Origin of the sequence: Paraburkholderia lebeckiae (assembly GCF_014201005.1) — a bacterium.
GTDB classification, from domain to species: Bacteria; Pseudomonadota; Gammaproteobacteria; order Burkholderiales; family Burkholderiaceae; genus Paraburkholderia; species Paraburkholderia tuberum.
In genome coordinates this window covers 1-57671 of the sequence record NZ_JACHDK010000015.1, presented here as the reverse complement: position 1 = coordinate 57671, position 57671 = coordinate 1, and the positions used below count along the sequence as shown (strand labels likewise).

At 63.2% G+C, this 57671-nt stretch carries 47 protein-coding genes and 3 pseudogenes (1 of these 50 running past the window's edge); 25 read left to right on the top strand and 25 right to left on the bottom strand.

The genetic code is table 11. The annotated features are described in order from the left end of the window. A protein-coding gene (locus HDG39_RS24625) for a TetR/AcrR family transcriptional regulator (protein ID WP_184009364.1) crosses the window boundary here: on the bottom strand, window positions 1-186 show its 5' end (the start). 423 nt of this gene lie to the left of the window's left edge; only the first 186 of its 609 coding nucleotides appear in the window; the start codon lies at window positions 184-186; its stop codon lies off the left edge, out of view. A 92-nt stretch (window positions 187-278) separates the two neighbouring features. On the opposite strand from HDG39_RS24625, the gene HDG39_RS24620 reads away from it, so the two are divergent. Further along, window positions 279-1724, top strand: coding sequence for a DEAD/DEAH box helicase (locus tag HDG39_RS24620; RefSeq protein ID WP_184009362.1), 1446 nt, complete (start codon window positions 279-281; stop codon window positions 1722-1724). Window positions 1725-1793: 69 nt separating this feature from the next. Here HDG39_RS24620 and HDG39_RS24615 read toward each other — a convergent pair whose 3' ends face one another. Genes HDG39_RS24615 through HDG39_RS24605 form a run of 3 tightly spaced genes read right to left on the bottom strand, consistent with a single transcriptional unit; the run spans window position 1794 to window position 4682 of the window. Then, window positions 1794-2798, bottom strand: a complete 1005-nt coding sequence (locus HDG39_RS24615; protein WP_184009360.1) for a substrate-binding domain-containing protein — start codon at window positions 2796-2798, stop codon at window positions 1794-1796. A 29-nt stretch (window positions 2799-2827) separates the two neighbouring features. Beyond that, the gene (locus HDG39_RS24610; protein WP_311667263.1) at window positions 2828-3868 is read right to left on the bottom strand and encodes an ABC transporter permease; all 1041 of its coding nucleotides are present in this window, start codon (window positions 3866-3868) and stop codon (window positions 2828-2830) included. Then, window positions 3861-4682, bottom strand: coding sequence for an ATP-binding cassette domain-containing protein (locus HDG39_RS24605; protein WP_221305851.1), 822 nt, complete (start codon window positions 4680-4682; stop codon window positions 3861-3863). Before HDG39_RS24605 ends, HDG39_RS24610 begins: the two co-directional genes overlap by 8 nt. Before the next feature lie 414 nt (window positions 4683-5096). Between HDG39_RS24605 and HDG39_RS24600 the strand changes: the two genes are divergently transcribed. Next, a complete protein-coding gene (locus HDG39_RS24600; RefSeq protein ID WP_184009356.1) occupies window positions 5097-7502 on the top strand; it encodes a two-partner secretion domain-containing protein in 2406 nt (801 codons plus the stop codon). A 243-nt stretch (window positions 7503-7745) separates the two neighbouring features. Here the strand turns inward: HDG39_RS24600 and HDG39_RS24595 are convergent, their stop codons facing one another. Next, the gene (locus tag HDG39_RS24595) at window positions 7746-8738 is read right to left on the bottom strand and encodes a LacI family DNA-binding transcriptional regulator (protein ID WP_184009354.1); all 993 of its coding nucleotides are present in this window, start codon (window positions 8736-8738) and stop codon (window positions 7746-7748) included. Between the two features lie 330 nt (window positions 8739-9068). Here HDG39_RS24595 and HDG39_RS24590 point away from each other — a divergent pair, with 330 nt between their 5' ends. Continuing rightward, a complete protein-coding gene (locus tag HDG39_RS24590) occupies window positions 9069-9836 on the top strand; it encodes a sugar phosphate isomerase/epimerase family protein (RefSeq protein ID WP_184009352.1) in 768 nt (255 codons plus the stop codon). Between the two features lie 3 nt (window positions 9837-9839). Continuing rightward, window positions 9840-10979 carry a Gfo/Idh/MocA family protein gene (locus tag HDG39_RS24585; RefSeq protein WP_184009350.1) on the top strand — a complete coding sequence of 380 codons (1140 nt, stop codon included), beginning with the start codon at window positions 9840-9842 and terminating at the stop codon, window positions 10977-10979. 105 nt (window positions 10980-11084) lie between these two features. Here the strand turns inward: HDG39_RS24585 and HDG39_RS24580 are convergent, their stop codons facing one another. Both HDG39_RS24580 and HDG39_RS24575 read right to left on the bottom strand, forming a co-directional pair. Beyond that, window positions 11085-12332, bottom strand: coding sequence for an MFS transporter (locus tag HDG39_RS24580; protein WP_184009348.1), 1248 nt, complete (start codon window positions 12330-12332; stop codon window positions 11085-11087). Next, entirely contained in the window at window positions 12329-13396 is a 1068-nt protein-coding gene (locus HDG39_RS24575) for a PRC-barrel domain-containing protein (RefSeq protein ID WP_184009346.1), read from the bottom strand. Before HDG39_RS24575 ends, HDG39_RS24580 begins: the two co-directional genes overlap by 4 nt. A gap of 444 nt (window positions 13397-13840) precedes the next feature. Between HDG39_RS24575 and HDG39_RS24570 the strand changes: the two genes are divergently transcribed. Beyond that, window positions 13841-15235, top strand: coding sequence for an NCS2 family permease (locus HDG39_RS24570; protein WP_409259207.1), 1395 nt, complete (start codon window positions 13841-13843; stop codon window positions 15233-15235). 89 nt (window positions 15236-15324) lie between these two features. Continuing rightward, window positions 15325-16071 (top strand): DUF899 domain-containing protein, encoded by a 747-nt coding sequence (locus HDG39_RS24565; RefSeq protein WP_184009344.1) that lies wholly within the window; start codon window positions 15325-15327, stop codon window positions 16069-16071. A 92-nt stretch (window positions 16072-16163) separates the two neighbouring features. Here the strand turns inward: HDG39_RS24565 and HDG39_RS24560 are convergent, their stop codons facing one another. After that, the gene (locus tag HDG39_RS24560) at window positions 16164-16346 is read right to left on the bottom strand and encodes a hypothetical protein (protein ID WP_018418561.1); all 183 of its coding nucleotides are present in this window, start codon (window positions 16344-16346) and stop codon (window positions 16164-16166) included. Window positions 16347-16477: 131 nt separating this feature from the next. Continuing rightward, window positions 16478-17401 (bottom strand): NAD-dependent epimerase/dehydratase family protein, encoded by a 924-nt coding sequence (locus HDG39_RS24555; RefSeq protein ID WP_184009342.1) that lies wholly within the window; start codon window positions 17399-17401, stop codon window positions 16478-16480. Between the two features lie 103 nt (window positions 17402-17504). Here HDG39_RS24555 and HDG39_RS24550 point away from each other — a divergent pair, with 103 nt between their 5' ends. The 8 genes from HDG39_RS24550 (at window position 17505) to hutG (ending at window position 26972) form a co-directional block, all read left to right on the top strand. Continuing rightward, on the top strand, window positions 17505-18428 hold the full coding sequence (locus HDG39_RS24550) for a LysR family transcriptional regulator (RefSeq protein WP_184009340.1): 924 nt from the start codon (window positions 17505-17507) through the stop codon (window positions 18426-18428). A gap of 315 nt (window positions 18429-18743) precedes the next feature. Further along, complete coding sequence (gene hutH / locus HDG39_RS24545) at window positions 18744-20264, top strand: histidine ammonia-lyase (protein WP_184009338.1); 1521 nt, start codon at window positions 18744-18746, stop codon at window positions 20262-20264. Between the two features lie 25 nt (window positions 20265-20289). Then, complete coding sequence (gene hutC / locus HDG39_RS24540) at window positions 20290-20985, top strand: histidine utilization transcriptional repressor HutC (RefSeq protein WP_184009336.1); 696 nt, start codon at window positions 20290-20292, stop codon at window positions 20983-20985. Between the two features lie 61 nt (window positions 20986-21046). Further along, window positions 21047-22735, top strand: a complete 1689-nt coding sequence (hutU, locus tag HDG39_RS24535; RefSeq protein ID WP_184009334.1) for a urocanate hydratase — start codon at window positions 21047-21049, stop codon at window positions 22733-22735. Between the two features lie 8 nt (window positions 22736-22743). Next, window positions 22744-23394, top strand: a complete 651-nt coding sequence (locus tag HDG39_RS24530) for a HutD/Ves family protein (protein WP_184009332.1) — start codon at window positions 22744-22746, stop codon at window positions 23392-23394. 83 nt (window positions 23395-23477) lie between these two features. Next, the gene (gene hutI / locus HDG39_RS24525) at window positions 23478-24707 is read left to right on the top strand and encodes an imidazolonepropionase (protein WP_184009331.1); all 1230 of its coding nucleotides are present in this window, start codon (window positions 23478-23480) and stop codon (window positions 24705-24707) included. A 15-nt stretch (window positions 24708-24722) separates the two neighbouring features. Further along, window positions 24723-26108 (top strand): formimidoylglutamate deiminase, encoded by a 1386-nt coding sequence (locus HDG39_RS24520; protein ID WP_184009329.1) that lies wholly within the window; start codon window positions 24723-24725, stop codon window positions 26106-26108. 51 nt (window positions 26109-26159) lie between these two features. Beyond that, window positions 26160-26972: an N-formylglutamate deformylase gene (hutG, locus tag HDG39_RS24515; protein WP_184009327.1), complete on the top strand. Its 813-nt coding sequence runs from the start codon at window positions 26160-26162 to the stop codon at window positions 26970-26972. A 277-nt stretch (window positions 26973-27249) separates the two neighbouring features. On the opposite strand, the gene HDG39_RS35225 is transcribed toward hutG, so the two are convergent. After that, window positions 27250-27384, bottom strand: a complete 135-nt coding sequence (locus tag HDG39_RS35225) for a hypothetical protein (RefSeq protein WP_260328236.1) — start codon at window positions 27382-27384, stop codon at window positions 27250-27252. Between the two features lie 342 nt (window positions 27385-27726). Between HDG39_RS35225 and HDG39_RS24510 the strand changes: the two genes are divergently transcribed. Together HDG39_RS24510 and HDG39_RS24505 are read left to right on the top strand one after the other, a co-directional pair. After that, window positions 27727-28389 carry a hypothetical protein gene (locus tag HDG39_RS24510; RefSeq protein WP_184009325.1) on the top strand — a complete coding sequence of 221 codons (663 nt, stop codon included), beginning with the start codon at window positions 27727-27729 and terminating at the stop codon, window positions 28387-28389. A 187-nt stretch (window positions 28390-28576) separates the two neighbouring features. Next, the gene (locus tag HDG39_RS24505; protein ID WP_409259206.1) at window positions 28577-30505 is read left to right on the top strand and encodes a DUF3857 domain-containing transglutaminase family protein; all 1929 of its coding nucleotides are present in this window, start codon (window positions 28577-28579) and stop codon (window positions 30503-30505) included. A gap of 58 nt (window positions 30506-30563) precedes the next feature. Here HDG39_RS24505 and HDG39_RS24500 read toward each other — a convergent pair whose 3' ends face one another. From HDG39_RS24500 to glgC, 5 genes are all read right to left on the bottom strand, one after another. After that, entirely contained in the window at window positions 30564-31715 is a 1152-nt protein-coding gene (locus HDG39_RS24500; protein ID WP_184009322.1) for a branched-chain amino acid ABC transporter substrate-binding protein, read from the bottom strand. Between the two features lie 419 nt (window positions 31716-32134). Further along, on the bottom strand, window positions 32135-32596 hold the full coding sequence (locus HDG39_RS24495) for a hypothetical protein (RefSeq protein ID WP_184009320.1): 462 nt from the start codon (window positions 32594-32596) through the stop codon (window positions 32135-32137). A 144-nt stretch (window positions 32597-32740) separates the two neighbouring features. Next, window positions 32741-33607, bottom strand: coding sequence for a pyridoxal kinase PdxY (pdxY, locus tag HDG39_RS24490; protein ID WP_026225483.1), 867 nt, complete (start codon window positions 33605-33607; stop codon window positions 32741-32743). A 248-nt stretch (window positions 33608-33855) separates the two neighbouring features. After that, entirely contained in the window at window positions 33856-35340 is a 1485-nt protein-coding gene (gene glgA / locus HDG39_RS24485; protein WP_184009318.1) for a glycogen synthase GlgA, read from the bottom strand. 117 nt (window positions 35341-35457) lie between these two features. Continuing rightward, window positions 35458-36723 carry a glucose-1-phosphate adenylyltransferase gene (glgC, locus tag HDG39_RS24480; protein ID WP_184009316.1) on the bottom strand — a complete coding sequence of 422 codons (1266 nt, stop codon included), beginning with the start codon at window positions 36721-36723 and terminating at the stop codon, window positions 35458-35460. 475 nt (window positions 36724-37198) lie between these two features. Here glgC and HDG39_RS24475 point away from each other — a divergent pair, with 475 nt between their 5' ends. Continuing rightward, window positions 37199-38311 carry an alpha/beta fold hydrolase gene (locus HDG39_RS24475; RefSeq protein WP_184009313.1) on the top strand — a complete coding sequence of 371 codons (1113 nt, stop codon included), beginning with the start codon at window positions 37199-37201 and terminating at the stop codon, window positions 38309-38311. Between the two features lie 346 nt (window positions 38312-38657). Here the strand turns inward: HDG39_RS24475 and HDG39_RS24470 are convergent, their stop codons facing one another. Then, window positions 38658-39212 carry a TetR/AcrR family transcriptional regulator gene (locus HDG39_RS24470; RefSeq protein WP_184009474.1) on the bottom strand — a complete coding sequence of 185 codons (555 nt, stop codon included), beginning with the start codon at window positions 39210-39212 and terminating at the stop codon, window positions 38658-38660. A 99-nt stretch (window positions 39213-39311) separates the two neighbouring features. Here HDG39_RS24470 and HDG39_RS24465 point away from each other — a divergent pair, with 99 nt between their 5' ends. From HDG39_RS24465 to HDG39_RS24445, 5 genes and pseudogenes are all read left to right on the top strand, one after another. Continuing rightward, a complete protein-coding gene (locus HDG39_RS24465) occupies window positions 39312-39962 on the top strand; it encodes an NADPH-dependent F420 reductase (RefSeq protein WP_260328235.1) in 651 nt (216 codons plus the stop codon). 52 nt (window positions 39963-40014) lie between these two features. Continuing rightward, window positions 40015-40956 carry an SDR family oxidoreductase gene (locus tag HDG39_RS24460; protein WP_184009309.1) on the top strand — a complete coding sequence of 314 codons (942 nt, stop codon included), beginning with the start codon at window positions 40015-40017 and terminating at the stop codon, window positions 40954-40956. 83 nt (window positions 40957-41039) lie between these two features. Further along, window positions 41040-41660 (top strand): NADPH-dependent F420 reductase, encoded by a 621-nt coding sequence (locus tag HDG39_RS24455; RefSeq protein ID WP_184009307.1) that lies wholly within the window; start codon window positions 41040-41042, stop codon window positions 41658-41660. A gap of 89 nt (window positions 41661-41749) precedes the next feature. Then, window positions 41750-42150: pseudogene (locus HDG39_RS24450) on the top strand (nuclear transport factor 2 family protein). Between the two features lie 73 nt (window positions 42151-42223). Beyond that, window positions 42224-42427 (top strand): annotated as a pseudogene (locus HDG39_RS24445) (LysR family transcriptional regulator); the annotation flags it as partial. 462 nt (window positions 42428-42889) lie between these two features. Here the strand turns inward: HDG39_RS24445 and HDG39_RS24440 are convergent. Further along, window positions 42890-43669, bottom strand: a complete 780-nt coding sequence (locus tag HDG39_RS24440; RefSeq protein WP_184009305.1) for an SDR family NAD(P)-dependent oxidoreductase — start codon at window positions 43667-43669, stop codon at window positions 42890-42892. Window positions 43670-43811: 142 nt separating this feature from the next. Here HDG39_RS24440 and HDG39_RS24435 point away from each other — a divergent pair, with 142 nt between their 5' ends. Together HDG39_RS24435 and HDG39_RS24430 are read left to right on the top strand one after the other, a co-directional pair. Then, window positions 43812-44708 (top strand): AraC family transcriptional regulator, encoded by an 897-nt coding sequence (locus HDG39_RS24435; protein WP_184009303.1) that lies wholly within the window; start codon window positions 43812-43814, stop codon window positions 44706-44708. Window positions 44709-45114: 406 nt separating this feature from the next. After that, a pseudogene (locus HDG39_RS24430) lies at window positions 45115-45393 on the top strand (alpha/beta fold hydrolase); the annotation flags it as partial. A 310-nt stretch (window positions 45394-45703) separates the two neighbouring features. Here the strand turns inward: HDG39_RS24430 and HDG39_RS24425 are convergent. The 3 genes from HDG39_RS24425 to HDG39_RS24415 form a co-directional block, all read right to left on the bottom strand. After that, window positions 45704-47071, bottom strand: coding sequence for a tetratricopeptide repeat protein (locus HDG39_RS24425; RefSeq protein ID WP_184009302.1), 1368 nt, complete (start codon window positions 47069-47071; stop codon window positions 45704-45706). A 10-nt stretch (window positions 47072-47081) separates the two neighbouring features. Continuing rightward, window positions 47082-47435: a TIGR00366 family protein gene (locus HDG39_RS24420; protein ID WP_184009300.1), complete on the bottom strand. Its 354-nt coding sequence runs from the start codon at window positions 47433-47435 to the stop codon at window positions 47082-47084. A 778-nt stretch (window positions 47436-48213) separates the two neighbouring features. Beyond that, entirely contained in the window at window positions 48214-49680 is a 1467-nt protein-coding gene (locus HDG39_RS24415; protein ID WP_184009298.1) for a hypothetical protein, read from the bottom strand. An 844-nt stretch (window positions 49681-50524) separates the two neighbouring features. On the opposite strand from HDG39_RS24415, the gene HDG39_RS24410 reads away from it, so the two are divergent. Further along, on the top strand, window positions 50525-51142 hold the full coding sequence (locus tag HDG39_RS24410) for a DUF4142 domain-containing protein (protein ID WP_260328234.1): 618 nt from the start codon (window positions 50525-50527) through the stop codon (window positions 51140-51142). Between the two features lie 682 nt (window positions 51143-51824). On the opposite strand, the gene HDG39_RS24405 is transcribed toward HDG39_RS24410, so the two are convergent. The 5 genes from HDG39_RS24405 to HDG39_RS24385 all read right to left on the bottom strand — a co-directional run bounded on the left by HDG39_RS24405 (window position 51825) and on the right by HDG39_RS24385 (window position 57469). After that, the gene (locus tag HDG39_RS24405; RefSeq protein ID WP_184009296.1) at window positions 51825-52613 is read right to left on the bottom strand and encodes a hypothetical protein; all 789 of its coding nucleotides are present in this window, start codon (window positions 52611-52613) and stop codon (window positions 51825-51827) included. A gap of 82 nt (window positions 52614-52695) precedes the next feature. Next, a complete protein-coding gene (locus HDG39_RS24400; RefSeq protein ID WP_184009294.1) occupies window positions 52696-53733 on the bottom strand; it encodes a hypothetical protein in 1038 nt (345 codons plus the stop codon). A gap of 530 nt (window positions 53734-54263) precedes the next feature. Next, the gene (locus HDG39_RS24395) at window positions 54264-54998 is read right to left on the bottom strand and encodes a hypothetical protein (protein WP_260328233.1); all 735 of its coding nucleotides are present in this window, start codon (window positions 54996-54998) and stop codon (window positions 54264-54266) included. A gap of 524 nt (window positions 54999-55522) precedes the next feature. Further along, window positions 55523-56269, bottom strand: a complete 747-nt coding sequence (locus HDG39_RS24390; RefSeq protein ID WP_184009292.1) for an SDR family NAD(P)-dependent oxidoreductase — start codon at window positions 56267-56269, stop codon at window positions 55523-55525. 267 nt (window positions 56270-56536) lie between these two features. Beyond that, the gene (locus tag HDG39_RS24385; RefSeq protein ID WP_184009290.1) at window positions 56537-57469 is read right to left on the bottom strand and encodes a DMT family transporter; all 933 of its coding nucleotides are present in this window, start codon (window positions 57467-57469) and stop codon (window positions 56537-56539) included. Between the last annotated feature and the right edge of the window lie 202 nt (window positions 57470-57671).

Sequence of the window (57671 nt, the reverse complement as noted above, 5' to 3'; positions counted from 1 at the left end):
CGGGAAATGGGCATAGAAGCCGCCATGCGTCAGACCTGCCTCCTTCATGATGTCAGCCACGCCCGTGCCGTCGTAGCCGCTGCGCCGAATCGCGCGTGCGGCGACCTCGACGATGCGCTCATGCGTGATTTCCTTGCGGCTGGCTGGCTTCCGGGTGATGGGTGGATTTTTCATGACGACCATCATATATCATTCCGGCGGGATCTGCAGAGGCCATCCAGAGACCGACGGTTCAGGCGGTAACCGCTAGAATTGCGGCTTTAGCCCGGAATACGCCAATGTCTTTTGCCTCGCTTGGCCTGATCGATCCCTTGCTGCGTAATGTGCAGGACCTCAATTACCAGACACCTACGCCGGTGCAGGCCAAGGCGATTCCTGCTGTGCTCAGTGGCAAGGACGTCATGGCTGCGGCACAGACCGGCACTGGCAAAACGGCGGGTTTTGCGCTGCCGCTGTTGCAACGACTGGTGCAACACGGCCCGGCAGTGTCCAGCAACCGCGCGCGTGTTCTGGTGCTGGTGCCCACGCGTGAACTGGCCGAACAGGTGCTGCAAAGCTTTATCGATTACGGCAAAGGCCTCGACTTACGATTTCTGGCCGCCTACGGCGGTGTGAGTATCAACCCGCAGATGATGAAGTTGCGCAAAGGCGTGGATGTGCTCGTCGCCACGCCGGGCCGTTTGCTAGATCTCCATCGCCAGAACGCAGTGCAGTTTGATCAGGTACAAACGCTGGTGCTGGATGAAGCTGACCGGATGCTGGATCTGGGCTTTGCGCGCGAACTCAACGCCGTCTTCGCTGCCTTGCCCGCCCAGCGCCAGACCCTGCTGTTCTCCGCCACGTTTACCGATGATATCCGCGCCATGGCGGCGGGCATTCTGCGCGGCCCGGTCAATATCAGCGTCAGCCCGCCCAATGCCACGGCCAGTAAGATCAAGCAGTGGGTGGTGCCGGTGGATAAAAGGAACAAGCCCGACCTCTTCATGCACCTTGTGGCTGAGTACGACTGGAAGCACGCGCTGGTGTTCGTCAAAACCCGCAATGGCGTGGACTACCTGGCGGCCATGCTGGATGAAGCGGGCTATGCAGTCGACACCATCCACGGCGACAAACCGCAACCCGCGCGCCTGCGTGCGCTGGAGCGCTTCAAGACGGGCGAAGTACATATGCTGGTAGCCACCGATGTGGCTGCGCGCGGGCTGGATATCGACGACCTGCCGCTGGTGATCAACGTTGATCTGCCGATCGTGGCGCATGACTACGTGCACCGTATTGGCCGTACCGGCCGAGCGGGCGCCAGCGGCGTGGCGGTGTCCCTTGTGTGCGCCGATGAAGCGCCGCAACTGGCCGCGATTGAAGCGCTGATCCGGCAAACGCTGCCCCGTGAAGAAGAGCCCGGTTTTGAAGCCGAACACCGCGTGCCGCAAACTAGCGCGACGGGCCAGATCATCAAGAAACCCAAAAAGCCTAAGAAGCCCCAAGGGCCGCAAGCTGCGTCGGGCGCCATGCAGGTGCTCAGCAAAAAACCGCGCCCGCAAAGTGGCGAAAACAAACGCAAGCCTGCAGCGCAACGCGCTGTGGCCGCGGGTAAAGGCACAAGCTTGTCCAGCGGTAGCCCATTCAGCGTGCAAAAGCCACGCAGCAAACCCGCCAGCAAGCCAGTTGCGGGTTCACGTAAGCCGGCTGGCAAACCCGCTGGTGGCCGCGGCAAACGCCAACCCTGATCCGTGCGGTCGAGTAACGCCAGCCCTCGAACCGGTCGCTAAATTATTTGCGGCGGGCGGATTCCGACCTTAGCGGATTCCGCGTTTGATCAACGGGATGAGCGAGTCGATCGTCGCAGGTGTTTGGACACCTGCGCCGGTGTTGATGGTCAGTCCCGCGAAATGATAAGCAGCGGAGAGCACGCATTGCGTGACCGGCAGGAAGCCTTGCAGATAAAGTTGCTGGTCGAGCGTCGCGGTGATGTATTTGCTCTGCAGCCCCGAAATCGTGGCCGGTGCCAGATCGATGCCACCAATGATGATTTGCCCCGGCTTCTTGCCAGCCTGCTGGAGCGCCTGCGGAATGAACCCGGTTACGCCGCCGTGCTGAGTCCCAATCGCCCTCAGATTCGGGTGCGCCTGGATGAAGGCGACCAGGATCGGCACGGCGAGCGATGAATCGGAATCCACCTGAGGTGAGATATTGAGTCTGGTCACCTTTACGCCGGCCTTCTCCAGCGTTTCGGCAAGGCCACGGTCAGACTGACTTCGTACACTCTCGTTGAACACGCCGTATTCCAGCGCCTCGTCGCCCTTCTTGATCCCAGCGTTGAGCATCGCCTGCGCGGTGATCTGCCCGCCGACGTAGAGTTCGACGCCGGCGTAGCCGAAGCCCTTCGCGTCGTAAAGTTTCTGGTTCTCGGGTAGCGGCGTGTTGCCGACGGTAACGATGATGCCCTGGTCTACCGCCTGTTTGATCAGTGGCGCGAAGGCTGGGTCGCCCGGGTGGCCCATGATGCCGATGCACGTCGGATGCGCCGCCATCGCCTGGCGAAACTGCGCAAGCATTGTCTCTGGGCTCCAGGCCGAGAACTGCTCGATCACCTTGATGCCTAAGGCATGCCCCGCGTCCGCAGCCCCGGTCTGACGTGGCAGCGTCGCGCCGTCGCCAGGGTTTCCGCCCATCTGCATATACATTGTCATACCGGCGCCGAGCGGCCCCGTCGTGGTCGGCTCGGTGGCACCGGCCGTCTGCGCGAGGCCAAACGCGAGAATACTCGCCCCCAGGAGGGATCTCGTCATGATCTTGATCATTTCTGCTCCTTGCTCCTGATTTAACGGCTTTATCGCCCCCCAAGCCTGAACCTTTCGCGCAACACGCGCAGCTTGGCGGGATTCTCTACCAACAGATGCAGCGTCACAGCGACGATGAACACCACCCCTTCGATCGCCTGTACCCAGAAGCCGGCGATACCTGTCGCAACGATTCCGGCCTCCAGCATGCCTATCACGAAAGTGCCGAAGAAGGTACCCACGATCGTCGCCGTGCCACCAAACACCGAGGTTCCGCCGATGAACACGCCGGCCAGCGCCGGCAGCAGATAGCCCTGCCCCTGGGTTGAAAAATAGTTCAGATTCTCGAGCGTGAGCAGCACCGTGGCGAAACCGGCCAGCACACCCATCAGCGTGAACAATTTCACCGTCTCACGCACGACATTGATGCCCACGACCTTCGCCACGTTTCGGTTGTCTCCGATGAACAGCAGGTGCTCGCCAAAACGGTGACGATTGAGGATGAACCACATGAACACTGCGAGCCCGAGCGCCCAGAGCGCTTGCATCGGGATCACACCGAACAACGTGCCCGCGAATACTGCATAGGCTGAACCGTTGGCGAGCTCCTGGAGCGCATTGGAGAGGCCGCCGGACAGGATCGACGCAACACCGGCCCAGAGGAACTGCGTGCCGATTGTCACGATGATCGAAGGCACACCGACCACCGCGACCAGCACCCCGTTCACCACGCCGACCAGCGCGCCGCCAGCCAACGCCGCGATCACGGCTAGCCAGGCGGATCCCGTGGTGTTCACGCACCAGGCGAACAGAAAGCCCGAGAATGCCATCACGGAGGGGAAGGACAGATCAATTTCCCCCGCCGCAACCACCAGAGTGAGCCCGATCGCCAACACCGCCAGCGGTGGCACGGTGGTCAGGAAGGAGAAGTAGATTGGCCAGCCTAAAAAGACGCGCGGTGCGGTTGCCATGAACAGGCCGACCACCAACACGAACACGACCAGGCTCGGGATTCCCTCGATGCGTGCAAAACCCGGCAGGCGAAAACCCACTAGCCGGGCCGGCTGTTCGTCTTTTATCGGATCACTCACGTCCTTGCCCCGCAGCCAGCGCCGGCCCGTGCCCGCTCTGCTGTAGCGAAATCAAGAACCGGGTGAGTTCCTCGAGGCTCATCTCACCCGACTTCATATCCGCGACGACCCGGCCACGATCGAGCACGACGAGCCGATCGGCGAGCTCGTGCACATGGGCGAGGTTATGTTCGATGTAGATGCAGGCGCGGCCGGACGCCTTGATCGACTGTACGAAGTCGAGAACCTTACGCACCTCGCTGATGGCAAGCGCAACCGTTGGTTCATCGAGAATGATCAGATCGCTGTCGAAATACATTGCCCGTCCGATCGCGATGCCCTGGCGCTCGCCACCGGAGAGTTTCGCAATCAGCGAATCCGCGTCGATCCCCACGCCGCGGAAACCGAGCTGGCGCTTCAAAATATCGTTGGCAATGCGCCGCTGTTCGGCAACCTTGATGAAGCCGAACCGGTTGGTGATCTGCCGGCCGACAAAAAAATTACGCCACAGCGGCTGCTTCTCGCCCAGCGATTTTTCCTGATAGACCGTCTCGAAGCGCAGTCGGTGCGCCTCGCGCACCGAAAAGCGGCTCCAGTCGACCTCCTCGTCCCGGATGAACAGCTTGCCCGTGCTCGGCCGCACGACACCGGTCAGTACCTTGATGAGCGTCGACTTACCCGCGCCGTTATCACCGATCAGGCCGACGATCTCGTTGCGCCCAATGGCGAGATCGATGCCGGAAAGCGCCCGTATCTTGCCGTAGGACAGGCTGATACCTTGGGCGCGCACGATATGCTGATAGGCGCACGTACCGGGCGCTGCCTGGTTCGCCATCACGCCACGCTCCAGCTCGAATGACCCACAGCAAGGTTGTGAACGACGACAGCCATAGATCTTTCCCCTTTGCTTATCGATCGCCGCATCAACTTACATCGGAAATGTCCCTGAAATTTAGCAAGCCTTAGAGTCCAGTTCAAGAATCGCTTACGAGACCGCTTATATTTCATCGGGAAAATATTAGTCTGGGGCACTTGAACGACGCACAACCTAAGGGATAGAAGAAGCGCGTCAGAAGGGTCCCCACAGGACGGGCCACAAACGCCCGGTCAAAAAGGCGCAAAAAGCAGAGGTATCGGCACGCATCCGCCACTTCAGCGGCTATTCTTTAGACGCTGCGACTAACGCGTTTCAGGCCGGCTCTGCGGGTCGTCGTCAGCCATTCCGCGCCCCCACGCGGAAAGGGGGTGTATGTCACGTCCAGAACTACCTCGGCCCGCGCGACGCGCGCTGCGTCGTCGGCAGTCAAACGGACGCCTGTGGCTCGTCATCGGCAGCGCGCTCACCGGACTGTCCTTTGCCCATGCGACGCTCGCGGCGGGCACACTTCCACAAGGCGGCACTTACGTGGCCGGCGCCGGCGCGATAGCAAGCCATGGAGACGGCCTCGTGGTCACGCAACCGGGTTCGACGCGCGGCGTGATCGAGTGGAACAGTTTTTCGATCGGCAGGAACAACAGCGTGACGTTCGACAACGGCTCGGGCGCGACGCTGAACCGGGTGACGGGCGGCTCGCCCTCGGCCATTCTCGGCAGGCTCAGTGCGACGGGCAGCCTGTATGTGATCAATCCGCAAGGCATCGTCGTGGGGCCATCGGGCGTGATTAGCACCGGTGGCCGTTTCGTCGCGTCAACGCTCGATGTCTGCGACTCCGCGTTCATGCAGGGCGGTGGTTCCCTCACGTTATCGGGCGACCCGAACGCAAGCGTGATCAATCTCGGCAAGATCAGTTCGAGCAACGGCGATGTGTTCCTGATTGCGCGGCGTGCCGTCATCAACGCGGGCACTATCACAGCGCCCAACGGCACGGCCGAACTGGTTGCAGGCGAACAGGTGTTGTTACAGGATTCGGGCAGCAGCAGACAGGTGTTCGTGCAGACGGGCGGCCTGGGTACCGTAGTCAACAAAGGGCGCATCAACGCCGCGCAGATCAGCCTGCAGGCCGCCGATGGGAACGTCTATGCGCTTGCTGGCGGCGGCACGCGCATCCGCGCGACGGGTACGGCGGATCGTTATGGCCACGTGTGGCTCGTCGCCGATGGCGGCCGTGTCAGTCAACTCGGCAAGATCTCCGCGAGCAACGCGGATGGCAGCGGCGGAACGGTCGACACGCGAGCGGCACAACTGGCCTTTGGCAAGCATGCCGCCGTTCACGCGGGCCAATGGAACCTGTTGACGCCCGCTTTCACGATCGATGATGCCGCCGCGCGCGCGTTGCAGCGCAGCCTGAATTCGGGCACATCGGTCGCGGTCACGACCACAGGCGCGAACGGCGCAACGGGCGACCTGGGCATTGCTTCGAGCCTGAACTGGAGCGGTCCGGCTTCGCTCACGCTTGCCGCGTACCACAACGTCTCCGTGACGACGGGCACGACGATAGCGAACCGCGGTGTCGGCAATCTGACCGTGCGCGCTGACGCAACGGGCAGCGACAATGGAGGCAGCATCGCGAATAACGGCATCATCGACTGGTCGGCAAGCACGGGTATCGTCAGTGCGCTGTACGACATCGGGGGCAACTACAGCGCGGGAACAATTCTGTTGAATCAGGCGTGGACGGCGCCACCTGACAGCGGTCTCGTCACGCAGTCGACCGCCTATGAACTTATCAACTCGCTCGCCGACCTCCAGAAAATCAACCGGGACCTTTCGGGCATCTACGCGCTAGGCAAGGACGTGGATGCAACGCCGCCGTCGGGCACGTTCAATGCGCCGATTGGCGCTTTCCCAGCGAGTCCTTTCACCGGACAGTTCGATGGCATGCGCCATACGATATCCAACCTCAAGATTCAGGCATCACCGTCGGACATCGACCCGGGCGTAGGTTTGTTTTCCGCCATAGGAGCTGGCGGTGTCGTACGCGACCTGACGGTGCAAGGCGAGGTCAGTGGCACGGCTAACGCCGGCTACTACGGGATTCTGGCCGGCCTGTTGGATGCTGGGCTCAACACCAGCACCATTGCGTCCGTCCACACCAGTGGTACGGTCGCGGTCCAGAACGCTCAAGAGGCGGGCGGCCTCGTTGGCTGGTCCAGTGGCACTATCACACGGTCCTCCAGCAATGCTGACGTGTCGTCGTCTCAAGGTTTCTCCGCTGGTGGACTCGTCGGCTACAACGCGGGAGTCATCAGGCAGTCTTTCGCAGCGGGGAGTGTTAGGGGAATTTCGACCTTTTCCGGCGGACTGGCCGGTCAGAACGCTGGAACTGTCACACAGTCGTACGCCACGGGTGCAGTCAGCGCGACTGATGCAGCCGCGGGAGCGCTAGTGGGAGTGAATCTATATAGCAGTGTTGAGCAATCATTTGCCACTGGCAGCGTTCAAGGGTCGGGAGGCGGAGGTGGCATCGCGGGCTTCAACTACGGGCCAGTGACCATAAGCGGCGACGTGTTCTGGAATACACAGACGACCGGCACCACCGTCGCTGTAGTGAGTGTGGCTAATGGCGCCCAGGTTGGCAACGCCCAGGGCCTGACCACCGCTCAGATGAGCAACCCCGTCAGCTTCGGTCCCACATACGACTTCGGACCTGGCGGGGTATGGGCCATGCCCGCCGGAGCAACGCACCCCGTGCTGCGGTGGCAACTGGGTCAGTAGATGGCGAAGGCTTGTCGGCAAGGGGGAACTCGACACGACGCAGATGCTGTCGGGAAAATCATTTGGGCGGGACAACTCCGGACTCGGGTGATGGAGGTCTCGCGAAAGCTTCAACGAACGATTTGATGAGCTCTGGGAGCAACGCGGCCGAAATGCATCGCCGTCGGCAGCCTCACCAAAACTGAGCCAGCTACAAACCACCTCGGTGGGCAAAGCTGATCTTTACTTCTCCCGATCGACCACTCAAACCGACTCCCGCAGCACCAGCTGATGCTGCAGGATGCGCGACGCCGGGCGTTGGCCGTCGAGCAGCGCCAGCAGCATTTCGGCCGCCGCGGCGCCCAGCTCGACCATGGGCTGGGCCACGGTCGTCAGCCCCGGCTCGAAGATGCCAGCGATGGGCACGTCGTCGAAGCCCATTACCGCCACGTCGTGCGGCACCCGCCGGCCGGCTTTGCTAAAGCCCTTGATCGCGCCGATGGCCAACGTGTCCGACACGGCGAACACGGCGCTCGGCGGATCCACCACCGCCAGCAGCTTTGCCGCCGCCTGGCTTCCGGCGGCGTAACTATTGTCGCCGGTGACGCAGACAAGCTCGGGCGCAGGCGCGAGGCCGGCGCGCAGTAGTGCTGCGTCATAGCCCTCGCGGCGCTGACGCGCATACAGGAAGCGCTCATCGCTGGTGATGAAGCCGATGCGCCGGTGGCCCTTGTTGATGAGGTACTGCACGGCATCCGTACCGGCCTGGCGGTGGTCGATGCTGACATAAGGCACGTCGCTACCGGGCAAGAATTCCGAGCAATTGACCCATGGCTTGCCGTTCGCCGCCTCGCGCCGGGCTGCCGGGTCGGACATGGGCACGAGATTGATGACGCCGTCGCTCAGACTGCCAGCCAGCGTCGGCAGCGAGGCGTCCGCCGTGCCAGTCCAGGCTTCCAGGTCCGCCGGAAGCAGCGTGTAACCGGCCTGGCGACTGACCGCGCCGGCCCCGCGCACGATCTCGGCGTAGTAGGGGTTGGCGAAATCCGGCATGAGCATCAGCAGAATGCGACTCTGACCGGTACTCAGGCTGCGGCCGAACGGATTGGCCCGGTAGTTCAGTGCCCTTACGGCTGCCTCGACCCGCTCACGCGTGGCCGCCGTCACGGCCTTCGTCCCGTTGAGCACACGCGACACCGTGGCAATGGAAACGCCAGCCTCGCGGGCAACGGCTTCGATGGAGGGTTTGCTTCGCATGGGTTCGTTCAGGCAGCGGCGCGTCTGTTACCAGCAGGAAGGTAACGATCTTAGCATCACGGGAAAAGTTTTTCCCATCATGCGTCGTTGAAGGTCGAAACCAAGCGGGGATTCGGACTCGCCTTGCGGGAATCCATGGTGTTCTGCAAACCGCGGCATTATGCAATCCGCTTATCCGAAGCTTCTCGCGTACTCCTGTTTGTGCCGGCTCCTGCTGCATAGGGTAAAGCCCGTGTTCCAAGTAAACGGGAAAGCGCTTACCTTTTGGCTTGCGCCCAGCTCCGTAGGCCATCCGTGCCGGATCCACCTTGACTCTTTGGATTGACGACCATGAATCAAGCCTTGCCCATTTCCATCCAGATATACAGCCTGCGTAATGCGGGCGAACTCGACCGGCAGTTCGACATTGCCGCCCAAGCCGGATTTCGCCAGGTGGAGCTGATCGGGTCCTTGCTCGAAAATGCGGCCGACACCCGGAACAAGCTTCAGGCGCGCGGCCTTGGCGCTTCCTCCAGCCACCTCAGCATGGCCATGCTGCGTGAGCGTTTGCACGAAGTGACCGCGGCCTGCGAGACCCTCGGCATCACCCAGTTGGTCATGCCCGCGGTGCCGCCCGCCGAGCGCGACAGTGACGCCGCATACTGGCGGGCGCTCGGCAACGAGTTGGGCAGCCTCGCCCATCGGCTAGCCGCTCAGGGCATCGCCCTCGCGTACCACAACCATGATTGGGAACTCAGCCCCAAGGAGAACGGCGCAACGGCGCTGGAACTGCTGTTCGAGTCCGCCGGGGCAAGCCCGCTCGGCTGGCAAGTGGATGTAGCCTGGCTCGTGCGCGGCGGCGCCGATCCTCTGCCATGGCTTCGTCGTTATGCGGGCCGCGTGGTCTCGGCCCATGCGAAAGACCTCGCGCCCGCGGGTGAAAAACTGGACGAGGACGGCTGGGCCGACGTCGGTCACGGCGTCATGGATTGGCCCACACTGGCCGCCGCCTGCCGCGAAGCGGGGGCGCGTTTCCTCGCCGCCGAGCACGACAATCCCAGCGACGGCGAGCGCTTCGCCCGCAATGCCTTTGCCTATCTGCACCAGCTCGGAGCCTGATCCATGAAACCTGTCTTCGTCGGCATCATCGGTTGCGGCAACATCAGCGATGCCTATTTCACCGGCGCGGCGAATTCGGAATTCGTCCGCATCAAGGCTTGCGCCGACTTGCGTCCGGAGGCCGCCCGGGCCAAGGCTGCGCAGCACGGCGTTGCCGCGATGACGGTGGATGCGCTGCTGGCCGACCCCGACATCGAAATCGTTATCAACCTTACGGTGCCGCACGCGCATGTGCCGGTCAGCCTGCAGATTCTGGAGGCGGGCAAGCACGTCTACCTCGAAAAGCCCCTGGGTACCGACTTCGCGTCCGCACGCGCGATGCTGGCGCGAGCCGAGGCTTCGGGATTACGCGTGGGCTGCGCACCGGACACCTTCTTCGGCGCGGCCCATCAGGCGTGCCGCGCGGCGCTCGATGCGGGCTGCATCGGGCGTGCCATTGGCGGGGCCGTGGCCGTGTTGTCCCGCGGCATGGAGTCCTGGCATCCCAATCCTGAGTTTTTTTTCAAGCCTGGTGGCGGCCCGATTCACGACATGGGCCCGTATTACGTGACGCAGTTGGTCAATCTGCTTGGGCCGGTGGCACGCGTGTCTGCTTGCGCCACCATCGGTTTTCCCCAGCGCATCATCTCCAGTGAGCCGCTGAGGGGCCAGGTCATCGAGGTCGAGGTGCCCACCACGGTCAACGGTATCCTGCATTTTGCGGGTGGGGCCAACGTGGTGATGAGCGCCTCCTGGGACGTGTGGGCCCATCAGCGTGCGCCCATCGAGATCTATGGCACGGAAGGTAGCCTGTTGGGCGTCGATCCCAATTTCTTCGGCGGGAGTCCGCGCGTGGCTGAACGTGATAGCGGCTTTAAGCCGCTTGACACACAGGTCCATGCTTTTGGCGTCGACAACTTCACGTTGAGGAGTGGTGCGCGGGTGGCCAATTACCGCGCTGTGGGCGTGCTGGACATGGCCATGGCGTTGCGTCGAGGTCGGCCGCATCGCGCGAGCGGCGAACTGGCGTTACACGTGCTGGAGGTGCTGGATGCCTTCGAACGCTCGTCGCGCGAGGGGCGGCACGTCGATATCGAGACCGTCGTGCAGCGACCGGTCGTCGTGCCATTGGGTCGAGGCGAAGAGGTGTTTCTCGCCGACTGACTGACCTGACTTCCGCAGTGATCAGGCCGGTTGCGACGTGATCCGACTGCGACCATCAGATCACGCCCCGGCTCATACAGCTCGCGCGACTCACCTCGCCGCCGACTATCCACGACCGGGCACAGCCGCGCCGTCGCCGTTGCTGGCCGTCGCCGCGTCGCGGGTCTCGGGCATCGCCGCCCACACCAGCAGCACCGCGAGCGCACCGGCCGCCGCGAGGCAGAAGAAGCTCACCGTGTTGCCGAAACGATCGGCGACGAAGCCCGCCGCCGTCGTGCTCAACGTCGCGCCGATGCCGGCCGCGAGCCCGAACAGGCCGATACACAGGTTATAGCGGCCCTTGTCGCCGGCGACGTCGGCGGCGATCAGCGGCAGCATCACGCCGAACACCGCGGCGCTCAAGCCGTCGAGCATTTGCACCGGGACGAGCAGATAGGGGCTGCTGATGCCCGCGAACAGCAGCGCGCGGATCGGCAACGCGGAGAAGCCGAGCAGCAGAATCGGCCGGCGGCCCCAGCGTTCGGCCGAGCGCCCGACCCACGGCGACATCATCGCGACGATCGCCTGCGGCACGATGATGCACGCCGCGATCACGAGCTGCACGTTGTCTCCCATGCCGGCCGTCACTTCGCCGGCGGCCAGGTTCAGCATCGCCGCGTTCGACAGATGGAACAGCACGATGCACGCGGCGAACAGCAGCATGCGCTTGTCGCGCAGCAGCTCGCGCAGGCTTTCGCGCCGCTCGAGCTGCTCGGGGGTGGGCGTCGCTTGCGGCAGCTCGATCGTGTCGGTGCGCTGGATCATCGCGAGCGCGATCAGCGCCGGAACCGCGAGGCCCGCGGTCAGGACGAACACCGCGCGCGGCGAGTAGTACTCGCCGAACAGTCCCATCAGACCGGCCGCGACCGCGCTGCCGATCGACGCCCAGCGCGCATTGCGGCCGAGCCGGTCGCCGAGATTCGCGCGACCCACCAGCGCGAACGAGATCGCCGCGAGCGCCGGCGTCAGCATGCAGCTCGCGAAGCCGTGGAACACCTCGGCGGCGATCACCGGCAGCACGGTCGGGCTGATCGCGAGCAGCATCGCGCTGAGGATGATCGCGCCGATCGCCCACGCGGCCGCCGCTTTCTTGTTGCGCAACGCGTCGACCGCGGCGCCGCCGGGTACCTGGCTGACCATCGCGCTGATCGTGCCGACCGACAGCACCATGCCGATCTCGCCCTGGGTCCACTTGTGCGATGCGAGGTAGGACGCGATGAACGGCCCGAAGCCCGTCTGTACGTTGGCGACGAAGAAGTTGAGCCAATCGAGCGCGCGCAGACTTCGCGCCGTGACCATAGTACGCACCGTCATCGGACCGCCCGTGCGTTGGAAACCGCGACGGCCGACGATGCGGGCGGCGGCGCCGAGGCCGCCGGCGCGGCGCTGGCGGCAGGCTGCGCGGGCGGCGCCGGCGACACCGCGCGAATCGGCTTGTCGCTCGCGTAGAGCGGCGTCGCGTTGATCTGCGCGTCGCTCAGATCGACCTGCGGATGCAGTTCCTTGTCGCGCGTGACGAAGCGCAGCGCCGACCAGTTCGCGGCGATCGTGCGCCGGTCGGTGCTGACCATGCCGCCGACGTCGAGGACGATCGCCTGCGGCTGCGCGTTGCCGTCGATCAGCACGTCGACCACACGGCCCACCTTGGCGCCGTTCGCGCGCTCGACGGTCGCATCGAGCAGCGGCAGTTCCAGCGGGTTCGATTTGTTCGCGGTGCTCGGCACGGCCGTCGGGTTCAGCGTGATCGGCGCCCCCTTCGCGGTCGGCGCGAAGTGGAACGCGCCCCACGGGAAGTTCACCTTGCGGTCGCCGACGCCGAGAAAGCCCTGCAGATTGACGACCATCTCGCGCGGCTTGCCGGCCGCGTCGGCGATCAAGTCGACCGCGCGGCCGACCACCTTGCCGTCGGGCTTCTGCACCTGGCTGTCGAGCAGCGCGTGCGCGTCGCTGCGCTCGATCGTGCGCAGCACGATCAGCGGGGGCGGCGGCGGGGGCGGCGGCGGAGCCGGCACGACGACGGGCGGCGGCGGTTCGACCTTGTGCGGCTTCACGACCGGCTTCTTCGGTTTCTTCGGCTCCTCGGGCCCCTCGTTCGCCTCGCTCTCGACCGGCTCGGACGCGGACGCGGCGACCGGCGCGCTTGCCGGCTCGACCGGCATCACCGTCGCCTCGACGATCGGCGCCTGCTGCGTACCCCACAGCAGGCTGCTGCAGCCGGACAGCGCGGCGAACGCGCACACCGCGGCCACGGTGCACAGCCAGCGGAACAGTCGAAGCACATCGAGCGAATCAGGCGAATCGAGCGGGCGAAGCGATCCAAGCGGTCCAAACGGGACAATCGGCAGGCGCCCGGCGGGGCGCGGAAAACCGCCAGTCATCAGGAAAAACTCCACGGGCAGGTGCGGACGGGCGCGATGAGCCGCCGCGGTTGGATGGGGTACGGCCCAGAGTTTAACCTGCGCTGCCGCGCGGGCAGCCTTTCGCCGGTTGCGTTGCAGGCGGTTTCGCCGATGCACTGTCGCTATATGGATGCACGCCGCGTGCCTGGAACGCGATCACCGAGGTGGCATCGGCGCGTTTCGTGGCTGCTCGTGTGCCGTAGGTGTAAACGCGCGCAGCGCTCGCGCGAGCGACGGTCGCGCAAAAGATATAAGTCGCGCGACATGTCCGGCATGCCATTCATGCGATTGGACACATAGCTCGCTTCACCTACATTTCGACTCAGAAAAGCGTTACCCACACCAACAAATCCACGAGACGAACCTGATGACGGCCGCTTTAGCGGCCGTTTCAGCGCGCTGATAAAGGAGGCACTCATCATGATGGAACCCCAGGCCCTCGCGAATTCCGACGTCGCGAGCGAATCCTTCGACACCGAATCATTCCGCGGCAAGGGCTTTCTCGACCGCTACTTCGACATTTCAGCGCGCGGCAGCACGCAGCGCCAGGAGATCGTCGCGGGCATCACGACCTTCCTCGCGATGGTCTATTCCGTGTTCGTCGTGCCGGGCATGTTCGGCAAGGCGGGCTTCGATACCAGCGCGGTGTTCGTCGCCGTGTGTCTGACCACGGCGTTCGGCTCGCTGCTGATGGGCGTGTGGGCGCGTCTGCCGATCGCGATCGGCTGCGCGATCTCGCTGACCGCGTTCACCGCGTTCGGCCTCGTGCTCGGCAAGGGCCTGCATCCAACCGTTGCGCTCGGCGCGGTGTTCCTGATGGGCGTCGTGTTCACGACGATTTCGGTGACCGGCGTGCGCTCGTGGATTTTGCGCAACCTGCCTGTCGGCATCGCGCACGGCACCGGGATCGGCATCGGCCTGTTCCTGCTGCTGATCGCCGCGAACGACGTCGGGCTCGTGGTCAAGAATCCGGGCGCCGGGCTGCCGGTGTCGCTCGGCAATATTACGGCGTTGCCGGCGCTGATGTCGGTGGCGGGACTCGCCGCGATCGTCGGGCTCGTGCGACGCCGGGTGCCGGGCTCGATCCTGATCGTGATCGTCGCGATCTCGGCGATCGGGCTCGCGATCGATCCGGCCGTGGCGTTTCACGGCATCTTCGCGGTGCCGTCGTTGAGTGCGCCGGGCCATGCGTCGCTGATCGGCGCGATGGACGTGAAGGGCGCGCTGTCGATGGCCGTGCTGCCGAGCGTGCTCGCGCTCGTGATGACCGCCGTGTTCGACGCGACCGGCACGATTCGCGCGGTCGCGGGCCAGGCGGGGCAGCTCGACGAAAACGGCCGCATCATCAACGGCGGCCGCGCGCTGACCGCCGATTCGCTGAGCTCGATCTTCTCGGGCCTGCTCGGCGGCGCGCCGGCGGCCGCGTATATCGAGTCGACGGTCGGCGTCGCGGCGGGCGCGAAGACGGGGATGGCGGCGGCGGTCGTCGGTCTGTTGTTTCTCGTCGTGATGTTCTTCTCGCCGCTCGCCGCGCTGGTGCCTTCGTATGCGACCGCGCCCGCGCTGATGTACGTGGGGCTGCTGATGCTGTCGAACGTCAGCAAGCTGCATATGGACGACATGGTCGACGCGATGGCGGGACTCGTGTGCGCGGTGTTCATCGTGCTGACCGCGAACATCGTGACCGGCATCATGCTCGGCTTCGCGACGCTCGTGATCGGACGCGTCGTCAGCGGCGAGTATCGCAAGCTCAATGTCGGGACCGTGGCGATCGCAGTCGTGCTGGTCGGGTTTTATGTCGGCGGCTGGGCGATCTGAGTTTCGTTGCGGCTCCTTGACTTTCACGTCAGCGTCTCTAAACCTTAACCTTGAGGTCAAGCCCTGCATCCGCAGGAAAGGAGACGCAGATGGAACCGCAACATCGCATCGGCAGCCGGGAAGAGTGGCTCGCCGCGAGCCGCGCGCTGCTCGCCGACGAAAAAGCGCATATGCGCGCCGGCGACGAACTCGCGCGCAAGCGCCGCGAATTGCCGTGGGTCAAGGTCGACAAGGTTTATACGTTCGATACGCCGGAAGGTCGCAAGACGCTCGCGGAGCTGTTCGACGGCCGCAGCCAGCTGATCGTTTATCACTTCATGCTGGGCCCGGACTGGGAGGAGGGGTGCGTCGGCTGCTCGTTTCTGTCGGACCATATGAGCGGCATTCTCACGCATCTGGTCCATCACGACGTCAGCTATGTGACGGTATCGCACGCGCCGCTCGAGAAGATCGACGCGTTCAAACGGCGCATGGGGTGGGCCTTTCCGTGGGTGTCGTCGAGCGGCAGCGATTTCAATTTCGACTACCACGTGTCGTTCACGCCGGAGCAACTGGCGAGTAAAAAGGCGTTCTACAACTTCACCGAGCAGGACGTCGGCATCGACGAACAGCACGGCCACAGCGTGTTCTACAAGGACGCAAACGGCGACGTGTATCACACGTACTCATGCTACGGACGCGGCGACGAGCGCTTCGTGAACACCTACGCGCTTCTGGACATCGCGCCGAAAGGCCGCAACGAGAACAGTAATCTGACCGACTGGGTCAGGCATCACGACCGCTACGACGACCACGCGCGCGCGGCTTGCCCGGCGTGCGGATCGTACACGGTGTGAAGCGGTGAAGCGGGTCGACGAACGGGGCGAGGGGCGCGCGCCGCGCTAGCTGGCGCGCCGCCTCCGTGCTGCTCGAGCGCTGCGTCAGCTCGCTACAGCGCCATCTCGAAGGCGGGTCTGAGGAACATTTCCATTGCCATCACGATGAGGCTCATCGCCGCGGCGGCGAGCGTCAGCACGCCGTATTCGTCGTAGCGCGTGTCGTACAGACACGCGACGACGAACAGAATCGCCATCAGGTTGGTCAGCCAGTCGAAGTTCAGCGCAAAGCTCATCGGTCGAATCGGGGCGTGTGTGCGACGGTGGAATCGCACCGTCAGGTGCCCGCGATTCTATCGAAAGGAGCTTACGGATTCGCAACGACCGACGCTTACACAGCTTACGTCGCGCGGCGCGCAAAGCCGCGTCAAACGGTGCTTTGCGGCCCCATCATGTCGCGTACGATCCATTCGATCACCGACGTGCGACGCGGTTGCCAGCCGAGCAGTTTGCGCGCGCGTTCGCCGCGCACGCGGCTGTTCGAGCCAAGACCGTACGAGGCCATTTCGTAGCCCCATTCCTGTTTCGCGTCTTCGAGCGGCCAGTCCCGCGGCGCGCCGAGCTTCATCGCGCGTGCGATCGCGGCGCTCATGTCGCGGAACGACGCTTCGCCGCTTTCGACGAAATAGAACGTGCCGGCAGGGGTTTTATCGAGCGCGAGGCGATACAGTTCGGCGACGTCGTCGATATGCACGTTCGACCAGACGTTGCCGCCGCTGCCTACATGACGCACGACGCCGCTTTTCTGCGCCTGGCGCACGAGTCGCGGCAACTGCACGCTCGCGCTGCCGGCCACCGCGCCGTGACCGTAAATCAGCGTGTTGCACAGCACGGCCGAGCGCACGTTGCGTTGCGCGGCGTCGAGCACCAGTTGATCGATCGCGACGCGCGCGGCCTTGTCGGCGGTCGGTGTGGGCAGCGCGTCTTCGTAATAGATGCGTGCTTCACCCGCTTCACCCGCTTCGCCGCCCGACGCATCGCCGACGATGCTCGACCCGCTCGTGTGCAGGAACACCTTGCCCGAACCGGCGAGTCCGTCGATCAGCGCGCGTACCGCGCCTTCGTGATCGCTGCTCGCGGCGTTGATCACCGCGTCGGCCGCTTGCGCTTCGGCGATCAGCAACGCGCGGTCGTCGAGCGTGCCGGGCACGGGCTCGATGCCGAGCCGCTGCAACCCGGCGCTGTGTTCGGGTTGGCGAATCAGCCCGCGCACCTGATGGCCCGCGCGCGCCAGATACGCCGCGATCGAGCCGCCGATAAAACCGCTTGCGCCAGTAACGAAAATCTTCAAGACGTTCTCCTGAGGGAAATGTCAGACAGGCACGCAGTATCGCTCGCGCCGATTCTCGCAAAAAGCGTGTTAGTCTCAAATCAATCTTGATCTGAAATCAACAATGAAAACCTCCACCGACGAATTGCTGGTGTTCGTCACCGTGATCGACAGCGGCTCGATTACCGCGGCGGCCGAGAAGCTGGGGCAGACCGTCTCCGGCGTGAGTCGCGCGCTCACGCGCCTCGAGCAGAAGCTCGACACCGCGCTCGTGCGGCGCACGACGCGGCGTCTGCATCTGACCGAGGAAGGAGACGCGTTCCTGCGGCGCGCCCGCGCGATCCTCGACGCGCTCGAAGAGGCCGAGGAGTCGGTCGCGCGCGGCCGGCAACGGCCGTCGGGGCGCTTGCGCGTCGATGCGGCGTCGCCGTTCATGCTGCATTGCGTGGCGCCGCATATGACCGCGTTTTCGACGCTGTATCCGGAGATCCGGCTCGAATTGACCAGCAACGAGCGGATCGTCGATCTGCTCGAACAGAAGGTCGACATCGCGATTCGCATCGGCGCGCTGCAGGATTCGACGCTGCATGCGCGCGCGCTCGGCGAGAGCAGGCTGCGCGTGCTCGCGAGCCCGGCGTATCTGGCCGAGCACGGCGAGCCGACCACGCTCGACGCGCTGCACGCGCATCGGCTGATCGGTTTTACGGCGCCGGAGCATTTGAATCGCTGGCCGTTGCGGGAAGGGGGCAGGGGAACGAAGCGCGCCAAGGGGCAGCGGGACGAAGCCGCGCTGCTGAAGATCGAACCGTCGATCACCGCGTCGAGCGGCGAAACCTTGCGGCAACTGGCTCTCTCCGGCTGGGGCGTCGCCTGTCTGGCCGACTTCATGACCGCCGGCGACGTGCGCGAAAACCGCCTCGTGCCGATCCTCGGCAACTTGCTCGTCGATGAACGGCAGCCGGTGCATGCGGTGTACTACCAGAGCGCGTCGCTCGCGGGGCGCGTGCGGTGTTTTCTGGATTTCATCGCGGCGCGGGTCAAGCTCTGATCCGCGTCGCAGGGCCTTCTGTCCTATAACCCAGATATCGGCGGAGCCGGCGTGTCCGGCTTCCCGCCAGCGAGAGCGCGCCAATTTTGGCCAGATGGCGACCCACGCCGCGAAAGTGTATATACAACTGCGGGCTAAATCACGGCGCCACGCCGAGGAACCGCCGCCTACGACGCCCGGCCAACACCGCCGCGCTCCCACCGGGCCACGTGCCAAATAATGGAAATTCCCAGGCACGAAATCTCGAAAAATAAGTTGTATATACAAGGCTCGCCGGCTAGACTAATTTGAACTTGTATAGACAGGACGACAACCATGATTCTGAAGCCCGGCTACCTGACCCTCCCGCAACTGCGCCAGATCGCGCGTGAGCAGCTCACCCTTGAACTCGATCCTGCGAGCCACGCCGCCATCGACGCGTGCGCGCAGGCCGTCGCCGACATCACCGCCAGGGGCGAGCCGGCTTATGGCATCAATACCGGCTTCGGCCGCCTCGCCAGCACGCACATTCCGCGCGATCAGCTCGAACTGCTGCAACGCAATCTGGTGCTGTCGCACGCGGTCGGCGTCGGCGAGCCGATGTCGCGTCCGGTCGTGCGTCTGTTGATCGCGCTGAAGCTGTCGAGCCTCGGCCGCGGTCACTCGGGCATCCGCCGCGAAGTGATGGAGGCGCTGATCGCGCTGTTCAACGCCGACGTGCTGCCGGTGATCCCGGTCAAGGGCTCGGTCGGCGCGTCGGGCGACCTCGCGCCGCTCGCGCATATGTCGGCGACCCTGCTCGGCGTCGGCGAAGTGTTCGCGAAGGGCGAGCGCATGCCGGCCACCGAAGGCCTCGCGCTCGTCGGTCTGAAGCCGCTGACGCTGCAGGCGAAGGAGGGTCTCGCGCTGCTGAACGGCACCCAGGCTTCGACCGCGCTCGCGCTGTACAACATGTTCGCGATCGAAGACCTGTACCGCACGGCGCTCGTCGCCGGCGCGCTGTCGGTCGACGCGGCGATGGGTTCGGTCAAGCCGTTCGATGCGCGCATCCACGAACTGCGCGGCCATCGAGGCCAGATCGACGCGGCCGCGGCATATCGCTCGCTGCTGCAGGGCTCGGCGATCAACGTGTCGCACGCCGACTGTGACAAGGTGCAGGACCCGTACAGCCTGCGCTGCCAGCCGCAGGTGATGGGCGCGTGTCTCGACCAGATGCGCAATGCCGCCGAAACGCTGCTGATGGAAGCGAACGCGGTCTCCGACAATCCGCTGATTTTCCCGGACACCGGCGAAGTGCTGTCGGGCGGCAACTTCCACGCCGAGCCGGTCGCATTCGCGGCGGACAACCTGGCGCTCGCCGTGGCGGAAATCGGCGCGCTCGCCGAACGCCGCATCGCACTGCTGATCGACGCGACGCTGTCGGGCCTGCCGCCGTTCCTCGTCAAGGATGGCGGCGTGAACTCCGGCTTCATGATCGCGCACGTGACGGCCGCCGCGCTCGCGTCGGAAAACAAGACGCTCGCGCATCCGGCTTCGGTCGATTCGCTGCCTACGTCCGCGAACCAGGAAGACCACGTGTCGATGGCGACGTTCGCCGCGCGCAAGCTCGGCGATATCGCCGACAACACCGCGAACATCCTGTCGATCGAACTACTCGCCGCCGCCCAGGGCGTCGATCTGCGCGCGCCGCACAAGACCAGCCCGAGCCTGCAGAAGGTGATGGACCTCGTGCGCAAGGACGTTGCGCACTACGAGATCGATCACTACTTCGCGCCGGACATCGCGGCGGTTACGAAGCTCGTGCAGGCCGGCGCGGTCGCGAAGCTGAGCCCGTTCTCGTTCGCGTCGGAACAATGAGCTGTCGAGAGCGCGAACCACACCGATGAACGCACCCGCTTATCAGGGCATCAAGGACTTCATCCTCGCACGCATTCATGCGGGCGAGTGGGCCGAAGGCGACCAGGTGCCATCCGAAAACGAGCTTGCACGCGAGTTCAGCGTCGCGCGCATGACGGTCAACCGCGCGTTGCGCGAGTTGACCTCGGAGCAGGTGCTGACACGTGTACAAGGCTCGGGCACTTTCGTCGCCCGTCCCAAGTACGAGTCGACCCTGGTGGCGATCCGCAGCATCTCCGATGAAATCGTTGCGCGCGGTCATCGCTATCAGGCGAAGGTGTTGAACATCGGCGCCAGCATCGCCGATGCGGCGCTCGCCGAAGAGATGCAGGTGAGCGCGGGCAGCCCCGTGTTTCATTCGCGCCTGCTGCATTTCGAAAACGAGGAGCCGGTGCAGCTCGAGGAACGCTGGGTCAATCCGGCCGTCGCACCCGAATACGCGCTGCAGGACTTCACGAACACCACGCCCAACCAGTACCTCGTGCGCGTCGCGCCGCTGCAGCGCGTCGAGTACCGCATCGAGGCGCTCGCCGCCGACGACATCACGCGCGAGCTGTTGAACATGAGTGAACGCGAGCCGTGTCTGGTGCTGCACCGGCGCACGTGGTCGCAAGGCGAGGTCGCCTCGATCGCGAATCTGTGGCATCCGGGCAGCCGTTACCGCTTCACTGGGCATTTCTGAATTCGCTTTTTCGTCTTCGCCGAATCTTTATCGAACCTCTTCACGCATGATTAGGGACACCATGAACAATCCGAAACACATCGATCCGCGTCTTGATCCGACTCGCACGATCCGCGCACCGCGCGGCGCGGAAAAGACCTGCAAGACCTGGATCGCGGAAGCCGCGTACCGGATGATCCAGAATAATCTGGACCCCGAAGTCGCCGAGCACCCGCACGCGCTCGTCGTGTACGGCGGCATTGGCCGCGCCGCGCGCAACTGGGATTGCTTCGATCAGATCCTCGCGTCGCTGAAGGACCTGAACGAAGACGAAACGCTGCTGATTCAGTCGGGCAAGCCGGTCGGCGTGTTCCGCACGCATGCGGACGCGCCGCGCGTGCTGCTCGCGAACTCGAACCTCGTGCCGCATTGGGCAACGTGGGAACACTTTCACGAACTCGACCGCAAGGGCCTGATGATGTATGGCCAGATGACCGCGGGCAGCTGGATTTACATCGGCAGCCAAGGCATCGTCCAGGGCACCTATGAGACCTTCTTCGCGGTCGCGAACCAGCACTTCAACGGTGACCCGAAGGGCCGCTGGATTCTGACCGGCGGTCTCGGCGGCATGGGCGGCGCGCAGCCGCTCGCGGCGACGATGGCGGGCTTCTCGATGATCGCGGTGGAATGCGACGAGACGCGCATCGACTTCCGTCTGAAGACGCGCTACGTCGACAAGAAGGCAAAGACGCTCGATGAAGCGCTCGCGATGCTCGACGAAGCGAAGCGCGCCGGCAAGCCGATCTCGGTCGGTCTGCTCGGCAATGCCGCCGACGTGTTCGCCGAGTGCGTCGCGCGCGGCATCACGCCGGACTGCGTGACCGATCAGACGAGCGCGCACGATCCGATTCACGGCTACCTGCCGCAGGGCTGGACGGTCGGAGACTGGCGCGAGCGCATGAAGACCGCGCCGGAAAGCATCGTTACGCCGGCCAAGCAGTCGATGGCCAGGCAGGTCCAGGCCATGCTGACGCTGCAGGAACGCGGCGCGGCAACACTCGACTACGGCAACAACATTCGCCAGATGGCGCTCGAAATGGGCGTGGAAAACGCGTTCGACTTCCCGGGCTTCGTGCCGGCGTATATCCGGCCGCTGTTCTGCGAAGGCAAGGGCCCGTTTCGCTGGGTCGCGCTGTCGGGCGATCCCGAGGACATCTACAAGACCGATGCGAAGGTGAAGGAACTGATTCCCGACGATCCGCATCTGCACAACTGGCTCGACATGGCGCGCGAGCGCATCGCGTTCCAGGGTCTGCCGGCGCGGATCTGCTGGGTCGGCGTGAAGGATCGCTATCGTCTCGGCCAGGCGTTCAACGAAATGGTCAGGAACGGCGAGCTGAAGGCGCCGATCGTGATCGGCCGCGATCACCTCGATACCGGTTCGGTCGCGAGCCCGAACCGTGAAACCGAATCGATGAAGGACGGCTCGGACGCGGTCAGCGACTGGCCGCTGCTGAACGCGCTGCTGAACACGGCGGGCGGTGCGTCGTGGGTGTCGTTGCATCACGGCGGCGGCGTCGGCATGGGCTTCTCGCAGCACGCGGGCGTCGTGATCGTCGCGGACGGCACGCAAGCCGCGCACGAGCGCCTCGGCCGCGTGCTGTTGAACGATCCGGCCACCGGCGTGATGCGTCACGCGGATGCGGGCTATGAACTCGCGCGGCAGACGGCGCGCGAGGCCGGTCTCAATCTGCCGATGCTGGGCCGCTGATCGTGACCATGGCCAACCACGCGGGCGGCGTTCCAGGCGTCACGCTGATTCGCGGCGCCGATCTGGTGGCGGCGCCGTGGAAAAACGGCGGCGGGCTCACGCGTGAGGTCGCGGCGTTTCCGGCGCACGGCGGCGGGCAGCACGCGGTGAGCGCCGACTTCGTGTGGCGCGTGAGCGTCGCCGAGGTTGCGCAGGCGGGGCCGTTCTCGCGCTTCGACGGCGTCGACCGGACGCTGGTGTTGCTGTCTGGCGCGGGCATGCTGCTCGATGAGCTGGGCGACGCGGGCGTCGCCTCGACGCAGGTGTTGCGGCAGCCGCTCGACATCGCGCGCTTCGATGGCGCGACGCGCATCGACGCGCGGCTCGTCGACGGCGCGACGCGCGACTTCAACCTGATGGTGCGGCGCGACGTGGCGCAGGGCGCCTTGGACGTGTGGCGCACTGGCACGCAGCAGGATGCGCCGCGCGTGCTCGACGGCGACGTGGCGCTGCTGTTTTGCGCGGGCGGCGCGGTCACGGTCGGCCTGGCGGCGGACCACGCGCAACCTGTGCGGCTCGACAACGGCGACACGCTACGCGTCGATGGGCCGAACGCGCTCGCTTGCACGCTGACGGGCGACGGCGCGGTGCTCGCGATCACGATCCGCTACACGCGATGACGAATCAACCGTGATAGGGCATCACATGCACTCCATCACGGACAACCCATCCTAGACACGCACCGAGCGGCAAAGAGCACGCGATGAAGCAAACCGTCTGGCATCACCTGAATTTGTGCCCGCAGGGCGATCCTCGCCACACGCTCGCCGATGCCGCGGTTGCGGTCGACGACGGCCGTATCGCGTGGCTCGGCGCTTTCGCCGATTTACCTACGCCCTATGCCGCATGGCCGCGCGAAGATCTGCGCGGCGCATGGGTGACGCCCGGCCTGATCGATTGCCATACGCACCTCGTGTACGGCGGCCAGCGCGCCGACGAATTCGCGCAGCGGCTGGCGGGCGTCAGCTACGAAGAGATCGCGCGACAGGGCGGCGGTATCGTGTCGACGGTGCGCGCGACGCGCGCCGCGGACGAAACGTCGCTTTTCACGCAAGCGGCCGCGCGGCTCGAACCGCTGCTCGCCGAAGGCGTGACGGCGATCGAAATCAAATCGGGCTACGGCCTCGATCTCGCGAGCGAGCGCAAGATGCTGCGCGTCGCGCGGCAGCTCGGCGAGCGCTATCCGGTCACGGTCTATACGACCTTTCTCGGCGCGCACGCGTTGCCGCCTGAATTCGCGGGCCGAGCGGACGCGTATATCGACGAAGTCTGCAACGCGATGCTGCCCGCGCTCGCGGACGAAGGCCTCGTCGATGCGGTCGACGTGTTCTGCGAGCGCATCGGTTTTTCGCTGGAACAGAGCGAGCGCGTGTTCAACGCGGCCGCGCGCTACGAGCTGCCGGTCAAGATGCACGCCGAGCAGTTGTCGAACGGCGGCGGCACCGCGCTCGCGGCACGGCATCGCGCGCTGTCGGCGGATCACCTGGAGTTTCTCGACGAAGCCGGCGTCGCCGCGATGAAGGAAGCGGGCACCGTCGCGGTGCTGCTGCCGGGCGCGTACTACTTCATCCGCGAGACGCAGTTGCCGCCGCTCGAACTGATGCGGCGCTACGAGGTGCCGATCGCGATCTCGACCGACAGCAACCCGGGCACCTCACCGGCGACTTCGTTACTGCTGATGATGAACATGGCGAGCACGCTGTTTCGCATGACCGTGCCCGAGGTGCTGCAAGGCGTCACCACGCACGCTGCGCGCGCGCTCGGCAAGAGCGATCGGCACGGTGCGCTGCAGGTCGGTCGCTCGGCCGACTTCGCGGTGTGGTCGGTCGATTCGCTGGCGGAGCTCGCTTACTGGATTGGCCGGCCGCTCTGCGCGCGCGTCGTGCGCGCGGGCGAAACCGTTTATACGCGGCGCGAGTCGCGTGTGACCTGAACTAGAACCTGAGAGATGACGCAATCCAATCAATCGCTGTTCGCCGCTGACGCGTATCTGCCTGAGGGCTGGCGCCGCAATGTGCTGCTCGAATGGGACGCTCACGGCACGCTGACCGCGGTCACGACGGATCGACCCGAGGCGCCGGCTGGTGTGCCGAAGACGGCGGGCCCGCTGATGCCAGGCATGCCGAATCTTCACTCGCACGCGTTTCAGCGCGCGATGGCGGGGCTCACCGAATATCGCGCCAACGCGACGGATAACTTCTGGTCGTGGCGCGACCTGATGTATCGCTTTGCCGCGCGCATCACGCCGGAAGACCTCGCGAGCGTCGCGCAGTGGCTCTACATCGAGATGCTGAAGGCGGGCTATACGTCGGTGTGCGAGTTCCACTACGTGCACCACGCGCAGGACGGCCAGCGCTACGCGAATCAGGCCGAGCTTGCGCAACGCGTGGTGGACGCGGCATCGGCGAGCGGTATCGGCATCACGATGCTGCCGGTGCTGTATCAGTACAGCGGCTTCGGCGCGCGCGCGCCGCGCGACGATCAGCGGCGCTTCATCAATACGCCTGAGAGCCTGCTCGATCTGCTCGGCACGCTACGCGCCGCGCGCCCCGAACATGCGGCGCTGCGTTACGGCGTGGCGCCGCATTCGCTGCGCGCGGTATCGGAGGCGTCGCTGCGCACGTTGCTCGGCGGCATCGACGCAACCGTGCCTGTCCACATTCATATCGCCGAACAGACCGCCGAGGTCGACGCGTGCCTCGAAACCGAAGGCACGCGGCCGGTGCAATTGCTGCTCGATCGTTTCGATGTGGACAGCCGCTGGTGTCTCGTGCACGCGACCCACGTCGATGCGAATGAAACGCTCGCGCTCGCGAAGAGCGGCGCGGTCGCGGGTTTGTGTCTGACCACCGAGGCCAATCTCGGCGACGGCATTTTTCCCGCGCAAGACTATCTCGACGCGCACGGCCGCATCGGTGTCGGCTCGGATAGCCATGTCGGCGTCGACTGGCGCGCCGAGTTGCGTCTGCTCGAATACGGCCAGCGTCTGACGCGCCGGCAGCGCAACGTGCTGGCGTCGGCGCAAGCTCGGCATGTCGCGGATCGTTTGTACGCGGCCGCGCTCGACGGCGGCGCGCGTGCGACCGGCCGCGCGGTCGGCGCGTTGCAGCCGGGCCATCGCGCCGACTGGCTCGTGCTCGACGCCGACCATACGAGCATCGCCGGGCATGAGCGCGAGGCGTGGCTGTCGGGCGTCGTATTCTGCGAGCACGGCGATACGCCGATCCGTGACGTCTACGCGGGCGGCGTCAAGCTCGTCGACGATCGCCGGCATCGCGACGAAGAGGGTGCCTATGCGCGCTATCGCGCGGCGCTCGCGGAACTGCTCAAATAACGGCCATGACCCGCCGAACTGATTCTCCGATCCCACTGATTCCGGACTGACATGACTGCTTCGAACCTCACGCCGGTTTTCTCGCTGCATCGGGGAAGCCTGCCGCTGCTGATCTCGATCCCGCATCTGGGCACGCAAATCCCCGCCGACATCGCCGTGACGATGACACCGGTCGCGCAACGCACCGACGATTGCGACTGGCATCTCGATCGCCTGTACGCATTCGCGAAGCGCCTCGGCGCGTCGATCCTGACGCCGACCTACGCGCGCTACGTGGTCGACCTGAATCGTCCGCCCAACGGCGCGAACCTGTACCCGGGGCAGGACACTACGGGTCTGCTGCCGGTCGATACGTTCGACAAGGAGCCGCTCTATCGCAATGGCCATCTGCCCGACGACGCCGAGATCGCGCGCCGTCGCGACGCGTACTGGAAGCCGTATCACGACGCGCTGACCGGCGAGCTCGCGGCGCTGAAGGCGAAGCACGGCAAGGTGCTGCTGTGGGAAGCGCATTCGATCCGTTCGCGCGTGCCGCGTTTTTTCGACGGACGTCTGCCGGATTTCAACTTCGGCACGTCGAACGGTGCGAGCGCCGCGCCGGGCCTGGCTGACGAACTGGCCGCGCTGGTCGGGCGCCACGGCGGCTATACGGCGATCGCGAATGGCCGCTTCAAGGGCGGCTATATCACGCGGCAATACGGGCAGCCCGAGCAGGGCGTGCATGCGGTGCAACTCGAACTGTCGCAGATCACGTACATGGAAGAGCGCCTGCCTTATGCATACGATGAACACCTCGCCGCGAAGGTCGAGCCGCTGCTCGAAGCGCTGGTAACGACGGCTCTCGCTCGCGTGAAATCCGCCTGAAGCTTGTATTCCTTTCTCACCACGCGGATCACGATTGCTGCAAGAACGCGCGGCATCGCGGTCCGCGTCGGCCTGCATCGGTCAGCGTATCGCGAAGGTGTAACAGCATGTGTCCGTGATTGCGTGCCGGCGCGTTCATATGGAATGGTTTGAGCGTCGAGCGCGCACAGCGTATCGTGCGCCGGCTGTTTCACGACGCGGCGCGCCATGAAAAAAGCCCCGCGAAAGCAGGGCTTTTTGATGTGCACCGCGTCCATCGGACACGGTTTCACCGCCATTAGTGGCAGCGCTTTTCCCAATGATGATGCACGTGCACTTTATGGCACTCGAGGTGATGCTCATTGGCCTGAGCGGGAGCGATCGCGCTCAGGGTGGCAACGGCCGCGGCGATGGCGAGAACGATTTTCTTCATTACAAAACCCTTAAGTCAGTGTTGTGGAGCAACCGATGCGGCACGACGCGTGCCGCATCGGCATGCAAGCATGCCATATGAAGCGGCCGCAGGCAGGAACGGCGCGCGAATACGTGTGTCAATGCAACACGCGATGTGTCATAAGCCCTGTTTCAACGCGCTTTGCGCTGAATTGGCCGGTATGTACCGCGTCAAATGTGTAGCTTCGGCATCTGGGCCCCAGCGCACGCAAAGCGGCATCGCGGCATTGCACGCGACACCGCGCGACGACTACCCTTTCAAAACGATGACGTGCGCGACGCGATCATCGATTCATCAGGCGAAAAGATGGAAGACCCAGCGATGGAAGATTCCGACGAATTGCTGCTGCCAGTCTGGCGCGCGAACCTGGTGTTGCTGACCAGCGAGGTCGGCGCCGCGAGCCGGCTCGCGCGCATGATGACGTTTTCCGCGAGCTACCTGAAGCTGATGCTGTCCGGGCAACGCGAATTCAGCGAGGAATTCGTGCGCGGCGTCGAGGCCGTCACCGGTTTGCCGGGCGGCTGGATGAACGTGCCGCACACCGGTCAGGAGATCCCGCCGAATGCGCGCGAGGCGATCGACAACGAGCTGCCGCTTGCGCGCTTTCGGGGCACCGCGCATCCGGTGCGCAAGAAGACGGTGTTGCGGCCCGAGCCGATTTTTGGGCAGCCGCCGCCCGCGCGACGCCTCGAGGAAGAAACGCTCGATGTCGAGGCGCACCGCCGTCACGCGCATTTTCGCAAGGTGCGCGATCTCGCGATGCAGGAAGTGCGGCGCTTCGAGCGGCACCTGCTGCACGCGCCGGTGGAGCTTGCATCGATGCGAGCGAAGGTCGAGGACGTCATGGCCGCGGCCGAACTCGACGACCGCATTCAAGCCGACCTGGAGGGCCGGCTCGAACAGATCGACAAGCACCGGCACATGCTGCTGCGGCACGTGGAAAAACTGCAGGCGCTGCTGAGCCAGCTCGACGACGGCGAGTGAAGACGATCGACGGCGGCCGCTGCATCGCGGGTGCGCCTGTGACTTCAATGCCGCTCGAGCTCGACGCGGCAACGCCGACTCCGGCCCGAAACGCACGGGTCGGCGATGTGCTACAACGACGACACGAACCTGTCCGAGGTGGATCTTGGGGAACATCGTCGTCACGTTGGCGCACACGTCGATCGCGATGATCGGGCTCGCGTGCCGCGTGCGCAGCGTGCGCGCCGCGGCGTTGCTTGCCGCGCTATCCGCCGCGAACGGCATCGCCTTGCCGCTTTGCGCGGCAGCCGGCGAAATCGCCACCTCCGCCAACGAACGTGCCCCTGCGACGATCGAGCGCGACGTCCATTTGTTCGTGATCCAGAAAGACGGTTCCGTCGAGGAACACGACGACACGCTGATGCGCGCGGACACGGCCAGCGGCGTCGACGCGATCGCGCAACGCTACGTGTGGTTCAACAAGGACATCGAGCAGGTGCAACTGCTGGCCGCCGAAACGATCGACCCCGACGGCACCGCGCATGCGGTCGGTCCCGAGGCGATCCGCGACGTGCAGGAGCCGCGCTCGTCCGGCGCGCCGAGCTTCGAGGACGGTGTGTTGCGCACCGTGATCTTCCCCGGCGTCACGACCGGCTCGCGCGTGCACCTGGAATTTCGCAAGACCCGCGCGAAGGCGCTGCAAGCGGGCACCTTCGCCTATCTGGTCGAGCCGTCGCTCGAACCCGTCGACGAGCAGCGTCTGATCTTCGACCTTCCCGCCGACGTGCCGCTCTATGCGGACGCGCGCGGCTACGTCGCGACGCCGCCCGTCACCGCGAACGGCCGCACGCGCTATGAGTTCGACTACCGGCATGGCCCCTATGCGCGGCTCGAAGCGGGCGCGGTCGGCTACGCGAACTGGGGCGACCGGCTGATGGTGTCGACGGTGCCGGACTTCGCGAGCTTCGCCGCGCGCTATCGCGGTCCCGCCGACAACGACGCGACCCGCGACGATCCCGCGATCGTCGGTCTCGCACAGCAACTGACTGCCGGCCTTACCGATCCCCGCGACAAAGCCCGCGCGCTGTACGACTGGATGCGTCTGAACATCCGCTACGTCGCGCTTTTTCTCGGCGAGACGGCGGCGATTCCGCACAAGGCGGCCGACATCCTGCGCAACCGCTATGGCGACTGCAAGGACCACGTCGCGCTATACGGCGCGCTGCTCGCGGCCGCCGGCATTCGCAGCGAGCCGGTGCTGCTCAATCTCGGTCCGTACTACACGTTGCCCGAGGTCCCCGGCTACGGCGCGAGCGCGATTAATCACGCGATCATCTGGATTCCCGAGCTGGCACAATTCGCGGACACGACGGCGGGCGGCACCGCGTTCGGCTATCTGCCTGGCGGCGTCATGGACCGGCCGGTGCTGCTCGTCGACGACGGCGTGCTCGCGCGCACGCCGGCCACTCAACGGCGCGAACGCAAGGCGCGCGTGCAGATCGACATCGACGAAAACGGCAGCGCACATTATGCGTACCGGGTCGAGGACCGGGGCTATACCGCGGAGCTCGAACGCAACACGTTCCGCCGCGCGACGCGCCAGGGCGCGCAGCAGCTTGCCGCCAGGCGTCTGCTGCAAACGGGCTTGCACGGCTCCGCGCAATTGCAGACCGACGACGTCGCCGTGACCGGCGGTCCGTTCGCGACGACGATGCAGGGCAGCGTGCCGCATCTGATCTGGCCGGACGGCACGACTGCCGTGCCGGCGCTCACGAGCCTCGCCGGCGGCATGGGCTCGCAGGTCGAGGCGTGGCTCGCGGAGCCCGTCAGAACGCAGCCTTGGGCGTGCATCGACGGGGAGTTCGATGAAACGCTGGAAATGAGCTTGCCGCGCTTCGTGCGCGTGACGGACCTGCCGACCGACAGCACGGTCGAGGACCCGTTGCTCACGTTTGCGTCGCGCTACGTCTTCGATCCGGCGACGCGCACGTTGCAGGTCAACCGGCATCTGCGCGCCGCGTTCGGCCATCGGATGTGTACGCCAAACGAATTCGCGGCGATTCGCGACGCCCTCGTGCGCATCGAGCGCGATCTCGATGCCGAGGTGGTCGTCCGGGCGGCGAGCGCGCGGCAGTAGCGCGCCCGGCGCCGGCCGCGCGCCGGGCAGGGCCGCCACGATTTACCGGACGTGGAGCTTAGGTGCCGCTCTTCGTCACGACCGGCACCCACGTGCCGTTCTTCACCTGATACAGCGTCGACGCGCCGCTCTTCAACGCGCCGGTGCTGTCGAACGAGATCTTGCCGGTCACGCCGTCGTAGTCGATCGACTTGAGCGCCGGACGGTACACGTTCGGCGAGTCGGATTTGGCCTGCTGCATCGCCCTGATCGCGACCCACGCGCCGTCGTAGCCGAACGGCGCATACGACAGCACATCCGCGCCGAAGCGCTTCTTGAACTTCGCGTTGAAGTCCTTGCCGCCCGGCAGTTGCGCGAGCGGGCGGCCGTATTCCCAGGCCATCGCGCCGTCGGACGCATCGCCCGCGAGCTTGATGAAGTCCTCGTCCATCACGCCGCCGCCGCCGACCAGCTGTGCGTTCAGGCCGAGCTGCTTCATGCGCCGCGCGAAACCCGCCGCCTGGCTGTCGAGGCCGGCGAAGAACACGAGGTCGGCGTTGGCGCCCTTGAACTTGGTGATCTGCGTGCTGAAGTCGACCGCGTGGTTGTCGGTGTATTCGCGCGCGACGATGTTGCCGCCGTGCGCCTTCACGGCCTTCTCGAACTCGTCGGCTTCGCCCTGGCCGAACGCAGTGCGATCGTCGATGATCGCGATGCGCCTGGCCTTCGTCACCTCGACGGCATAGGCGCCCGCATTGCCGGCGTTCTGCGCGTCGGTCGAAATCACCATGAAGGTGTTCGCGAAGCCGCGGCCCGTGATGATCGGATTGGTCGCGGCGGGATCGAGCACCGGAATGCCAGCCTGCTCGTAGACCTGCGAGGCCGGGATCGTCGTGCCCGAGTTGAAGTGGCCGACGACCACCGCGACGCCCGAGTCGACCAGCTTCTGCGCGGCCTGCACGCCGACGCGCGGGTCGGCCTGGTCGTCCTGCGAGACGATCTGGAAATGCGCGACCTTGTCGCCGATCTTGATCTTCTGCGCGTTGGCTTCGTCGATCGCGAGCCGCACACCGTTTTCCAGATCCTTGCCGTAGCCGGCATTGGCGCCCGTCAGCGGCGCGGCAAAGCCGATCTTGACCGGCAGGTCGTCGGCGAAACTGGCAACAGGCGCGACGGCAAACATCGCACCCACGAGCATGGCCAGCGGTTTCAGCGTGTTGCGAAGACTCATGGTCTCTCCTTGCATCGACGGTTGTTATGAAAGCGGTACGGCAGCAAAGCGGTACGACACGTGAGGCCGAGGCAAGCCCTCGCGCATCGCAAGACTACGAAGGATCGCTCGCCGCTCGCAATGCTGGAATACGCGCAATGCGTTGGGCTTCACAGCGTGTTCGCGCGGTCGATCTGGGGCGAATATAGAAAGCCAAATTGCCGTCGTCTTGGCAATTCGTGGCGTTTTGGATGAGCATTTCGGCATAAGCCGCAACAGGTGCATGTGGTGCACACGGAGCGTGCGTCAGGCATGCAAGCTGGCTTGACGTGCGAAAGTCCGCCTCGGCTGCGGATTACGGCATATGCTTAAGAAGCCGGCGCGAGCGCGCCGGCCGGTGTTGCGGTGTTGCGTTGTCGGAGGAGATTCGAGCCTTTTGCCTAGCGCTCGCCTTGCTGACGCAGCAGCTCTTCACGCAGACGCAAAAGCGGCGCCTTCGTGTCTTCGTCGGCCCACGTGTCGAGATCGTCGATCGCGCGCTGGCAGCCGTCGAGCACCACGTCGAGATCGACCGGCACGCCGTTGTTCAGCGCGAATTCGATCGTCTCGGCGAACTGCTGGCACTCGTCCTCGCCGTACGAGATGTCGAGATTGTCGGCGATGATTTCGGCGATGTTGCTGCGTGCCTTGTCGTCGGCCGTCACCATGTCGACGATGCCGCGCGCGACGGCGGCCGAGTAGTAGAGCGCGATATCGAGCCATTGCGCGGGATCGAAGTCGGGCTGGTCGAACTGGTTCTCGAAGAACTCGATCGCTTCCTGTTCGTGCGCTTCGTCCGCGTCGACGCTGATGCACAACTGCTCAAAAACTTCTTCCCGCTCGCTGCGGATATAACCGTCCATCGAATGCCTCGTCTGCTGAATGCTGGATGCTGAAATGCCGTGGCGCGAGGGCGCAAGCCCTGGTCCACGCGGCAGGCATTATAGGACGGCGGCCAGCAGGGTGCTGGCGAGGGCGCTCGGCAACCAGCGACGTGCCCAAGTTATCTAAGCCGTCTCCGCGACCCACGCATCGAACCACTCGCGCGGCTGGGCGATTTCATTTTGCATCGCCACCAGTTCGAGTTCATAGCGTCCGGCCTGCCAGGTCGCCTTGACGACCGCGTTGACCGCGGCGAGCGTGTGCTCGAAGGCCGAGCGGATCGAATCGCCGAGCAGCGTGCGCGCGACGAAGACCGCGCTCGTCAGATCGCCGACGCCGACCGGCTGGCGCGCGAACGGATAGAGCGGACGCTGTCCCATCCACGCTTCGCGCTCAGTGACGACGAGCATGTTGAAACGGTCGGCCGGGCTGTTGCGATCGAGCAGATGCTTGACGAGCACGAGCTTCGGCCCACGCGCGAGCAGCTCGCGGCACGCGGTGACGGCTTCCTCGAGCGTCTCGATCTCGCGACCGACGAGGCGCTGCAATTCGATGTGATTCGGCGCGATCCCGTCGGCGACTTGCGGCATTTCTTTCACGAGGAATTCCTGGATGCCCGGCTCGACCTTGTAGCCGCCCGTGGCGCCCATCACCGGATCGCAGAAGTACCAGGCGCGGGGATTGGCCGCCTTCACGGCCTTGACGATGTCAATCACCGCCTGCGCCTGTTCCTTCGTGCCGAGATAGCCGGAGAGCACTGCGTCGCAGCGCGGCAGCATGCCGATCGCGCCGATGCTGTCGACGAGATCTTCCATCTGCGATGCGTCGATCGCGCTGCCGCTCCAGTGTCCGTATTGCGTGTGATTCGAGAGCTGCACCGTGTTGAGCGGCCACACGTTGACGCCGAGCCGGCACATCGGAAACACGGCCGCGCTATTGCCGGCGTGACCGAACACGACATGGGACTGGATGCTCAGAACGTTTTTCGTCATGGTAAGGCTCGCGCGACCGGTCATGCGCGATCAAAAAACACTGGAAGGGGAGGCTCGCGCGGGCTGGCCGATGGCCCGGGCGCCGCGCGGCAGACATGCCTGATACAGATGGTGCAGGAAAAACCCACGAACTGCATAGCCGGCAAGTTAGCAAACGATACAGGAGTTTGACAGCCGCGAGTTGATCCGTCCCCGTGCTGTTGCGCCGAACCATCAAACGCGCGTGAAGATTAACGAAACCTGACAGTTCAGCGTGCGGCGGATGCTTCAGACGGGGTGAGCTCGCGATACAAGGCCAGATAGCGGTCGGCCGACGCGCCCCAGCCGAAGTCCTGGCGCATCGCGCGCCGCTGCGTGGCCTTCCATTCGGTGCGGCGTCCGTACAGCGAGAACGCGCGGCGGATCGCCGAGGCGAGTCCCTTCGGATCGAAGCGTTCGAACACGAAGCCGGTGGCGAAATCGTCGGCGAGGTTTTCGAGCGATGCGTCGGCGACCGTATCCGCGAGACCGCCGATGCAGTGCACGAGCGGCAGCGACCCGTAGGCGAGCGCATAGAGCTGGGTGAGCCCGCACGGCTCGAAGCGCGACGGCACCGCGACCACGTCGCTGCCGGCGATGATCGTATGCGCGAGGGTTTCATCGAAGCCGAGCTCGACCGCGACCGATTCCGGATGCGCCTGCGCGACCATCCTGAGGCCATTCTCGAGCGCCGGATCGCCGGTGCCGAACACGACCAGTTGCCCGCCGCGCTTGACGATCTCGGGCACCGCGCCGAGCAGCAGATCGAGGCCTTTCTGCTCGGTCAGCCGGCTCACCACGCCGAACAGCAGCGCGTCGCTTCTCTGCGCGAGGCCGAAGCGCTTTTGCAGCGCTTCCTTGCAGGCGAGCTTGCCCGCCAGCCTCGACGCGCTGTAGTGCGTCGCGAGCAGCGTATCGGTGGCGGGATTCCACACCGTGTAGTCGACGCCGTTCAGGATGCCGCTCAGATCGTGCGCGCGATGGCGCAGCAGCGCATCAAGCCCGCCGCCGTGCGCGAGCGTCTGGATTTCGCGCGCGTAGGTCGGGCTGACGGTCGTGATGCGGTCGGCGTAGTAGAGCCCCGCCTTCAGGAACGACAACTGACCGTAAAACTCGACGCCGTGCATGTTGAAGAAATCGTGCGGCAGGCCGAGCAGGCCGAACTGATGCGCGGGAAAAATCCCCTGGTAGGCGAGGTTGTGGATCGTGAACACGCTGCGCGCGGGCGCGCGGCCGTGCTCGCGTTCGGCGGCCTTCAGGTAGGCGGGCGCGAGCCCCGCGTGCCAGTCGTGCGCGTGGACGATCTGCGGCGACCACGTCGGGTCCATTTGCTGCGCGAGTTGCGCGGCGACCCAGCCGAGCAGCGCGAAACGCTGTGCGTTATCGCCGTACGGCACGTGTTCGTCGTTCAGATACGGGTTGCCGGGGCGATCGTACAGCGACGCGGCGCGAATCACGTAGACGGCGAGCCCGTTGGTGGGCAGCGTGCCGCGTTCGAGCGTCACGCTCGGCGCGCCGAAGCGGCTGCCCAGTTGCGCGACCGGCTGCAGATCGCGCAGGCCGGCGAGCACGGCCGGAAAGCCCGGCAGCAGCACGCGCACGTCGGCGCCGCGCTCGATCAGCGCGGACGGCAGCGCGCCCGCGACGTCGGCGAGACCGCCCGTTTTGAGGAGGGGATACAGCTCGCTTGCGACGTGCAGGGCGCGAATCGTCATAGGCCGGGTCTCTGTCGGGGTGGCAGGGTTGCTCGGGGTCGGCAAATAGTCAGACGTGGTTCGGGCGACGCCTGGCCGGCGGCGCGTGGCCGCCGGCGCTGGCATGCGGCGGGCACGCTACTCCGGATGCTTGCGCAACGCCTCCTGCGTGACCAGCACGACGCCTTCGTCGGTGCGATAGAAGCGCTCGGCGTCGCGCGCCGGGTCTTCGCCGATCACCGTGCCTTCCGGAATCGTGCAGCCACGGTCGATCACGACCTTCTGCAGGCGGCAACTCGCGCCGACCGTGACCTGCGGCAATAACACTGCCTCATTGATATTACAGAACGAACTCACTTTCACGTTCGAAGACAGCACCGAGCGCGAAATCTGCGAGCCGGAGATCACGCAGCCGCCGCAGACGATCAGATTGTTGCCCGAGCCCTGCAGCCCCTTCATGTCGCGTACGAACTTCGCGGGCGGCAGTTGCTCCTGGTATGTCCAGATCGGCCATGACTCGTCGTACAGGTCGAGCGTCGGTATCGTCGACGCGAGGTCGAGGTTCGCGGCCCAGTACGCGTCGATCGTGCCGACGTCGCGCCAGTACGGCTCGACGCTCGGGTCCGACGACACGCACGACATGCTGAACGGATGCGCGATCGCCACGCCCTGCGTGACGACGCGCGGCAGGATGTCCTTGCCGAAGTCGTGATCGGTATCGATCGCGGCGATGTTCTCTTCGAGCTGCTTGTACAGGTAGTCGGCGCTGAACACGTAGATGCCCATGCTCGCGAGCGCCGTGTCGGGGCGACCGGGTATCGCAGGCGGGTCGGCCGGTTTTTCGACGAAGCCGGTCACGCGGCGATTTTCGTCGACCGCCATCACGCCGAACGCGACCGCGTCCATGCGCGGCACCTCGATGCAGCCGACCGTGCAGTCGGCGCCGCTGTCCGCGTGATCGGCGATCATGCGCGTGTAGTCCATCTTGTAGATGTGGTCGCCCGCGAGCACGACCACGTACTTCGGGCGGATCGAGCGGATGATGTCGAGGTTCTGGAACACCGCGTCGGCGGTGCCGCGATACCAGTGCGCGCCTTCGACGCGCTGCTGCGCGGGCCACAGGTCGATGAACTCGCCCATCTCGCCGCGCAGGAAGCTCCAGCCGCGCTGCAGATGCCGCAGCAGCGAGTGCGCCTTGTACTGCGTGACCACCGCGATGCGGCGGATGCCGGAGTTCAGGCAATTGGACAGCGCGAAGTCGATGATCCGATATTTGCCGCCGAAGTGCACCGCCGGCTTCACGCGCTTGTTCGTGAGCGGTCCGAGCCGGGTACCGCGTCCGCCGGCGAGGACGATCGCGAGGGTAGTGCGCTGTAGGTCGTTCAGCCGTGCCGGAGTATTCATATTTGTCTCCTGTCGATCGGAGTGGCCCTTCAGCACTCACTCCGACCGCATGCAAGATGGTTGCTTGATTGATATACCCCCGGGGATGATCTGGTCGCTTCCTCTGCGCTGATGATTCGGGCTGCCTGGCAGTCGTGCCGCATTGCCGTTCTTCGCTGCCTGTTTTCGCGGGTCCGTCAGTCAGTTCTAGCACCGAATGGACGCGAGCGAACAATGTTTATTGCGGGGGCCGCGTGGCGCACCATCCTCGAACGATCGCCTGTTACGGCGCGTTTTTCGGTGCGGCGCAACACATTGGCCACGAGGTCGTGTGCGGACGATGCTTGAGCCCAGAAGGCGCAATATGCATGCCATCTCGCCGCGGCCGTGTGCCGTGCCCTCAGTGCGCGACTGGCGGCGGAGTTCGGCGGCGCATCGTAGAATCGTGCGCTCCCTGCCTCGTGCATCCCTATTGCGTTTTTTGCAGAGCATCCCGATGAATCTTCACCGCCCATTCCTGCTTGCCCTGTCGAGTGTCTGCGCCTGTGCGATGCTGTGCGCGGCGTCCGTCGCGGTGGCCGCCACGCCGGCGGGCGCGCCGGTCAGCGAGGCGAGCCCGACCGCCGCGAGCGCCGCGGCCGCGTCTTCGCTCGACGATTCCGGCCCGGCCTACGGTCCCGAGCTGCAGGGCTTCAGCTACCCGGCTCCGGTCGAACGCTTCGAATTCACCTCGCAGGGCGTGCCTTTGCAGATGGCCTACATGGACGTGAAGCCCGCGCATGCGAACGGCCGCACCGTGGTGTTGCTGCACGGCAAGAATTTCTGTTCGGCGACGTGGGACGCGACGATTCGCCGGCTGAGCGATGCCGGCTATCGCGTGATCGCACCGGACCAGATCGGCTTTTGCAAATCGAGCAAGCCCGAGCATTACCAGTACAGCTTCCAGCAACTCGCGCGCAATACGCATGCGCTGCTCGATTCGCTCGGCGTCAGCGAGGTGACGGTGGTCGGCCATTCGACGGGCGGCATGCTCGCCGTCCGCTATGCGCTGATGTATCCGCGCGAAACGCAGCAACTGGTGCTCGTGAACCCGATCGGACTCGAGGACTGGAAGGCGAAGGGCGTGCCGTCGCTGTCGGTCGACCAGTGGTATCAGCGGGAGCTGAAGACGACCGCGGACGGCATCCGCCGCTACGAGCAGGCGACCTATTACGCGGGGCAATGGCGCGCGGACTACGAACCGTGGGTGCAGATGCTCGCGGGCATGTATCGTGGGCCGGGCAAGCAGATCGTCGCGTGGAATTCCGCGCTGCTCTACGACATGATTTACACGCAACCGGTCGTCTATGAGCTGGGGCAGCTCGGCATGCCGACGCTGCTGCTGATCGGCCAGAAGGACACGACGGCGATCGGCAAGGACGCTGCCCCGCCCGAGGTGCGTGCGAAGATTGGCCATTACCCCGAATTGGGCCGCGCGGCCGCGAAGGCGATTCCCCATGCGACGCTGGTCGAGTTCGCGGGGCTCGGTCACGCGCCGCAGATGCAGGACCCGCAGGCGTTTCATAAGGCGCTGTTGGAGGGGCTGACAGCGGCGCCGGAAAACCGTTGATCGATTACGTGGGTTTCTGTCCCGCAGTCATAGTCCTGCGTCGCTCTGCGTTAAGCGAAGCTGCCTGGGGCTATTTTGCGGTCCATCGCGGCGTTTCGGAGAGGGCCGGATGTGGACAGGCGGTAGTCGGCCACTTTATGCCCTTTGCATGAAGTACGCACCCGATACCATCGTCGCACTCGGCCGTCAGACGCTAGCCGGCCATCAGTTGCCATTCAGCATGCGTGCAGCCTAGACGCTCACACAGTTGCCCCTCCAACCCTCGCTGCAACCGCTGACGGCTACGCTGCGCTCATGCCTTGGTACATGCCGGCAGCTCAAACGTCCTGAGCCTGGGAGGCGTCATTCACTGATCGCTTACTGTCAGGATTGCGCTCGCGATGATCTGAAAGAGATGATCGGCTCGTGGCGCAAATGAGGGTAGGTCGATGAGCCAGCCGAGCGCCGCCATCAGACCGAACAGGTCGTCCCCATTCATATCGGTGCGCGCCGTACCTTCGGCCTGAGCACGGAGCAGCAGGCGCGCACTCGCCGAGTGCACCGCTGCGCATGACGCATAAAGAGCAGAGTCCGGGTTCGTGTGGGCGGTCGCCATCAGGGCGACAACGCCCCTGTGGCCTTGGGCGAATGCCTTCCATTCGCGAAACCAGGACACGAGCGCTTCGTCAGGTGAATTCGACGTTTCAAGTTCGTCTGCCTTCTGCGTAAGTGCGTCCAGATTCGTGCATAGCAACGCTTCAAACAGAGCTTCCCGTGTCGGAAAGTGACGAAGCAGCGTAGCCAACCCGACGTTGGCTCGGCGAGCGATATCGCGCATCGAGGCATCGGCACCATCTTCGATCAGAACCTCACGCGCGATCGTGAGGATGTGGCTGTAATTTTTTTTTGCGTCGGCTCGCATGGGCGTTGACAAGTGGATCATTGATCCATATATTTGGATCAATGATCCACATGGTACAGCAAACCGTACGATTTGGAGAGTACCGGCGTTACCCAACCCATGAAAAGACTGCACATGAGCAACATCAGCATTATCGGAGCCGGCGGCATGGCCGCAGCAATTGGTGGCCTTGCTATCAAGGCTGGGCACATCGTTGAGGTGATGAGTCGCGATGCCGCGAAGGTGCAGATGCTGGCCGAGCAGCTCGGAACTGGCGCGGCGACTGGGAGGTTCGGCAACGCGCCGGCCGGCGACATTGTCATCCTGGCGGTTTCCTACACTGCCGTTCTCGACGTGGTGAAGCAGTACGGCGAAAAGCTGGCGCGCAAGCTCCTCGTCGATATCACCAATCCGATCAAATCCGACTTCACGGGCTTCTTGACGCCTGATGACAGTTTCGGCTCGCAGGAGATCGCCATGGCCACCCCTGCCAATGCGGACATCGTCAAGGCGTTCAACACGCAGTCCTCCCACGTCTTGGCTTCCGGTCCAGTCGAGGGTCACACATTGGACGTGTTCATTGCCGGGGGCGACGTGCAGGCGAAGGCGCGCGTCTCGACGTTCATCGAGAGCCTCGGACTACGTCCGATGGATACCGGGCCGCTGACTATGGCACGGACGCTGGTGCATGCCTGCATGTTGTGGCTGAGCCTCATGACTCACTCCATCAAGCACGCCAACTTCTCACCAGGCGTCAGCCTTCTCGGCTGAGAGTGCCCGTAGCACTACTTCTCGCATCACATCAACTTAAAGGAACTGCAACATGCACATTTTCGTCACTGGCGGGACCGGCCATTCCGGTCCGTACATCATCTCCGAATTGATCGCCGCCGGACACGAGGTCACTTGCCTCGTCCGGTCGGACACGGCCGCCGCGGCGGTGTCCGCGCTCGGCGCGAAGGTACGTCGCGGCAGCCTGGAGGATCTCGATGGGCTCAAGGAGGCGGCTGCGGACTCCGACGGCGTCATCCACGTCGCGCACAGGCAAGACCTGCTTCCATCCGGCGGACTCGCCGCCGTGGCTGCCGCGGAGGTGCAGATCATGCTTGCCTACGGCGAGGCACTGGCAGGGACCGGAAAGCCGCTGGTCGTGTCGGGCAGCATTGGCTCGCCCGGGTGGGAGGGCTTAGGCCGGCCAGCCACCGAGGAGGACCCGCCCCTTCCCGGCGGCGATGCGTACAAGGGCACCCTGCGGGTTCGCAACATCGTGGAGACGACCGCAATCGGCCTCGCTGAGAAGGGTGTGCGATCGTCGATCGTGCGGATTCCTCCCATCATGCACAGCACGACCGACAAAGCCGGCTTCCTCCCGCTGCTGATCGGGATCGCGAAGGAGAAGGGCGTCATCGGCTATCCCGGAGACGGCACGAACTTGTGGCCGGCCGTGCACGCCCGCGATCTTGCCTCCTTGTTTCGCCTGGCACTGGAGAAGGGTCCGGCTGGCAAGAACTGGCACGCGATTGCCGACGAGGGTATTCCGTTCCGCAAAATCGCCGAGGCCATTGGCAGCCGTCTGAACCTGCCTGCCGTGCCGATTCCCGCGGACGTACTGATGCTGCCGGGATATTTTGGGTTCCTCGCGAATTTGGTCACGCTGGACCTCCCAGCGTCCAACGCCATCACCCGCCAGACCCTCGGCTGGGAGCCCACCCAGCCCAGCCTGCTCGCCGATTTGGACAACGGCCGTTACTTCCCTGCCGGCTGAGTTGAGCTGAGGCAGTGAGCCGGGCTGCAACGGGCCTTGTGGAGAGACTACGGGCAATACCCCAACTTACAAGGAAACAGCACATGAGCACTATCAGCATCATCGGAGCAGGAAGCATGGCCGCGGCGATCGGCGGCCGTATCGCCAAGGCTGGACATACCGTCGAGGTGGTCAGCCGCGACCCCGCCAAAGCGCAGGTGCTGGCCGACCAACTCGCAGCCGGGGTGACCACAGGGACGTACGGCTCTGCACCGTCGGGCGACCTCGTCATCCTTGCCGTGCCGTACGCCAATGCGGCGGCGGTGGTGGCCGATTACGGGGACGCGCTCAATGGCAAGGTAATCATCGACATCACTAACCCGGCCGCTCCCGACCTGTCAGGCCTCCTCACCCCCCACGGCAGTTCTGCTGCGCAGGAGATCGCCAAGGACCTCCCCGCCGGCGCGCATGTCGTGAAGGCGTTCAACACCATCTTCGGCCACATCCTTGCCAAGGGTGGACGCCTCGATGCGTTCATCGCGGCCGACGATGCAGAGGCGAAGGCGCGCGTCTCAACTTTCCTCGAAAGTCTCGGGCTGCGTCCGTTCGATGTCGGCGGCCTGCGGATGGCCCAGACGCTAGAGGCTCTCGGCCTGATGATGATCAGCCTTGCCAAACACGGCGCCGGTACCTGGAACTTCGCGATGAAAGTCGATATCGGCTGAATCGCCGACACCAGGTCCTGACCGGCGCGGATACGACGCACGCGCTCAGTTCGAGCGTGACCCGACCCGTGCGAAATGGAGAAATTCCTATGAGTACCGAGAAGAACGTCCTGGCCGTGAAGAACTTTTTCGCCGCGATTGGCCGAGGCGACAGGGAGGGTCTGCTGGCGCTGGTCGCCGAAGACATCGAGTGGATCATTCCGGGTGAGGACTGGCCGCTGGCCGGCGCGTATTGCGGACACACCGGATTGGCAGCCTTGCTTCAAGGGCTTCCAGTGAAATGGAAACCTCATTCCCAGACCCCCCCGAGTTCGTAGCCGAGGGAGACGGGGTGCTGGTTGTTGGCTTCGCCACTGGGAAAGTCAAAGCCACGAACAGAACCTTCGAGGACCATTTCGTCTACGTCATCACTATTTGTAACGGTAAATTGAAGAACATCCGGGAGTACATCGACACGCAAGCACTGGCGCGGGCCTCCGAGATGGCGTGAGCTCTGGGCCCTGGCCCATGAATACCGGCGGCTCCCGCCCCGGAGCGAGACAGACTCAGAAGGAGCGATACGATTGGAGCTTCGACATCTTCGCTGCTTTATCGCGGTTGCTGAGGAACTTCATTTTGCGCGAGTAGCGGAGCGCCTGCACATTGAACAGTCGCCGCTGTCTCGCGCGATCAGGGAGTTGGAAGAAGACCTTGGCGTCCAGCTCTTTGCGTGTTCTACGCATAGCACTCGCTTAACTCGTGCAGGCACGCTATTCCTCGAGCATGTGCGTTCGTTCGACGTGAACGTGACGGCTTCATGCCTCCGTTCGCGATTTGACGAGCGGCCGTTGCGGCCTCCAAAACTGCCTTGCAGATCGCGTAGATCAACTGCCCGCTTGGGGTCGGGGTTATGCTTTTTGCATCGAACGCAAGGCCCAGACGATCATCGCGTTCGGCCGTGGGCGCTGGTCGGCCATGAACGGCCCCTCGTCCGATACGTCGTCGAGACATTCCAATGGCTGCATCGCCTGGAAAACCGCCTTTAATGTCGCGCGGTGGCTTGCAGTGGGTTGGCTTCAGTCTAACGGATGACGCGCGGCCCCTGACTCATGCGGCGGTTCACTCAATCGTGGCCGCCCGTTACAGGTCGCGAACGAGCCGCCGCCACGGCACGTCGCAACAATCTCGGGGTGAACTGTCAGAACCGCCGCTGCACTGAAGCGGCGCATCGACGCCTTTGCAAACGGACGTCATATCTGGATTCCGCCCGCTACTTCGATCCGCTGTGCGTTGACCCATCCGAACTCGTCCGAGAGAAGTGCCGCGACCACCGGCCCCACATCGGTCGGCAACCCTACGCGGCCAAGCGCTGTGTGGTCCGCGACGGCTTTGTTGACCTGTGGATTGTCACGCACGATGCCGCCGCTAAAGTCGGTCGCTATCGCGCCCGGCGCGACGACGTTCACGGTGATCCGGCGCGGCCCGAGTTCGAGCGCCATGTAACGCGTCAGTGCTTCGACGGCCGCTTTCATCGGGCCGTAGATGGCCCGCCCTGGAAACGCGAAGCGGGCGAGGCCCGACGAGATATTGACGATGCGTCCCCCGTCGCTGATCAACGGCAGAAGCTTTTGGGTAAGCAGGAACGGCGCCTTGAAATGGACCGCGAACTGTGCGTCGAGCTCGGCTTCAGTGCCCGCTTCCAGGGTTGACGCGGAAGACGTGCCAGCATTGTTCACGAGATAGTCGAAGCGCTTCGCACCCAAGCTATCGAGTGCTTCTCGCACTCGCGTGACGAAAGCGTCGAACGTGGCGGCTTTATCTGCGCTGAACTGCAGCGCAATCGCCTTCGCACCCGCCTCGGTCACGAGTGCTCGGACGTCATCGGCTTCGGCCTGATTGGCGTTGTACGTGAAGATCGAGTTGACGCCGCGGGCGGCAAGCCGCAGTACCGTATCGCGGCCGATGCCTCGGCTACCGCCGGTAACGATCGCAATGTTCGAACCGGCGCGTTGAGCGTTCGCTGTTGTCATCTGACACCTCCTGTTGGCTGGGATACGTTTGATTGTCCGCTCCCGTTCTTGCCGTGAGAATGTCCGAACCTGCCGAGTTATTGCCTGATCCTGCTCGGTTATCCTATGATGTACCAACCTCATTCTTATCATACCGTTCAGCATGCCCAGCAGACTTGCCGCCGCCGTGCTTCGCTACACCGACAGATGTCCGGGCACGAGCCCGTACGCGACACCGCTCGAAGGCGTGTTCATTCTTCGCTCAGATCAGCCGAAACCGCCGACGCTGCGCTCCGCGAGTCCCGCCTTGTGCATCGTCGCTCAAGGCGCGAAGTGGGCGAGTTTTGGCGGCGCACGGTTGGAATATCGGGCGGGGCAGGCGCTGGTCGTCGGCGTCCAAACGCCGTCCCGGGGGCAAGTGTTCGAGGCCAGCCCGGACAAACCTTGCCTGGTTCTGCTTTTGCAGCTGGATCTGTCGATGATCCGTGCGGTCGCCAATGACATGCCGACTGCCCCAGTGCCGTCGGGCGATGCAAGCTGCGGCGTGTTCGTCGCCAATTTCGACGGGCCTTTGATGGATTGTGCACTGCGCATCGTGCATCTGCTCGATACGCCCGATGCCGCCGCCGTCCTCCAGCCCATGATCATGCGTGAGATCGGCTACTGGCTCCTTGCGGGAACAAACGGCCCCAAAGTTGCGAAGCTCGCGTCGATCCAGAGCCCTTCGCACAAGCTCGCGCGCGCGGTAGACAACATGAGGGCGAATTATGCGCAACCCATGAGAGTGGAAGACCTTGCCAGAATCGCGCAGCTCAGCGAGTCGGCGTTTCATCGGCAGTTCAAAGCGCTCACCGGCTTGCCGCCGTTGCAATACCAGAAGCAATTGCGCTTGCTGGAAGCTCGCAGACTGCTGCTGTCGCAGTCCATGAGCGTGCAGGCCGCCGCATTCGAAGTCGGCTACGAAAGTCCGTCGCAGTTCAGCCGCGAATATGCGCGGATGTTCGGCGCTCCGCCAAAAAGGCAGTTGGCACATTTGAAGACGATTGGCGAGGCCGCATAGGCCGCGCGTCCAGCGGACCGCCTTAAATTGCCGCGCAACGTCGCGGCCGCAGGACAGGGTCCGCCCGAAATTCGCCGACTGCTGATGACGCTGGGAAGGGCACGACCAACCGACCGTTGCTATTGCTTAAGAGACATTCGGCCTATCACGTGTCGAATGGCCGAGTGGGTCGATCAGCGACGCTCGGGACGCACGCCCTGAGCGCTTGGCGTACGAAAAAATCCCTTTATTGACGGCACCCCTGATGGCACATGGCGTGATCCTCCGAGATTCGGCCCGCTGGATTAGCATGAACGATTCCTGCGCGGATTTAGCGGTGCAACGAAGGCACGTGTGAATACCGCAAACGCAAGACTGGCAAGCCTTTCGGCGCTTTTCGTGGATTGTTTATAGTCGACACGCCAGCACGCAGCCTGTTTATGATGAATTGAGCCAGTTGCGGATGCCGACGCTGCTGCTGATCGGGCAGAAGGACACCACCGCGATCGGCAAGGACGCTGCGCCGCCGGAAGTGCGTGCGAAGCTCGGCCATTATCCGGAACTCGGCCGCGCGGCCGCGAAAGCGAATCCGCATGCAACCCTCGTCGAATTCGCGGGGTTGGGGTACGCGCCGCAGATGCAGGATCCGCAAGCGTTTCATCAGGCGCTGCTGGATGGGATGGCGGCGGTGCCGGCGAATCGGTGAGCGTTCAAAAGGCTTTCTGTCCCGCCACCGTACTCCTACGTCGTTCACCGCCAGGCGAAAGTATCGGCCAACTTGAGACCGCTCGATAATCTCTTGTGTCCCGCGTCGTGCAACTTGCATATTGAAGGGCGGCCGGTTGATCCGGCATTGGAACAGACGCCAATCTTCGTTGCACCGACTCGTATGCTTTGACGGGATAGTAGGCCGAACTGCCCGTCAGTTTGCCGCTCTATGCGCAACTCGCAGCATTGTAGTTCGGCGAGCAGGCCCGACGGGGCTGCCACGGTGGCCAAGGTGGTGCGGTGCCCGATCATGTCGACCCTGTCTGACGACGTAAATCACGCAGGCCTGCATGAGAGAGGGATCGGCGAATCATCATCTGCTCGAAAGCGTCCACGATGCGTTGTACGTGACCGTTCTTGTGTTTCAGCGGACCGTCGTCGCGTTCGTAATGCACCAGCATCGTTGCATTGGCTTCGAAGACGAACACGCGGCCGTCCGGCAAGATCGTGAAGTCGATGCCGGCGTAATCGAGCGCGAGCCGTTCGCCGATGTTCGCGATGGCACGTAAAGCGCGGTCGCCGATCGCGCCACGCGGATCGGCGAGAAACCGGCGCTCTTCATCGAGCTTCCACGCCTGCGCCTCCATATCCGCCGAGAAGTAGTGGACCATCCAGTGTGGCGAGATCGCGAGGTGATACGCGAACGGCTCGCCGTCGATAAAGATCATCCGGTACTTGCGATAAAACCCATCCGCGTCGCGTGTATTGTGGAACGCGCTCAGGTAATGCGCGCCGTCCATTACGCGTAAATGAGCGTTAAGTGTGTCGGGGTCGTCGCAGCGCACGAGGCCATCGCCGCCATGCGAGGCGACCGGCCGCAACAACAGTGGAAACGTCAGCCCGTTATCCGCGACGCGGCGCGCGAGCGGTTCTTCGGCGCCAGTCGGTGCGATGCCGAGCACGCAATGCGCGCTTACCACGTCGGTCAGGCCACGCAGCAATTCGGGCAGCCAATGCCGCCGCGTGCGCGCCACTACGGCCGAGCGGTTGAGCACGGGCCGCGATGAGCGCGACTCGAACCGAGCGAGGCGCTGGGCAATCGGCTCCGCGATGTCCGGATCGCCGAGCGCGTTGAACACGATGTCGAATGGCGGAAGATTAGCGTCTTCTTCGTCGAGGGCGTGATCGATTGCGTATTTAATGCGGCAATTGACCGTACCGGGCAGCAACGCTGCGAACGGCACGTTGCCGGTGCCGCTGCCGCTACAAAGAACCAACACGCGGCGCGTCTCGCCGCCCGTCTGTTCGATGAACACGCGCTGAGACTTGTACGCGCGCTCGCGGCATGCCGCGGCCTCGTGTTCGTCGTCCTGTTCGGCGTGGATCGCCGCCAGGTTCAACCAGGCGACGGCGGTATCGGGATCGATATCGAGCACGAGACGATACCAATGCGCAGCGGCCTCGTAGTCGCCTTTCATGAAATAGCCGGTGGCGACGTCACACAGATTGCGCGTTTGTGCGACGGACGGTTGCGCGGCGAAAGCGTCGAGCGTTCGAGCGGCGATCAGATTTGCGAGCGCGGCGAGTTCGTCGCCCGCCGTGCGACAGACCTCGGCCTGCCTACGGTAGAACTCTGGATTGAGCTCGCCCGGCGCGCGGGGTTCTTCGATGGACATGGGATCTCCGTCAGCTCAACACGGGCGCGGCCGGTGTCTGGATGTGCGCGGCGAGGGCGCGTTGCCGACGCTGCACGGTCAGCACATCGGCGATGGCGTAGCCGGTCGCGAGGATCAGAATCATCTGCAACGCGAGGCCGGGGATGTTGAACGTGCCGCCGTGCAAGGCAGTGGGCATCGTCGGCAGCGATGCACACGGCGCGAAGAATGTGGCCAGAAGGTAGACCACCAGCGACAAGCCGATTGAAAGCACGAACGGGTTAGGCATGACCTGTTCGAACACATAAACCAGCGATGCTACGAACCTACGGCTCGGCACGGCGTTCTCCGTGGTGGCCGACGAATTGCTGTTTCTGTTTTCCATGGCGTGTCTCCTGCAATTGCATGTCGTTATGCAGCTTACGCTGGTGTGGACCATCGGCGCTGCATCGCGGGCACGCCACCGATCCCGAGCATTACAGGTAGGTTGCGTAACCACCACAACGCCGTGCGCGACGCAGCCAACAGAACGTTGGAAATTTTAATAGTCGAAGCGCTCATGCGCACCTAAACAATCAATGCAGATCGTTACTCATGCTTCAGGGACGCTACTGGAGTCTCTACCTGGAATGGCTGTTTTTGGGCGAGCTGCAGGGCGGTTTGGGGTCGGCGACTTGCGACGATTATCCGCTGCGGGCCGGCAAGCGGTTCTCAATTCATCTATCGGACCGGGTTCGCGACCAACAACGGACCTTCGCCCACGCTTGTACACGGACGTTCGAGCGTCGGCTTCGCCCCGGGCAACGGACGTTAGCGTGCCAATTGCGTCGGTTGTGTCGTCGGCCGAAGCCGACATTGGGGGCCGAGCGGTGCGACATTATGGAGTGTCCGCTATCAAGATACGGAATGCGCTCGACTGTTCAGCGTGAAGCCTGCGGAGAAACTCAATCTTTGCCTTCCGGTGCTGCCAGCCCACGAAGGTTCCACAGGGGAACAATGACTGTCTTGTCTTCGCTATTTTCCGTTGAATGATGAGCATCAACGGAACGCGACAATAATAGGGCCGCCTTTTGGGCAGCCCTATTCTCTACCTGGAGAGCGCACGATACGGTTTGAACGCCTCTTGCAACTCAGCAGACAGCCCGTCAGGTCGACGAGTTGCTTCAACGGTCGTCGCTATCGCGACCCGCAGACGCCGGCCGAGGCGGGCTGACGGTCATGGCGGCACCAGTCAGTACCCAGGCCCGCTGGCTGGGTGCGAACCGCGGTGCCAGCAAACCGTCATTGATTTCGCGCGTCACGGCAAAGCGACGGAACGAAGTCACCGGTAAGAACAGGCGGGAATTGTCCGGGAACCCATCGCTGGCAGTATCCACGTCTCCCTCGCGTGCCGATATGACGCCGTCGCCATTGGTATCGACCCGTCTGACTTCGGCCACATAGGCGTCGTACAAGCGCTGCGGGAATGGCGTGCCCGGCTCGAACGATGCCACTCGTACATAGGTGTCCAGGTAAATTTCGTGGGCCAGCCCGCTCGGGATGAAGCGCTGACGGTATTCCCGCTGGTTATCGACGTCCGCGTCGAATCGGTCGGGGTCGCGCGGACCCGCACCACCCAGCGGAGCCGCATTGTTCGGATCGTCACCATAGTCGATCGGACTGTTCTTCACGCCTGCCGGTCCAGAGCCCGGAATCAGTGACGAGAGCGCGCCAAGTTTGCCCGCCTCAAAGGTACCGGGGATACCGCCGGTAAAGGGCAACTCGTAGGGTGGATGGATCCAGTTGGTCGTGTAATTGAATTCCCAGTAGCCGTGACAATCAGACTGCTGCATGCAGTTAATCGCCCCCATGCTTAGCTGGATCGGCACGATATTGGTCTGGCGGTCGGGGAAGTGATCAGAAGCGTCGGGGAAATGCGGTGCCCTGCCATCCATTGTGAATAGCCGGCCTGGCGCGTTGTTGTGTGTGCCCATCGCATGCAAGGCGGCCGCGTCCGCGGTTGTCATCGTGCCGAACTCGGCGTGCCCGTCGGGTCGGGGCGGTGCGATATCCGGCACGTGTAAATCGTGGATCATCCAGCCCTCGTACCAGCCGCTTTCGTTGTTAATCACAAACAGATATGAGAGGTCGGTAAATACATCGATGAAGGCGCGAACGTTGTTCGGATCAGTGGGCAGCCCAGGCTTCGGCTCGACCACAACGCGCACGGCACCGATGGTTGGCAAGCCGCAGTCGGCGCCACTTGCCGTCAGCATCGCCTTGTCGTTGATGCCGGGGAATCGTGCCGTGAACGGATTGGGTTCGAATCCTACTGTGGACAGCAGGTAATACTGGAACAACTGGCTCGGTTTGTCGGCCTCGGCATAGGCCTGAATCGGCAAATAGGTATGGGGCCGCTCGGCTATCCTTTGGAGGAGATCCTGCAGCGGATCCGGCAGGTGCGCGATGTCGCCGCGCTGACGCACCAGCGCGCCGTCAGCGGCACCGTTCGGATTCGGATGGCAAGGTGGTGGCGGCTGTTCCGCGCATGCCTGGCCTGCGGCCAACGCGCTGATGAAGGCGGCAGCGGACAGACTGGCAGCTCGAGAAGCCAGTGGTCTGAAGCTGCGGGGCTTGAATAGCGATTTCATGACTGCTCCTGAGGTTGACCCGCTTCGACGGACAGATCTGCAGTTAGGTATTGATGTGTGGCTTGACCTCCTTTGAAAGTTGAGTCGCGGGTTGTCCATGGCCGGGCAGCGGGTCGCCTGTCTCGACCATGACGCTGCCTCGCGGTGGGCAACCCGCGAGGCGATGTGACTGGGTGAAATCGGCAAATCGGATGCCGCGAGAGAAGTGTCGAGTAAACGGGTTGGAGGAAGAGATATTCCGGGCGCAGCTAAAGAACGCAGCGGCAGTCATGCCTGGCGGATCCATTGCGCGCGTACTAGCCGCAACATCCGGCTGTATTCGCGCACTACCTTAAGGCAGGCTGAAGAAGTCGCCGTTCGTCGTTGCCGCAGCAGCAAAGTTGCGTCAGGTTGCAGGCGTAACGGCATCGCCGTCGTTTGATCGCGCCACGCCGCCCTCGAAAGGCCGATGGCGTCCAATAGCGCATTTGCGCGCGCGGTGAAATCCGGACTTGCTTGTCCCGCGACTCATTTTCGTCGCACCGCCAGAGCGGACGCTCGACATGGGTTGTTACGGTCGTGCAACCAACGACCGCGATGGCCGTTCATGTCGCTCAGCGCGGGATGTCGGATGATCGCCGTTCCAGAGTAAGCTGCCGTTGAGGTGACGGAGCTTCGAACGACGACAGTGGGTCGTGTGCTGCCGATCGCAGCCTCGCGAGGTTGACGTTGTGTATGCAAATTGCATGGGTCGGCACACGGCCATCAAGAGGCGTTCGTCCTTCCTACAGCCGGGACGTTCCAACGTCGGCTCCGCCGTTGAGACAGGCCACTCGACCGCGCGTCTCGGGCGCAAAATGGGACCTTGGAAAGCAACGGCTACAACGGTACTGCAACCGGTCTATGCCGTACCGCAGCAGACGTGCCCGTTCAATGGTTCGAACCGGAGGCGAAGATGATCCCGAGCCGCAAAGCCGCCGCGCTGGTGTTACTCGCTGCATTGTCGCTGCGCATGTATGACGTACACGCGCAACACTCTGACCAGCAAATCGCCGCCATCCTCATGGTCGCGAATCGAGCCGAAATCGAGGCGGGCAACCTCGCGCTAAGCCGAAGCCAGAGAAGAAGTATCCAGAATTTCGCTGGACAAATGATCGCAGAACACAGGGACTTGTATCAGTCAGCCGTCGAATTGACGCAGAGGCTGATGCTCTACCCCGAAAATAGTAGGATGAGCGAGGCGTTTCGGAACGAAGGGGATGACAACCTCGCCAGGTTGAATGCGGCCGATGGGTATGCGTTCGACGGAGACTACCTCTATCAAGAGATCGCATATCACCAGCAATTGGTTCATGCAGTGGACAACACGCTGCTTCCCGCCGCGAAGAACGCGGAACTGAAGGCGCTGCTCGTCAGAGCGCGCGTGATTTTCATCTTGCATCTCGACCATGCGATTCGACTGCAATCGGCACGGGTCTGGTAATCCCCAGGGATTCGGGTGAACCAGCCTCGCTTGCGGGTGCACCTTCGTTGATGCCGACAATGCCGGCTTCGAGCTGATGTGCGACGCGCTCGATACTGCGCACGTCCCGATGCATTTCAGGTGGCGTCCGCTGATTAAGTAGCGCCCGTAGGCACACTTTTTGCGCCACCGACACCAACGAATTTCACTGCGGAGCAAGTCATGCCGGCCCGGGTGAAGGCATTCGTCGACTTTGCGACGGAATACATGGCAACGGTGCTCAAGCCTCACAGCACGCAGTGACGAAGCGCCCCTGGCTGTGGCGACGTGCAGATTCCGTCGGTGAGCGACCGAGGCGGCCGATGCGCGCCCCTGGGCGAATGGCCGTCGTAGCTAAGGAAGCGCCGCTAGAATCCTCGCGACCAAACGGCCGGGTTGGGTCGGCACATGCCTTCTGCATGAAATCCGCTGCCGAGGCGATCGCCGCTCTTGGCCGTGGGGCATCAGGCGGCCACAAGGCGACGTTCATTTGTGGCATAGAGCCGACATGCCCGTGCCGGCTTGACAGCAAGTTACCCGCCGTTCGGGCGGCGATGATGCATCGAACGCAATGAACCGTTGTGGTCGGCCGAAGAGCCTCTCGCTGTTACTGACATCTAAGCGTCACCACTTACCTCGCATTCAAACCTTAACCGTGAATAAGTTAAAAACGATATTTTACCTTTATACCAATCGCTTTACGTACATGCTCAGGTTGCACCACCGTCCCGACTGGAGAACCGCCTTTACTCAGTATCGCATCGTCACTGCGACCGATACGCATCCATTCGAAATCACTCTCGACACTGACGTGGGGAACTGCTTTTGGCCGTACTTCGAGTGCGAACCGTGCACCGATTGCAGATCTAGTCGAGAAATTTACCTGGTCAAATAACTGATTATCGAAGTTCACTTCGAGATGCTCGGGGGATGACGCGACGAGCAAGCCGGTCAGATAGATATCTGACCATGATGCCTGCAAAACACGTGCTTGCGCTCCCGCCAGAAATCGCCAGGAGTTGTATTCTTCCTTCAGTCCTAATGTGGCGCCTTGTCCCAGAATATCTCGCTTCCAATAATCCCATTCGGTGCCCGCAAGGAGTAACACTGCGTCGGAGATGTATCGCCCCACCTCGGTCGTCATGCGAAACTGTCTGGTTCTCGTGTTTGTTGAAAACGCCATTCCGCTCTGCATCTGGCCGTCGTAGGTAAGATTGCCTCCATAAATTTCACCGCTCAAGCTGACAAGCCAGTCGCCTCTTTGGTAATTAGCCTTGAATTCAAGGCCGGGAAGGAAGCCGTGCTCTTTTACTAGCTGCTTTCCGTTGATGTCAACTTCATTCGTGGTTGCGTACCGTATTCCCCCGGCACCGTAAAATTCCCACTGCGCATAGGCCGATCTACCGGAAACTAATCCAGTGATCAAAACGATAAATAAGACAACTTGCCTCATGGGATGCAATGAATTTGTGTTTATCCGAGCGAAGAAATAAAAAATGGGCGCTTAAACGCGCCCATTAATAATGAACCGTTGCTTAAATCCGGTTCATCAAATCCGCCCAGGTGGTATTGATCGTTTGATCGATGACCCCATCGCCATTGCTATCGATATCGATCCTGACATTGGTGCTGTCAATTGCGGTAAGCGTGGCGCTGCTCCTATCTGCTGCAGTTACCGTCATTGATCCAGTCGACGGACTCGCCGCGCCAATGGCTTGGAACGGTGCGTTGGTCTTCACGCTGAAATTGACGCTACCAAGCTTGGGCGAACTGCCAGTCAACGTAAAGTTTGCGCTTGACATGTTACTGCTGCCATTGATTGAACCGTTAAAACTATAGGCCGTCAGCTTACGGCTAATGACGGTTCCGTCGCTCTCAGTCAGATTCATCTGGAGTGACGATCCGCTGACAGCAGCAGTGGCAACTTGGGAACCAGATTGTTGGTAGCTTAGAGACATATCACCGTTGGCACCGATAGTGACGCCGCCGCTTTGCAGTGTCATATTGGCGTAATTAAGGGTGAGCGTAGCACCCCACGACGTGCTCGAACCAATCGTACCGGAAAGGTTGCTAAATCCATAAGTGATCTGGCCGTTCATTACCTCGCCATTTTCCGAACAATTATTGGCGGTAATCGACATACTATCGCCGTTGCTGACTGTCCCCGGATTCGCTTCGCTGACAGATACCGAAATTGTCCCTCCACTTGCACATGCACCTGTGCTCGAGGCCGTTACACCGGTTACGAGGTTATTGACCGGCTGTACAGCAACGCCTTTATAAAGCTGCGCAAGCGACGCCGTAATGAGGCCAGCTGTTGGGGTCTCTACGGACACGCCTGTTGCCAGCGATGCTCCGGTATTACTTTGAGTGCCTAAGTCCTGTACCCCGGAATACGCATATGCCACGGTATCCGGAGCGTTAGTGGAGGTAATAACACCTACAGGAGCGGAACTTGAATTTGAATTTGCCGCCGAAGTACCGCTGTCTCCGCCACCTCCGCCGCCACACGCAGCCAATAAGCAAGCACTGATCAAACCAGCAACGACGCTTTTCGTAAAGCCGACTGACATAGTTTTATCCTTTTATTCATAAATTATTATGGTGCTGCGGCCACCAACTGACCCCCAGGGTGACTTCTTGCGATTCTATCAGTCGGTTTGACAAATTGTAACGTTTTGTAAGTGCCTTCATCAATCCGAGAAGAATGCCGCGTACCGTTATCTCGCATCGCAACCAGGCGGTGCGCGACAAATAGGTTAGTGGTATGAAAACGCAAAAGTACTCGGTTTTCGGGTGTCGCTTTACCCTTCCCAAATTTCTGCCAAGCCGATACGGCGCGATCTGAACGGTCGGTTTTTCAGAACGCCGCGTTCAGCACGCGTTTTGGCCGCGTCCATACGCCCGCTTTCACGCGAACAGCAGGCGATCAGGTCGATATAGCTTGAAGGAACCGTTACGCCGAGAATCCGCAATGTGTCGATGAATCGCCAACGCTCGCAGCAACATACCCTCACCCAATTTCGACGACTACGCGCGGCCGGGTCGACACGCAAGGACCTCATTCCGGAACTGCTGAGAACGGCTGCGGCTATCAACCCGCTTACTGCGGCTGCGTCAAATCCTGCCCAATTGCTGCGACGACCGCCTGTTCGCAATCCTTGAGGCCTGCCACCGACTGATCGAACTGGTCGGTCAACGTGCCGAAGCTGCCATAACGATATTTGGCGTCCGCTTCGATATGAATCGAATTGGCCTTGATGTCCCAGCCGCAAGCGAATGTCTTAAAGTACATGTCCTGCTTGGACTTCGAATCGAGCAGGCGCGCACGGATGACGACCCACGGAATGAAGTCGCCTGTATCCGGTGGGGATGCATAGCCAAACGAAGTAATCCACACGCTCAGGATGGCATCCGCGTCGGTCTTGACATCTGAGAAGTCGTCTGACTTGCCATCGCTTGAGAGCTTCACGTTCTGGCCGTGCAACGCAACGATCTGATAGCCGGAACTGGAAAGTCGCGCTGTAAGGCCATCGTCAACAACGGGAGCGAAAACGATCTTTTCGCTCGCCACACGTTGCGTGTACGTACTCGTATGATTGGCGTTGACCCCGGCTTGCACCAATCCACCAATCAATCCAAATGCTCCGGCAGCGCCACCGAAGTTGACCACGCTCTCCCCGCGCGGTTCCTTTACGTCCATCATGGCGATCGTATGGAGCTTTTGTCGATTGCTGGCGGCAAGGTCGGTTTTCGGAAGCGAAGCACAGCCCGTGAGCAGTGTTGTGACAACAAAACCCGCGGCGAGCACGGACTTTGAAAGTGCTTTGGTCTTCATGATTCTTTATCTGTGGATGGAGAGCGTCGACGCGCAACAGCCCAGCGCCTTTGAATAATGGCCATCCCTGGCAATCAGGGACCAGCAAGCCATTTATCGGCACCACTGGTATGAACTTTAGAATTGCAACCGAGCCAAGCCCGCTTTTTGATCCACGAAAACCTCGAGCACTATTGCGCGCGTCCGTAGTCGACAAGCGGCAGTTTTACGAGGCACGGCGTCGAATTCATCCGTACGATGCAACTTATACGAACGGCTGCATTTGCCGACTTCGGAGGCACGTGCCGACGCATGCAGAGCGTCCGGATGGGGTCGTAGAACAAACCTAAACGCATGCTGCCGGTCGACGTCAGGCTGAGACCGGCCAACATGCGTCGTTAGATGGGGCGTGTACGCCGTTGCTCGCGCGACCATTCTCGCCGCCGAAGCGGCCCACGATCCGGCGATAACAAAGGACGTCGGTGCACTGAGCGGGCGCAACGCTCGCGCAGCGGATCTTGCCCGCGCGCGATGCGGCCAAGGATCTATATGAAGCTTGCGCCTCCGTTGACGGGGATCGTTTGGCCCGTGATGAATGCGTTGCCGACGACCATCAGCACGACCTCCGCGACCTCGCTTGCTTCGCCCAAGCGTCCGACGGGCAGCCTTTCTGCGACATTGGATGCCTTAAGCGGTCCAGCCATTTCGGTGTCGATCGGTCCCGGTGCAACGGCGTTGACGGTGATCCCTTCGCGAGCGAGCCGTGCAGCATAGCCGCGCGTCAAGCCTTCGAGGCCGGCTTTCGATGCGTTGTAGTGAACGCCCACCAAGCCGGGGCCTCGGGCGGCGGCCGACGAGACGTTGACAATGCGGCCCCAGCGCCTCGCGCGCATGCCGGGCAGCACTGCCTGCGTGCAGAGAAACGCCGATTTCAGATTGACGGCGAGCGTTCGATCGAACTCCGCTTCCGCGAGATCGTCGACATCGACGATCGTCGCGGTGCCCGCGTTGTTCACGAGCACGTCGATCGGGCCGAGGCGGTTTTCCACCTCGGCGATCATCGCTTCGACGTCGTCCCCGACCGATACGTCGGCGCATACCGCGATCGCGCGGCCTCCGGCGCGTTCGATTTCCGCGACGACGTCGGCCGCGTCGTTCTCGCGTTGCCGATAGTTGACGGCGACTGCTGCGCCGGCTGAGGCAAGCGCGATCGAAATGGCGCGTCCAATTCCGCGCGAGCCGCCGGTCACCAAGGCGACACGATCGTTTAAGTTGAGCGAATGAGCTGGCATCGTGGAACTCCTCAGTTGCGGGGGGGCAGAACCGGTTGTGGCCTCGTCTACGAGGCGTGGTGTCGCTGAGCGAGGCGTTGCCGGAAAGCCTCCTAGTTTGCCCCCTTCAAAGCGTCTTCGCCGGAAAGTTGCCCTGCTGCTTTCATCGATCTTTCGGCCGTCCTGGCTTCAAAGCCGCCGTTGCAGCTAGACTGGGCCGAAGGGCGGCTCAGGGGCTTGAGGACAGGCTTGTAGTCGGCCAGGAGCTGCTTGCGACCTAAAGACAGGCTAACCGTCGACCGACGTTGCGGGATGCATTTCGAACGCCGCGTTGGCGTCCCTTTTAAATGGAACCGCCGCCAGCACCGATGCAAGTACCATCAGACCTCCGCCAAACCATGCCCAGCCAGAAAGATGCTCACCGAGCCATACGTATGCGAATAGCGCACCGAACGCAGGCTCGCTTCCCATCAGCAAAGCGACGCGCGTTGGGTTGCTGCGCTTGACGGCGAAGTTCTGTGCGAAGAAAGCGAACAACGTACAGGCGAGCACGAGGTAAGCGATGCTCGCCCAGAAGTCACCGTGCCCACTGAGCGACGGCAGCGCATCCCAATGTTGTGACGGCAACACGAACGCCGCCAGGACACTGCCCAATGCAACGACGCCTGCCTGGACCGCCGTCAACGACAGCGGAGCAAGTTCCGATTCGCGCATCACACGCTTGGTCACGCACACCATCAGCGCACGCAGTAACGCCGCAAGAAGAATCAGCGCGTCGCCCGCGGTCGGAATGATCACGCCTGCGCTCACGAACGCGGCGCCCGTCAGCGACAGCCCCACGGCGATCCATTCGCCACTCGACGGCTTTCGTCGTAGCAACACCCATTCGACCAGCGGCGTAAGCGCGACACACAGACTAATAAGGAACGCCGCATTCGACGCGCGTGTGTGGGCTATCCCGAAAGTCTCGGCCAAAAAGATGCTGAGCAGGATTGCACTGGAGCCGAGCGCACCCAGCAAGGCGGACGCTTTGACGTATCGGAGCGAGCGCAACGCCGGCGACAACACGAGGAACGTCAGCCCGAAGCGCAACGCCAGCAGACCGAGCACGGGATAGATCGTGAGCGCGCCTTTCACGACCCCATAACTCGTGCCCCACACCATCGCGACCGCAAGCAGCATCAGGTCGGATATCCATAACGGGCTCTTTTGCTTCGACATGACGGACCTTCTGTTTTCATTCGAACGGCCCAAATTGTCGGGTATTGCATTGACAAATATAATCCGGGTCAGCGGAACATCTTTTATGTTTGACATGCACAAATCACTAGGGTCTGTTTACATTTGACGAAATGTGTTTACATCTTGTTTTTTGCAATTGCAAGACGGGATGATTCGCACGTTACTAAGCGACAAGGTATGG

What these genes read in the sequence shown, in the direction of transcription:
- HDG39_RS24520 (WP_184009329.1), top strand. Translation starts at nt 24,723, where the DNA reads ATGACGCAATCCAATCAATCGCTGTTCGCCGCTGACGCGTATCTGCCT.
- HDG39_RS24495 (WP_184009320.1), bottom strand. Translation starts at nt 32,596, where the DNA reads ATGGACGGTTATATCCGCAGCGAGCGGGAAGAAGTTTTTGAGCAGTTG.
- HDG39_RS24505 (WP_409259206.1), top strand. Translation starts at nt 28,577, where the DNA reads ATGATCGGGCTCGCGTGCCGCGTGCGCAGCGTGCGCGCCGCGGCGTTG.
- glgA (WP_184009318.1), bottom strand. Translation starts at nt 35,340, where the DNA reads ATGACGATTCGCGCCCTGCACGTCGCAAGCGAGCTGTATCCCCTCCTC.
- hutG (WP_184009327.1), top strand. Translation starts at nt 26,160, where the DNA reads ATGACTGCTTCGAACCTCACGCCGGTTTTCTCGCTGCATCGGGGAAGC.
- HDG39_RS24570 (WP_409259207.1), top strand. Translation starts at nt 13,841, where the DNA reads ATGGAACCCCAGGCCCTCGCGAATTCCGACGTCGCGAGCGAATCCTTC.
- HDG39_RS24620 (WP_184009362.1), top strand. Translation starts at nt 279, where the DNA reads ATGTCTTTTGCCTCGCTTGGCCTGATCGATCCCTTGCTGCGTAATGTG.
- hutI (WP_184009331.1), top strand. Translation starts at nt 23,478, where the DNA reads ATGAAGCAAACCGTCTGGCATCACCTGAATTTGTGCCCGCAGGGCGAT.
- HDG39_RS24590 (WP_184009352.1), top strand. Translation starts at nt 9,069, where the DNA reads ATGAATCAAGCCTTGCCCATTTCCATCCAGATATACAGCCTGCGTAAT.
- HDG39_RS24455 (WP_184009307.1), top strand. Translation starts at nt 41,040, where the DNA reads ATGAGCACTATCAGCATCATCGGAGCAGGAAGCATGGCCGCGGCGATC.
- hutH (WP_184009338.1), top strand. Translation starts at nt 18,744, where the DNA reads ATGATTCTGAAGCCCGGCTACCTGACCCTCCCGCAACTGCGCCAGATC.
- HDG39_RS24395 (WP_260328233.1), bottom strand. Translation starts at nt 54,998, where the DNA reads ATGAAGACCAAAGCACTTTCAAAGTCCGTGCTCGCCGCGGGTTTTGTT.
- hutU (WP_184009334.1), top strand. Translation starts at nt 21,047, where the DNA reads ATGAACAATCCGAAACACATCGATCCGCGTCTTGATCCGACTCGCACG.
- HDG39_RS24425 (WP_184009302.1), bottom strand. Translation starts at nt 47,071, where the DNA reads ATGTCCATCGAAGAACCCCGCGCGCCGGGCGAGCTCAATCCAGAGTTC.
- HDG39_RS24415 (WP_184009298.1), bottom strand. Translation starts at nt 49,680, where the DNA reads ATGAAATCGCTATTCAAGCCCCGCAGCTTCAGACCACTGGCTTCTCGA.
- HDG39_RS24405 (WP_184009296.1), bottom strand. Translation starts at nt 52,613, where the DNA reads ATGAGGCAAGTTGTCTTATTTATCGTTTTGATCACTGGATTAGTTTCC.
- HDG39_RS24595 (WP_184009354.1), bottom strand. Translation starts at nt 8,738, where the DNA reads ATGCGAAGCAAACCCTCCATCGAAGCCGTTGCCCGCGAGGCTGGCGTT.
- HDG39_RS24565 (WP_184009344.1), top strand. Translation starts at nt 15,325, where the DNA reads ATGGAACCGCAACATCGCATCGGCAGCCGGGAAGAGTGGCTCGCCGCG.
- HDG39_RS24600 (WP_184009356.1), top strand. Translation starts at nt 5,097, where the DNA reads ATGTCACGTCCAGAACTACCTCGGCCCGCGCGACGCGCGCTGCGTCGT.
- HDG39_RS24575 (WP_184009346.1), bottom strand. Translation starts at nt 13,396, where the DNA reads ATGACTGGCGGTTTTCCGCGCCCCGCCGGGCGCCTGCCGATTGTCCCG.
- HDG39_RS24390 (WP_184009292.1), bottom strand. Translation starts at nt 56,269, where the DNA reads ATGCCAGCTCATTCGCTCAACTTAAACGATCGTGTCGCCTTGGTGACC.
- HDG39_RS24420 (WP_184009300.1), bottom strand. Translation starts at nt 47,435, where the DNA reads ATGGAAAACAGAAACAGCAATTCGTCGGCCACCACGGAGAACGCCGTG.
- HDG39_RS24435 (WP_184009303.1), top strand. Translation starts at nt 43,812, where the DNA reads ATGCCCAGCAGACTTGCCGCCGCCGTGCTTCGCTACACCGACAGATGT.
- HDG39_RS24510 (WP_184009325.1), top strand. Translation starts at nt 27,727, where the DNA reads ATGGAAGATTCCGACGAATTGCTGCTGCCAGTCTGGCGCGCGAACCTG.
- hutC (WP_184009336.1), top strand. Translation starts at nt 20,290, where the DNA reads ATGAACGCACCCGCTTATCAGGGCATCAAGGACTTCATCCTCGCACGC.
- HDG39_RS24530 (WP_184009332.1), top strand. Translation starts at nt 22,744, where the DNA reads ATGGCCAACCACGCGGGCGGCGTTCCAGGCGTCACGCTGATTCGCGGC.
- HDG39_RS24465 (WP_260328235.1), top strand. Translation starts at nt 39,312, where the DNA reads ATGAAAAGACTGCACATGAGCAACATCAGCATTATCGGAGCCGGCGGC.
- HDG39_RS24385 (WP_184009290.1), bottom strand. Translation starts at nt 57,469, where the DNA reads ATGTCGAAGCAAAAGAGCCCGTTATGGATATCCGACCTGATGCTGCTT.
- HDG39_RS24585 (WP_184009350.1), top strand. Translation starts at nt 9,840, where the DNA reads ATGAAACCTGTCTTCGTCGGCATCATCGGTTGCGGCAACATCAGCGAT.
- HDG39_RS24460 (WP_184009309.1), top strand. Translation starts at nt 40,015, where the DNA reads ATGCACATTTTCGTCACTGGCGGGACCGGCCATTCCGGTCCGTACATC.
- HDG39_RS24580 (WP_184009348.1), bottom strand. Translation starts at nt 12,332, where the DNA reads ATGACGGTGCGTACTATGGTCACGGCGCGAAGTCTGCGCGCGCTCGAT.
- HDG39_RS24560 (WP_018418561.1), bottom strand. Translation starts at nt 16,346, where the DNA reads ATGAGCTTTGCGCTGAACTTCGACTGGCTGACCAACCTGATGGCGATT.
- HDG39_RS24615 (WP_184009360.1), bottom strand. Translation starts at nt 2,798, where the DNA reads ATGATCAAGATCATGACGAGATCCCTCCTGGGGGCGAGTATTCTCGCG.
- HDG39_RS24475 (WP_184009313.1), top strand. Translation starts at nt 37,199, where the DNA reads ATGAATCTTCACCGCCCATTCCTGCTTGCCCTGTCGAGTGTCTGCGCC.
- HDG39_RS24470 (WP_184009474.1), bottom strand. Translation starts at nt 39,212, where the DNA reads ATGCGAGCCGACGCAAAAAAAAATTACAGCCACATCCTCACGATCGCG.
- HDG39_RS24500 (WP_184009322.1), bottom strand. Translation starts at nt 31,715, where the DNA reads ATGAGTCTTCGCAACACGCTGAAACCGCTGGCCATGCTCGTGGGTGCG.
- HDG39_RS24605 (WP_221305851.1), bottom strand. Translation starts at nt 4,682, where the DNA reads ATGGCGAACCAGGCAGCGCCCGGTACGTGCGCCTATCAGCATATCGTG.
- glgC (WP_184009316.1), bottom strand. Translation starts at nt 36,723, where the DNA reads ATGAATACTCCGGCACGGCTGAACGACCTACAGCGCACTACCCTCGCG.
- HDG39_RS24400 (WP_184009294.1), bottom strand. Translation starts at nt 53,733, where the DNA reads ATGTCAGTCGGCTTTACGAAAAGCGTCGTTGCTGGTTTGATCAGTGCT.
- HDG39_RS24550 (WP_184009340.1), top strand. Translation starts at nt 17,505, where the DNA reads ATGAAAACCTCCACCGACGAATTGCTGGTGTTCGTCACCGTGATCGAC.
- pdxY (WP_026225483.1), bottom strand. Translation starts at nt 33,607, where the DNA reads ATGACGAAAAACGTTCTGAGCATCCAGTCCCATGTCGTGTTCGGTCAC.
- HDG39_RS35225 (WP_260328236.1), bottom strand. Translation starts at nt 27,384, where the DNA reads ATGAAGAAAATCGTTCTCGCCATCGCCGCGGCCGTTGCCACCCTGAGC.
- HDG39_RS24440 (WP_184009305.1), bottom strand. Translation starts at nt 43,669, where the DNA reads ATGACAACAGCGAACGCTCAACGCGCCGGTTCGAACATTGCGATCGTT.